The sequence below is a fragment of the Burkholderia sp. Leaf177 genome (assembly GCF_001424345.1).
Lineage (GTDB): Bacteria > Pseudomonadota > Gammaproteobacteria > Burkholderiales > Burkholderiaceae > Caballeronia.
This window is the reverse complement of record NZ_LMPF01000021.1, coordinates 173015-229797: the sequence shown is the minus strand read 5'-3', so window position 1 is coordinate 229797 and position 56783 is coordinate 173015. Positions and strand designations below refer to the sequence as shown.

54 protein-coding genes (1 of these 54 cut by a window edge) are annotated in these 56783 nt (G+C 59.5%); 33 read left to right on the top strand and 21 right to left on the bottom strand.

Annotated features, from left to right (window positions below; all coding sequences use genetic code 11):
- The 13 genes from ASG35_RS16510 to ASG35_RS16450 all read left to right on the top strand — a co-directional run.
- Positions 1-626 carry the 3' portion of a LysR family transcriptional regulator gene (locus tag ASG35_RS16510; protein WP_056359460.1) on the top strand. The gene continues 346 nt to the left of window position 1, outside the view, so the window shows 626 of its 972 coding nt (coding positions 347-972); its start codon lies beyond the left edge, outside the window; the stop codon is at positions 624-626.
- 97 nt (positions 627-723) lie between these two features.
- Positions 724-1053, top strand: coding sequence for a hypothetical protein (locus tag ASG35_RS16505; protein WP_056359457.1), 330 nt, complete (start codon positions 724-726; stop codon positions 1051-1053).
- Positions 1054-1217: 164 nt separating this feature from the next.
- Positions 1218-1895 (top strand): RNA polymerase factor sigma-70, encoded by a 678-nt coding sequence (locus ASG35_RS16500; RefSeq protein WP_082508417.1) that lies wholly within the window; start codon positions 1218-1220, stop codon positions 1893-1895.
- A 101-nt stretch (positions 1896-1996) separates the two neighbouring features.
- Positions 1997-2239: an MbtH family protein gene (locus tag ASG35_RS16495; RefSeq protein ID WP_056360785.1), complete on the top strand. Its 243-nt coding sequence runs from the start codon at positions 1997-1999 to the stop codon at positions 2237-2239.
- A gap of 46 nt (positions 2240-2285) precedes the next feature.
- The gene (locus ASG35_RS16490) at positions 2286-3305 is read left to right on the top strand and encodes a TauD/TfdA family dioxygenase (protein WP_056360782.1); all 1020 of its coding nucleotides are present in this window, start codon (positions 2286-2288) and stop codon (positions 3303-3305) included.
- Entirely contained in the window at positions 3302-4135 is an 834-nt protein-coding gene (locus ASG35_RS16485; RefSeq protein ID WP_056359454.1) for an ABC transporter ATP-binding protein, read from the top strand. The genes ASG35_RS16490 and ASG35_RS16485 overlap by 4 nt, the downstream gene beginning before the upstream one ends.
- The gene (gene fhuB, locus ASG35_RS16480; protein WP_056359452.1) at positions 4132-6213 is read left to right on the top strand and encodes a Fe(3+)-hydroxamate ABC transporter permease FhuB; all 2082 of its coding nucleotides are present in this window, start codon (positions 4132-4134) and stop codon (positions 6211-6213) included. Before ASG35_RS16485 ends, fhuB begins: the two co-directional genes overlap by 4 nt.
- Entirely contained in the window at positions 6210-7013 is an 804-nt protein-coding gene (gene fhuF / locus ASG35_RS16475) for a siderophore-iron reductase FhuF (protein WP_056359449.1), read from the top strand. Before fhuB ends, fhuF begins: the two co-directional genes overlap by 4 nt.
- A gap of 26 nt (positions 7014-7039) precedes the next feature.
- Positions 7040-7990 (top strand): ABC transporter substrate-binding protein, encoded by a 951-nt coding sequence (locus ASG35_RS16470; protein WP_056359447.1) that lies wholly within the window; start codon positions 7040-7042, stop codon positions 7988-7990.
- Between the two features lie 87 nt (positions 7991-8077).
- On the top strand, positions 8078-8968 hold the full coding sequence (gene dapA, locus ASG35_RS16465) for a 4-hydroxy-tetrahydrodipicolinate synthase (RefSeq protein ID WP_235527571.1): 891 nt from the start codon (positions 8078-8080) through the stop codon (positions 8966-8968).
- A 213-nt stretch (positions 8969-9181) separates the two neighbouring features.
- Positions 9182-10300: an FUSC family protein gene (locus ASG35_RS16460; RefSeq protein ID WP_082508416.1), complete on the top strand. Its 1119-nt coding sequence runs from the start codon at positions 9182-9184 to the stop codon at positions 10298-10300.
- A gap of 105 nt (positions 10301-10405) precedes the next feature.
- Complete coding sequence (locus ASG35_RS16455; protein ID WP_082508415.1) at positions 10406-11782, top strand: serine hydrolase domain-containing protein; 1377 nt, start codon at positions 10406-10408, stop codon at positions 11780-11782.
- A gap of 104 nt (positions 11783-11886) precedes the next feature.
- The gene (locus ASG35_RS16450; protein WP_056360770.1) at positions 11887-12804 is read left to right on the top strand and encodes an ion channel; all 918 of its coding nucleotides are present in this window, start codon (positions 11887-11889) and stop codon (positions 12802-12804) included.
- Between the two features lie 6 nt (positions 12805-12810).
- On the opposite strand, the gene ASG35_RS16445 is transcribed toward ASG35_RS16450, so the two are convergent.
- The gene (locus ASG35_RS16445; protein ID WP_056359441.1) at positions 12811-14022 is read right to left on the bottom strand and encodes an MFS transporter; all 1212 of its coding nucleotides are present in this window, start codon (positions 14020-14022) and stop codon (positions 12811-12813) included.
- 311 nt (positions 14023-14333) lie between these two features.
- On the opposite strand from ASG35_RS16445, the gene ASG35_RS16440 reads away from it, so the two are divergent.
- Positions 14334-14648 (top strand): antibiotic biosynthesis monooxygenase family protein, encoded by a 315-nt coding sequence (locus ASG35_RS16440; protein ID WP_056359437.1) that lies wholly within the window; start codon positions 14334-14336, stop codon positions 14646-14648.
- A gap of 170 nt (positions 14649-14818) precedes the next feature.
- On the opposite strand, the gene ASG35_RS32455 is transcribed toward ASG35_RS16440, so the two are convergent.
- Positions 14819-14941 carry a hypothetical protein gene (locus ASG35_RS32455; protein ID WP_268761126.1) on the bottom strand — a complete coding sequence of 41 codons (123 nt, stop codon included), beginning with the start codon at positions 14939-14941 and terminating at the stop codon, positions 14819-14821.
- Between ASG35_RS32455 and ASG35_RS16435 the strand changes: the two genes are divergently transcribed.
- The gene (locus tag ASG35_RS16435; protein ID WP_082508454.1) at positions 14940-15290 is read left to right on the top strand and encodes a BBE domain-containing protein; all 351 of its coding nucleotides are present in this window, start codon (positions 14940-14942) and stop codon (positions 15288-15290) included. The two genes, ASG35_RS32455 and ASG35_RS16435, sit on opposite strands and share 2 nt — an antisense overlap.
- On the opposite strand, the gene ASG35_RS16430 is transcribed toward ASG35_RS16435, so the two are convergent.
- The gene (locus ASG35_RS16430) at positions 15271-16098 is read right to left on the bottom strand and encodes a hypothetical protein (RefSeq protein WP_235527570.1); all 828 of its coding nucleotides are present in this window, start codon (positions 16096-16098) and stop codon (positions 15271-15273) included. The two genes, ASG35_RS16435 and ASG35_RS16430, sit on opposite strands and share 20 nt — an antisense overlap.
- 212 nt (positions 16099-16310) lie before the next feature.
- On the opposite strand from ASG35_RS16430, the gene ASG35_RS16425 reads away from it, so the two are divergent.
- Positions 16311-18095, top strand: a complete 1785-nt coding sequence (locus ASG35_RS16425; protein ID WP_056359432.1) for an ATP-binding response regulator — start codon at positions 16311-16313, stop codon at positions 18093-18095.
- Here ASG35_RS16425 and ASG35_RS16420 read toward each other — a convergent pair whose 3' ends face one another.
- Positions 18096-18797 carry a response regulator gene (locus ASG35_RS16420; RefSeq protein ID WP_056359429.1) on the bottom strand — a complete coding sequence of 234 codons (702 nt, stop codon included), beginning with the start codon at positions 18795-18797 and terminating at the stop codon, positions 18096-18098. It lies immediately after the preceding gene.
- A gap of 174 nt (positions 18798-18971) precedes the next feature.
- Positions 18972-19739, bottom strand: coding sequence for an SDR family oxidoreductase (locus ASG35_RS16415; protein WP_056360768.1), 768 nt, complete (start codon positions 19737-19739; stop codon positions 18972-18974).
- 228 nt (positions 19740-19967) lie between these two features.
- Between ASG35_RS16415 and ASG35_RS16410 the strand changes: the two genes are divergently transcribed.
- Both ASG35_RS16410 and ASG35_RS16405 read left to right on the top strand, forming a co-directional pair.
- The gene (locus ASG35_RS16410) at positions 19968-21464 is read left to right on the top strand and encodes a succinate CoA transferase (RefSeq protein ID WP_056359426.1); all 1497 of its coding nucleotides are present in this window, start codon (positions 19968-19970) and stop codon (positions 21462-21464) included.
- Positions 21465-21530: 66 nt separating this feature from the next.
- Positions 21531-22919 (top strand): FAD-binding oxidoreductase, encoded by a 1389-nt coding sequence (locus ASG35_RS16405; protein WP_056359422.1) that lies wholly within the window; start codon positions 21531-21533, stop codon positions 22917-22919.
- A gap of 6 nt (positions 22920-22925) precedes the next feature.
- Here the strand turns inward: ASG35_RS16405 and ASG35_RS16400 are convergent, their stop codons facing one another.
- Complete coding sequence (locus tag ASG35_RS16400; protein WP_156393199.1) at positions 22926-23918, bottom strand: Abi family protein; 993 nt, start codon at positions 23916-23918, stop codon at positions 22926-22928.
- Positions 23919-24188: 270 nt separating this feature from the next.
- A complete protein-coding gene (locus ASG35_RS16395) occupies positions 24189-25280 on the bottom strand; it encodes a hypothetical protein (RefSeq protein WP_056359417.1) in 1092 nt (363 codons plus the stop codon).
- Positions 25281-25945: 665 nt separating this feature from the next.
- Between ASG35_RS16395 and pdeR the strand changes: the two genes are divergently transcribed.
- Positions 25946-27961 (top strand): cyclic di-GMP phosphodiesterase, encoded by a 2016-nt coding sequence (gene pdeR / locus ASG35_RS16390; protein ID WP_056359413.1) that lies wholly within the window; start codon positions 25946-25948, stop codon positions 27959-27961.
- A 95-nt stretch (positions 27962-28056) separates the two neighbouring features.
- Here the strand turns inward: pdeR and ASG35_RS16385 are convergent, their stop codons facing one another.
- Positions 28057-28935, bottom strand: coding sequence for a crotonase/enoyl-CoA hydratase family protein (locus tag ASG35_RS16385; protein ID WP_056359409.1), 879 nt, complete (start codon positions 28933-28935; stop codon positions 28057-28059).
- A gap of 373 nt (positions 28936-29308) precedes the next feature.
- Here ASG35_RS16385 and ASG35_RS16380 point away from each other — a divergent pair, with 373 nt between their 5' ends.
- The 5 genes from ASG35_RS16380 to ASG35_RS16360 all read left to right on the top strand — a co-directional run bounded on the left by ASG35_RS16380 (position 29309) and on the right by ASG35_RS16360 (position 35467).
- Complete coding sequence (locus ASG35_RS16380) at positions 29309-30133, top strand: methyltransferase domain-containing protein (RefSeq protein ID WP_056359406.1); 825 nt, start codon at positions 29309-29311, stop codon at positions 30131-30133.
- 21 nt (positions 30134-30154) lie between these two features.
- The gene (locus ASG35_RS16375) at positions 30155-31195 is read left to right on the top strand and encodes an alpha/beta hydrolase (RefSeq protein ID WP_056359404.1); all 1041 of its coding nucleotides are present in this window, start codon (positions 30155-30157) and stop codon (positions 31193-31195) included.
- A 247-nt stretch (positions 31196-31442) separates the two neighbouring features.
- Complete coding sequence (locus ASG35_RS16370; protein WP_156393198.1) at positions 31443-33611, top strand: TonB-dependent siderophore receptor; 2169 nt, start codon at positions 31443-31445, stop codon at positions 33609-33611.
- A gap of 51 nt (positions 33612-33662) precedes the next feature.
- A complete protein-coding gene (gene pnuC, locus ASG35_RS16365) occupies positions 33663-34265 on the top strand; it encodes a nicotinamide riboside transporter PnuC (protein ID WP_056359401.1) in 603 nt (200 codons plus the stop codon).
- An 8-nt stretch (positions 34266-34273) separates the two neighbouring features.
- Positions 34274-35467, top strand: a complete 1194-nt coding sequence (locus ASG35_RS16360; RefSeq protein WP_056360762.1) for a phosphotransferase enzyme family protein — start codon at positions 34274-34276, stop codon at positions 35465-35467.
- Positions 35468-35527: 60 nt separating this feature from the next.
- Here ASG35_RS16360 and ASG35_RS16355 read toward each other — a convergent pair whose 3' ends face one another.
- The 6 genes from ASG35_RS16355 to ASG35_RS16330 form a co-directional block, all read right to left on the bottom strand.
- Positions 35528-36862 (bottom strand): MFS transporter, encoded by a 1335-nt coding sequence (locus ASG35_RS16355; RefSeq protein ID WP_056359398.1) that lies wholly within the window; start codon positions 36860-36862, stop codon positions 35528-35530.
- Between the two features lie 45 nt (positions 36863-36907).
- Positions 36908-37948, bottom strand: coding sequence for a LacI family DNA-binding transcriptional regulator (locus ASG35_RS16350; RefSeq protein ID WP_056359394.1), 1041 nt, complete (start codon positions 37946-37948; stop codon positions 36908-36910).
- 161 nt (positions 37949-38109) lie between these two features.
- Positions 38110-38856 carry a DUF899 domain-containing protein gene (locus ASG35_RS16345; protein WP_056359391.1) on the bottom strand — a complete coding sequence of 249 codons (747 nt, stop codon included), beginning with the start codon at positions 38854-38856 and terminating at the stop codon, positions 38110-38112.
- 20 nt (positions 38857-38876) lie between these two features.
- Positions 38877-39305 (bottom strand): SRPBCC family protein, encoded by a 429-nt coding sequence (locus ASG35_RS16340; RefSeq protein ID WP_056359388.1) that lies wholly within the window; start codon positions 39303-39305, stop codon positions 38877-38879.
- The gene (locus ASG35_RS16335; RefSeq protein WP_235527569.1) at positions 39212-39610 is read right to left on the bottom strand and encodes an ArsR/SmtB family transcription factor; all 399 of its coding nucleotides are present in this window, start codon (positions 39608-39610) and stop codon (positions 39212-39214) included. Before ASG35_RS16335 ends, ASG35_RS16340 begins: the two co-directional genes overlap by 94 nt.
- Positions 39611-39895: 285 nt before the next feature.
- Positions 39896-40411 (bottom strand): metal-dependent hydrolase, encoded by a 516-nt coding sequence (locus ASG35_RS16330; RefSeq protein WP_056359382.1) that lies wholly within the window; start codon positions 40409-40411, stop codon positions 39896-39898.
- 236 nt (positions 40412-40647) lie between these two features.
- Here ASG35_RS16330 and ASG35_RS16325 point away from each other — a divergent pair, with 236 nt between their 5' ends.
- Together ASG35_RS16325 and ASG35_RS16320 are read left to right on the top strand one after the other, a co-directional pair.
- Positions 40648-41790 carry a Gfo/Idh/MocA family protein gene (locus ASG35_RS16325; protein WP_056359377.1) on the top strand — a complete coding sequence of 381 codons (1143 nt, stop codon included), beginning with the start codon at positions 40648-40650 and terminating at the stop codon, positions 41788-41790.
- Between the two features lie 237 nt (positions 41791-42027).
- Entirely contained in the window at positions 42028-42696 is a 669-nt protein-coding gene (locus ASG35_RS16320) for an HAD-IA family hydrolase (RefSeq protein WP_056359374.1), read from the top strand.
- Positions 42697-42701: 5 nt separating this feature from the next.
- Here ASG35_RS16320 and ASG35_RS16315 read toward each other — a convergent pair whose 3' ends face one another.
- Together ASG35_RS16315 and ASG35_RS16310 are read right to left on the bottom strand one after the other, a co-directional pair.
- The gene (locus ASG35_RS16315; protein WP_056359370.1) at positions 42702-44006 is read right to left on the bottom strand and encodes a lipopolysaccharide biosynthesis protein; all 1305 of its coding nucleotides are present in this window, start codon (positions 44004-44006) and stop codon (positions 42702-42704) included.
- A 51-nt stretch (positions 44007-44057) separates the two neighbouring features.
- Positions 44058-45077: a glycosyltransferase family 2 protein gene (locus ASG35_RS16310; RefSeq protein ID WP_056359367.1), complete on the bottom strand. Its 1020-nt coding sequence runs from the start codon at positions 45075-45077 to the stop codon at positions 44058-44060.
- A 610-nt stretch (positions 45078-45687) separates the two neighbouring features.
- On the opposite strand from ASG35_RS16310, the gene ASG35_RS16305 reads away from it, so the two are divergent.
- The gene (locus ASG35_RS16305) at positions 45688-46752 is read left to right on the top strand and encodes a sugar-transfer associated ATP-grasp domain-containing protein (protein ID WP_200945742.1); all 1065 of its coding nucleotides are present in this window, start codon (positions 45688-45690) and stop codon (positions 46750-46752) included.
- Between the two features lie 432 nt (positions 46753-47184).
- Positions 47185-48321 carry a hypothetical protein gene (locus ASG35_RS16300; protein WP_442854843.1) on the top strand — a complete coding sequence of 379 codons (1137 nt, stop codon included), beginning with the start codon at positions 47185-47187 and terminating at the stop codon, positions 48319-48321.
- 58 nt (positions 48322-48379) lie between these two features.
- On the opposite strand, the gene ASG35_RS16295 is transcribed toward ASG35_RS16300, so the two are convergent.
- Together ASG35_RS16295 and ASG35_RS16290 are read right to left on the bottom strand one after the other, a co-directional pair.
- Complete coding sequence (locus ASG35_RS16295) at positions 48380-48667, bottom strand: hypothetical protein (RefSeq protein WP_056359364.1); 288 nt, start codon at positions 48665-48667, stop codon at positions 48380-48382.
- A 26-nt stretch (positions 48668-48693) separates the two neighbouring features.
- Positions 48694-49581 carry an NmrA family NAD(P)-binding protein gene (locus tag ASG35_RS16290; protein ID WP_056360749.1) on the bottom strand — a complete coding sequence of 296 codons (888 nt, stop codon included), beginning with the start codon at positions 49579-49581 and terminating at the stop codon, positions 48694-48696.
- Between the two features lie 189 nt (positions 49582-49770).
- Between ASG35_RS16290 and ASG35_RS16285 the strand changes: the two genes are divergently transcribed.
- A complete protein-coding gene (locus ASG35_RS16285) occupies positions 49771-50655 on the top strand; it encodes a LysR family transcriptional regulator (RefSeq protein WP_056360746.1) in 885 nt (294 codons plus the stop codon).
- 13 nt (positions 50656-50668) lie between these two features.
- Here ASG35_RS16285 and ASG35_RS16280 read toward each other — a convergent pair whose 3' ends face one another.
- From ASG35_RS16280 to ASG35_RS16270, 3 genes are read right to left on the bottom strand one after another with little or no spacing between them, the layout of a single operon-like run.
- Entirely contained in the window at positions 50669-51085 is a 417-nt protein-coding gene (locus ASG35_RS16280; RefSeq protein WP_056359361.1) for a DUF1801 domain-containing protein, read from the bottom strand.
- 25 nt (positions 51086-51110) lie between these two features.
- Positions 51111-51638, bottom strand: a complete 528-nt coding sequence (locus tag ASG35_RS16275; RefSeq protein ID WP_056359359.1) for an SRPBCC family protein — start codon at positions 51636-51638, stop codon at positions 51111-51113.
- Positions 51635-51970 (bottom strand): ArsR/SmtB family transcription factor, encoded by a 336-nt coding sequence (locus ASG35_RS16270; RefSeq protein WP_056359356.1) that lies wholly within the window; start codon positions 51968-51970, stop codon positions 51635-51637. Before ASG35_RS16270 ends, ASG35_RS16275 begins: the two co-directional genes overlap by 4 nt.
- Positions 51971-52119: 149 nt before the next feature.
- On the opposite strand from ASG35_RS16270, the gene ASG35_RS16265 reads away from it, so the two are divergent.
- The 4 genes from ASG35_RS16265 to ilvD all read left to right on the top strand — a co-directional run bounded on the left by ASG35_RS16265 (position 52120) and on the right by ilvD (position 56672).
- Entirely contained in the window at positions 52120-53373 is a 1254-nt protein-coding gene (locus ASG35_RS16265) for a multidrug effflux MFS transporter (RefSeq protein WP_056360742.1), read from the top strand.
- Between the two features lie 28 nt (positions 53374-53401).
- Entirely contained in the window at positions 53402-54103 is a 702-nt protein-coding gene (locus ASG35_RS16260; RefSeq protein ID WP_082508414.1) for a TetR/AcrR family transcriptional regulator, read from the top strand.
- 117 nt (positions 54104-54220) lie between these two features.
- Positions 54221-54652 (top strand): VOC family protein, encoded by a 432-nt coding sequence (locus tag ASG35_RS16255; protein WP_235527568.1) that lies wholly within the window; start codon positions 54221-54223, stop codon positions 54650-54652.
- 157 nt (positions 54653-54809) lie between these two features.
- Complete coding sequence (gene ilvD / locus ASG35_RS16250; RefSeq protein WP_056359350.1) at positions 54810-56672, top strand: dihydroxy-acid dehydratase; 1863 nt, start codon at positions 54810-54812, stop codon at positions 56670-56672.
- The last annotated feature ends 111 nt before the right edge of the window (positions 56673-56783 follow it).

Here is a 56783-nt window from a genome sequence, read left to right as displayed (position 1 = left end):
CGACGATGGTGCCGCTTGCCATTGCACGCGTGAAAGCGAGCTATCCGCAATTGCAGATCTGGCTTCAGGTGGAGACATCCGACGTGATGCTGCCGCTAGTGGCTCAAGGACATCTCGACATCATGGTCGGCCGCGTTCTGGAACGACAAGGCCAGTTCAAGGACGCGGTTCGTTACGAACCTATCGCGGAAGAACCGCTTTGCGTGGTCGTGCGCCCCGGTCATCCGCTCGCCAATTCAAGCGGGCTGACCATGGCGGATATCGTAGGCGAGGGTTGGGTGCTGCATCCGCCGGGAAGTGTGCTGCGGCATCGGTTCGACATGGTGTTTTCGCAGATTGGTCTCGCCGCGCCGGACAACGTGGTGAACACCAACAACATGGTTGCCATCTCGGGCATCTTGCTGCAAAGCGACATGCTCGCCGTGATGCCGGAGGAGGTTGCGCGGCAGTACGAAGAGTTTGGGACGCTGAAGCGGCTTGCCGTCGAACTGCCGTGCCGCATGGACGCATTCGGAATCATTACGCGGCAAACGCGCTTGTTGTCGCCGGCGGCAACCGTCGTTTTGCGAGCATTGCACGATGCCGCGCTGGAAGTTTACGGCGCGCGCGTGGATGTTATTGCTTGATTAAACGGCCTTAGGAAACTGTTCATGAACACTTAGCTAAGCGCTTAGGCACGGCGACTGCTTTAGCAATCCTTAAACAGATTCTGGAGAGAAGACCATGTTCAGCTTTAGCGAAAGTATTTATCGTGGATATCGAATTACGGCTTGGGCGCAGAGCGCTCTGGAACTGACCGATACCAGCCAGCCCGCCCGCTTTATCGCCCGTGCAGTCGTGGCCGGGACAGCGGCAGCCGTGATGGATTATCGACTGCCCGTTCCAGATCTCGACGCCGCGTCGTTCCCGCAACCGGCAACCGCACGTCACCGCGCCGAAGCCGCTGCGCGCGCTTATATCGATGAACTGCGACGCGACGAAGAACGCGAATCGGCCGGACGTTACGGACGTTCGCGCACCGGCGGAAATTTGGGCGCCGGCGCGGCCGCATGAGCAAAGAGAGGGTATAACCCGGACCGGCCAAGCGGCCGGTCCGAGCATTTGTCATGTACCGGCATCTAAGACTGAAAGCAAGAAAGACCTTAGATGTAAGGTGTATTTGAGAATGCTTCTCGTTTACGTTATATTGGGTCCCTACTTAAACGAGGGGCAACTCTATGACGGAAGTGCTCGACCGGCCGACACAATCGCCCGCCATACCGCTAACACCTCCATCACTTTTCGCCTCCGAGACTGGCTGGCGGCCCATACAGGACGGGCGGCCGGCCGTTGAACTGACGACGCAGCCCGCACGCACGCTGCTCGACATCGCCATTTCCAACCGGCCGATGCTCGTCAACATGGCGCGCGGTTTTGTCGGCTGCGGCAGCCGCGCGGAAGACGTCGTCCACGATGTCTTCATCAAGCTCATCGACTTTCCGAATCAGGACGCCGTGCGTCAGCCCGCGGCGTATGTTGCGCGGATGGTGCGCAACGCATCTATCGATGCCTGCCGTTCGCAAACGCTCGAAAACACCTATCACGCCGATGAAGACGATGGCCTCGACGTGCCGTCGCCGCAATGCACGCCGGAAGTCATGGCCGAGACCCGCGACACGCTGCGTCAGGTTCTGGCCGCGCTCGAACAATTGCCGGCTCGAAGCCGCGTGGCCTTCGAGATGGTGCGGCTGCGCGAGGAAACGCTGAAAAGCACGGCAAGCGCGCTTAACGTTTCGCAAACGCTGGTTCATTTCATGGTGCGCGACGTTGAGAAGCATTGTGCGGACAGCCTCGATGCCTGCAATCGTGGCGACGCTCATCCGCGTTATTTCGACGGTTGCGCGCGTCGCCGGTAAAAATTCGCATTCGCGAAGCGTCTATTCCATACAGATGGCGCCGTAAGCTGAAGCTTCGCGGCCGCCAACCTCTCCCGTTTTTTCCGACAAGGCCGCCGATCATGACGCAAGCCCAGCACACTCCGACCGCCTTCGCACGCGAGGCGGATGAACTCGAATACACGGTTGTCATCAACGACGAAGAGCAGTATTCGCTCTGGCCGACCTTTCGCGCGATCCCTGCGGGCTGGCGTGCGGTCGGCGTAACAGGTTCCAAGGATATGTGCCTGGCGCATATCGAAACTGTCTGGACCGACATGCGTCCCGCCAGTCTTCGCCGTCACATGGATGGCGCCGCGTCCTGAAAATTTTGCAGTCCGTGCCATGGAATTTGCGGCAGGAGAATTTCGCATGAATTCACTTTCAGAGGCGCTTCCCGCGACACTTCCAACGCTGGACGATCTGAGCATCGAACCTGGATTGCCAACCGTGGTGTCGCCAAAACCCGGCGTCGGCATTTCGCTTGAAGATGCCGCCGTGCCGCTGCGCACGATCATCGACAGTACGCTCGAAAAATGCGGCGCTTTGCGCTTTACCGGCTTCGAGGTTGCATCCATAGAAGCATTCCAGCGTTTCGCGGCGTCGTGCGGCGACCCGCTTATCGGCTATGAATTTGCGTCTACGCCGCGCAGCCAGGTCGAGGGCGCCGTTTATACATCGACGGAATATCCGCCGCATCGCTCCATACCGCTGCACAACGAGCAGTCGTACACGCGCGAATGGCCGCTGCGCATCTGGTTTCATTGCGCGCTCGCGGCGCGATCGGGCGGCGCGACGCCGATCGCGGATAGCCGCGCGATTTATCGTGCGCTCAGTCCCGCGCTGGTCGAGCGTTTTGCCAAACGCGGACTGCTTTACGTGCGCAATTTTGGACAAGGGCTCGATCTTCCGTGGCAAAACGCATTCGGCTCCGACGACCCCGCGGTGGTGGAACAGATTTGCGCGGCGCGCGGTATCGAATACGAATGGCGCGATGGTGACGATCACGAACTGCTCTTGCGCACCCGCGAACGCTGCCAGGCGGTCGCGCGCCATCCGCGCACCGGCGACATGGTGTGGTTCAACCAGGCGAATCTTTTTCACTTGTCAGCGCTCGATGAAGACATGCAGGAAGCGCTCGTCGATGCCGTCGGCCTGGAAAACGTGCCGCGCAACGTCTATTACGGCGATGGCGAATCCATCGAAGCCGAAGCGCTCGCGGAAATCCGCGGCGTGCTGGACGAGCAGCGCATCGTGTTTCCATGGATGACCGGCGACGTGCTGATGCTCGACAACATGCTCACTGCGCACGCGCGTGATCCGTTCGAAGGACCGCGCAAGGTCGTGGTCGCCATGGCGCAAAGCTACAGCGAGCGGGCGGACGCACGATGACATTATGGGCAGGACCCGCACTGACCGCACGCTCGCTGACGGTCGGGTACGGGGAACATGTCGTGCTCGACCGGCTGGACGTGAGTATTGAAGCGGGGCGCGTCACCGCGCTTTGCGGCCCGAACGGTTGCGGGAAAAGCACGCTGCTGCGAACGCTCGCTGGCTTGCAGCCCACGCTCGATGGTCATGTCGAAGTGAACGGTGTACCAGTTGGTACATTGCGCCGGCGCGAGCTTGCCCGGACGCTGACCATGCTCGCGCAGTTCAACCAGATTCCGGCAGGGCTGACTGTGCGCGAACTGGTGGCTTACGGGCGTTATGCCTACGGCGGCTGGCTGCGCGGATTGACGCGCACGGATCACGCGGCAATCGACGAGGCACTCGACGCAAGTGGTCTCGCCGCCGATGCATCGCGCGACGTAGCCGCGCTTTCTGGAGGCGAACGTCAGCGTGTATGGATTGCGATGGCGTTGGCGCAACAGGCGCCTATTGTCTTGCTCGACGAACCGACGACCTATCTCGACATTCATCATCAGCTCGATATCCTGCGTGAATTGCGGCGCTTGAACCGCGAGCGCGGACTGACCATCGTATGGGTGCTTCACGACCTCAACCAAGCCGCCGCGTTCAGCGATGAAATCGTGTTGATGCGTGCCGGCCGGATCATTGCGCAAGGCGCGCCCGACGCCATGCTCGACCCGCACCATCTCAACGATACTTTCGGTGTCCAGATGCTGAAGATCGCGCATCCGCAAACAGGCGCGCCGATGTGCGTGCCGGCTTACGAAGCGGAATTCCTGAGCAACGCGCCCAGGGATCTGGTGGCATGACAACGCTTGCCTCATCTTCAGAACGCTGGCGTGCGCCCGTCAAAAGCTGCGTCGGTTTGCTTGCCACCTTGCTTGCGCTTTTGATCGTCGCGGTCGCGCTCTTGCGTCTCGCGCCCGATGTCCATGCGTGGCTCGCCGCGTCACCCGGCAGCGACGCCGCGCAACTCGCCGGCGTATTCCTTTTCGATCTGAACGCGCCGCGCATTGCGGCCGCGCTTGTCGCGGGCGCTTGTCTGGCGGTTGCAGGCACGCTTTTCCAGGCTTTGACGCGCAATCCGCTGGCGTCGCCCGATCTTCTCGGCATCACGGGCGGCGCGCAACTCGGCTTGCTCGCCGCGATGATCCTGCCATCCGTGTTCGGCGCGGCGTCCGTGCCGTTGCTTTTCGTGTGCGGTCTCGCGGCCGCCGCGTGCGTTGCGGCGGCTGCGGGCGGATGGCGCGCGACGCCGCTCAGGCTCGTGCTGGCAGGCAGCGTCTGCATGCTGCTGTTCTCGGCAATATCGACACTTCTGCTGGCGTTCTTCGAGCAAACCGTGGTGGGTGCATCGCTTTGGGCGAGCGGCAGCTTGTACCAACCGGGCGCAGCGGGGTTGAAGTCCGCGCTTGCATGGCTCGTCGTCCCGCTCGTTGCGCTGCCATTCGTCATGCGTCCGCTCGACCCGCTGTCTCTCGGCGACGATGCCGCCGCTGCCGTCGGCGTCCGTATCGATGCCACGCGGCTCGCGGCGCTAGTCGTCGCGGTCGGTTTTGGGAGCGTTGCCGTGAGCATCGCTGGCCCGCTGTCTTACGTCGGCTTGATCGCGCCGAATGTGCTGCGGCAGATCCGGGGCGCGAAGGCGTCGAAGCTCGGCGCGCTCGTGCCGCTGTCCGCGCTCGTGGGCGCAGCAATCGTGCTCGTCACCGATACCGCCGTGCTATCTCTCGATCTCGATTCGACGCTTTCAACTGGCGTCGCTATTGCGTTTGTAGGCGCGCCGCTGATGCTCGCGATGATCCGCGGCGGCACCGCGTGGGCCAGTATGCTGAATGCAGGCCAGGAACGTTCTGCGCCAGCACGCAGCACGCTTTTCCTCCGCACGATGAACGTTTTGCCGTGGCCCGCCGTCGCGGCGATCCTGCTCGCAATCGGCGCGGTGATCCTGATGATCGGCGCATCTTCTGGTCCTGAATGGCTCGGTCCCGAACGCTGGCTCGGTGTGCTCGAACATCGCGACGACATAGCCCGCATGCTGTTGGATCTGCGCCTGCCGCGGCTTCTCTGTGCGTTGCTCGCGGGCGCGCTGCTGGCATCGAGCGGCGTGTTGATGCAGAGCATCGTGAGGAATCCGCTGGCGGGCCCCGAAGTGCTCGGCGTGACGCAGGGGGCAGGGCTGACGACGCTCGTCGCGCTGATGATCTGGCCGCTCGCCGGCCACGCAATCCTTTCAGGCGCCGCGTTGACTGGCGGCGGCGTGACGCTTCTGCTTACCTTGTTGCTCAACCGACGCCATCATTACGCGCCGCTCGCGGTGGCGTTGACGGGGATTGTCATCGGTACGATGTGGACCACGTTGTCGCAATGGCTGGTCACGCAGCAAAGCGTGCAACCTGCGCGCTTCGTGGTATGGCTCGTTGGCGGGACATACGGGCGCAGTTGGGGCGAAGTCGCGGCGCTGCTGCCGTGGAGCGCGCTTGCGTTGCCGGTACTCGCGCTGCTTGCGCGGCCGCTCGACTTGCTCGCCCTCGGCGAGGATCAGGCGGTCGCGCTAGGCGTGCCGGTCAGCGTGCTCCGGCCGCTCGTGCTGACCGTTGCCACGCTTGCTGCATGCGCAGCGGTGGCGGCGGTCGGGCCCGTGGGGTTTATCGGATTGATGGCGCCGCATCTGGCGAACATGCTCGGCGCGCGGGCGCACCGGACGCGGCTCTGGCTCGCGGCGGCGATTGGCGCACTGGTTCTCGCCGCCGCGGATATCGCCGCACGCACGCTGCTCGCGCCGCGCGAGATTCCGGCAGGCGTGTTGACGGCGCTGATCGGCGCGCCGTATTTGCTTGCACTTCTGGTCATGCAGGCAAGGCGCGAAAAACGGAGCGGACAATGAACCCGGATTCGGCATCGAACATTTCGCAATGTCTCGCTGTATTCGCGCCGGCGTCGATCGCGCAGTATCTGCAGAACGTGTGGCTCGGTGCGCCCGATCAGGTTCTGGAAACGAACGATGTCAGCATCCCGCTTTTGTCTCTGCGCGCGCACCGGAACGCGTTGCTCGATGCCATGGTCCATCACTATGGCGGCGATCCCCGGCTTCACGCGCGTGCGCTGTTATCGCAATGGAGCAAATATTATTTCGGGCTCGCCGCGCCGGCCGGAATATTGGCGGCGCGTTTGCTGAGACGTCCGCTCGACATGTCGCCGGCGCGAACGCGGCTCGTCCTGCGCGAAGGCATGCCTGTCGCTTTGCATTTCACAGCCGATGCACTCAAACCTCGCACCAACAACGCTACTCTTAATTACGCCGGCTTGATCGAACATCTCGATGCGGTCATCGAAATGCTCGCTGGAATGACGCGCATCGCACCGCGCGTCTTGTGGAGCAACGTGGGCAATTTGCTCGACTACCTGATGGAGCAATGCGCGTTGTTGCCGGGCGAAGCAGACGATCATGGCGATGCCGCATGGCTTTTCGGATCTTCGTTAGGCGAGAACGGCGAGCCCAATCCGCTGCGCATGCCCATCCGGCAAATGAAGCCGCGTTCGGCGCTATTGCCCAATCCGTTTCGCGCGCGCCGCGTGTGTTGCGTGCGTTACGAGATTCCCGGAGAAACGCAACTGTGTTCGAGTTGTCCCTTGTTGCTAACCATGCCCGACGATGAACTCGCGCTGCAGGAGGCTATCGCGTGAGAGGGCTTTTGTTTGGGCTTGCTTTTATGGTCGTGACGTCATTGGCGTTGGCCGTAGAGCCATCTGTGTCAGTTTGCACGCCGCTTGCGGACAACCCGACCGTTTCGCAATTCAGCAGGACCATGCCGTCAAAACCGAAGCGCGTTGTCGTCCTCGAATTCATGTTCGCGGAAGATCTGGCCGCGCTCGATATCACGCCCGCCGGTCTCGTCGATAACGCCTATTACGCCGGCTGGATCGGTTACGAAAGCAAGCGTTTCGATGGCGTGCCGGAAGTCGGCACGCGGCAAGAGCCGAGCCTTGAAGCGATTGCGTCGGTGCGTCCTGATCTGATCATTGGCGTGGGGTATCGGCATGCGCCGATTTTTGCGGCGCTGGACCGGATCGCGCCCACGGTATTGTTCCAGTTCAGCCCTGACATGCAGCAACACGATGGCGTGCCGCAGACGCAGCTCGATTGGACCCGCACGATTTTTCGAACGATAGGCTGCCTGACCGGGCGTTCGAAACAAACGCATGCGGTCGAAGCAAAACTCGATGCGGGCCTCGCTCGCAATGCGCAACGCCTGGCTCTTGCAGGCCGCGGCGGCGAGCACGTTGCGCTGTTGCAGGAACTGGGCTTGCCGGATCGCTATTGGGCTTATACCGGCAACAGCACGGCGGCGGGCGTGGCGCGGGCGCTGGGTTTATCGTTGTGGCCGTCCGAGCCTACGCGCGAAGGCACCGTGTATGTGACATCGGCTGACCTGCTCAAAAAGCCTGATCTCGCCGTGCTGTTCGTGACTGCGTCGAGCGCGGACGTTCCCGTCGATACACGACTGACATCCCCCGTCTGGCGCTTCGTTCCTGCAAAGCGGGCAGGGCGTGTGTCGCTGGTCGAACCCAACATCTGGGGCTTCGGCGGCCCAATGTCGGCCTTGCGTTTATCGGATGAAATCACCAACAAACTGCTGGCATTGCCGCTGCCGCCACGCTAGGTTTCCAACCGCGTTCTATACGCGATCCCGCCGTTTTTTGACACAACGTTTACACGTCATCCAGTACGCTTCGTTTGATCCAATCAAATGAACACGGAGCTGAACGTGGTGTCCGGAATATGGTTGCCTATCGTCACGCCCTTCAAGGACGGACAAGTCGATATCGACGCGCTCCAGCGTCTCGCCGAACGTTATCTGAGCCAGGAAATCAGCGGGTTTGTCGCGCTTGGAACGACCGGCGAGGCGGCGTTGCTCGATCACTACGAACGACTCAAGGTGCTGCGTTCGTTGTTCGAGGTCGTCGGCACGCGCCTGACGGTCGTGGTGGGTATCGGCGGCATGAATACCCGTGACATGGTGCAGGAAATCCGCGAGCTTGACCGCTGGGATATAGGTGGATATCTGGTGTCGGCGCCGGCTTATATCTGTCCCGATCAAGACGGCATTCGCTGGCACTTCGATGAAATCTCGCGCGCCACGGAACGGCCGGTCATTCTCTATGACGTGCCGCATCGAACGGGTGTTGCCATCGAGCCGAGCACGGTCGAACGTCTCGTTGAACACGCCAACATTGTCGCGATCAAGGCTTGCGTGCCGGCGACTTTCGAAAGACTCTGCCAGCTTCCGATCAGCGTTCTTTGCGGCAACGACGACGCCTATCTTGACTGCCTGATGGCGGGTGGATCGGGTGGCATTTTGACGAGCGCGCATCTTTTCGCCGATGTCCTGGCCGAGATCCACGAGCGCGTGTTAACTGCGAGATCGGACGATGCCGCCGTATTCTTCGACGCACTCAAGCCCGTCATCAAGCTCCTGTTCAGCGTGCCGAATCCATCGGGCGTGAAGGCGGCGCTGGCACTCGAAGGCTTGATTCAAGGCGAAACACGCTTGCCGCTTGTGGAAGCGTCCGTGGCGCTCAAAGAGCAACTGCGGATCGCGCTCGATGCATGTTTTCGCCAGCTTGCGATCATGGCCTGAAAGCACGGGGCTTTTGAGGTTTCGCTCGCGCGGATCTGCGCGCGCGCCTCTTTGCCAGACGATTCCACTGGCATTGTCCGCCTCCGTCCGTGGCGAAAATTTCTTCAGCGACGAAGCGTAAAACCGTCTACAACGCTTTATTAGGCGGCTCCGCACAAAGTGGATGTGCGAGTCTCCGCTCGTCGTTCCGGAAGAAATTTCACGGCCAACTCCATGCATGACCAACCGCAACGCTCGCCCGGTCTAGGCGCCAGATATCTCCAAGGCGTCCTGCAGCCAATCACGACGATTGGCGGCTGGCTTGCGCGCGTGGACCCGGGCACGCATCGTCGAGTCAAGGGATTGCGGCTGGTGACGGCTTACGGCATTGCCGTTGCGCTCGGGACGTTGCAGGATATCGCGCATGGTGTTCCCGGCAATATCCCGCTGGGTTATCTGGCTGGAAGTTTTGCACTCTGGGCAAGCGTGTCCGAGGGAAAAACGACGCGGCCCGAGTCGAGTCGCGACCTGGTGTTGTTATGCTTTTCTGCCGCGCTTGGCGCCGCCGTGTTTGCGGTTTTCTCCGAGCCGCTGCGAGTCGCTGGCAGGGCCGCGCCGGAGATGATCCTCGTCACCGGCGCGTTTCTGGTCGGATACCTCAAACGGTTCGGCACCTTAGGCGCCGGAGTCGGATCGCAAATCTATATTGGCGAGTTGCTCGCATACGGCGCCCGTTTGACCGCGAACGATCTGCGCGCGATCGGGATCGCGGCACTCATCGCGGTGACGGCATCCGTCGTGCCGAGAATGCTGAGCGGACCCGCCGAAAGGCCCGTCGTGACCGCGGCATTGGCTGCCGGCCCGGATTCCTTTAACGGCAAATACAAGCCCGAATTGGTCATGGGTCTGCAGGCGTCCCTCGGCGCATTGGTGATCGTTATCCTGAACGGTTTGATCGGCCTGGCTGAATCGGCGTGGGCAATTACCGCGTGCACATACGTGGTCGCAGGTTCGGCGACCGGAACGATGCAGCGTGTGCGCCGCCGCATTGCCGGGACGCTGATCGGCGTTCCATTAGGCCTCGCCTGTCTGCCGGTTGCAGAGCATGCGCCTCTGTTGATCTGGGCTGCGGCCGCGCTCGCCATGGTCATCTACGCGATGGCACTGCCGGAGCGTTACGACATCGCCTGCGCCGCGTTTGCGTTCACATTAATTATCACGCTTGCAGCAAGCGGCGTGCACTCCATCCCCTTGCTTGCCGCGCGCGCATGGGAAACGCTTCTGGGCGGATTGCTCGGGCTGGCCGCCGCGATGTTCGTATTCCCAATCCGGTCTCTGGATCGCGATAAATAAACGGCGATAAAATTCGCATAAACTTCAGCCTTTCCCGGAGATGAACGCCATTGGCGCAACGCCGATGACGTTTAACGCAATCGCGCCGGTCAAGGAACATGGCGAATGGCAATGCGAATCCTTCGATATACAGCCGCAGCCCTCGTACTGATCGTTGTCATCCTGATGCTCGTTTTCAGGCCCGATCGTGCCGTGCGCGTGGCGGCCGGGCTGACCGCGCATAACTTGTGTTCCGCGACGTTCGTCGCCAGGCTCGATCCTGACGCGACCTTCAAGGAACAAGTGCAGGTCATTATCGATGGACCCGCAAGCGAGTTGGTTCATTACAACGTTGACCGCACGCAGCGCAGCATCGACGCGTCCTTTGCGTGGATCATTCACGCGCGTGCGTCGTACACGCCGGGCTACGGATGCCGGCTCGACTATCCTGAGAACGTTCCGGCGCCGGTTCCCCTTGCCGATACGTCCGATACACCCCAGGAATCGGCAATCGTCCCGCCATTAAATCCGCAGATTGCGGCTGCGCTGGACCGTGTTTTCTCCGACGATAAAACCCAGCCGGTCAAGAACGTCAAGGCGGTGGTTATCGTCAAGAACGGCCGTGTGATTGCGGAGCGCTACGCGCCGGGTTTCGGTCCCGATACGCCGCTGCTGAGCTACTCGGTCGCCAAGTCCTTCACCAACGCGTTGCTCGGCATTCTCGTGCGCGACGGGCGTCTGCGTATCGATCAACCCGCCGGTGCGCCTGAATGGCAAAACGCAGGCGATCCTCGCGCGAAGATCACCGTTGAAGACCTCATGCGCATGCGCAGCGGCCTCGACGCGCGTGAAGCCGAAACGGCCTTCGCTCCGATTGCGCAAATGGAATACGCCCACGCCGATATGGCCGGTTTCGCCGCGCAGCACGCGTTGAAACAACCGCCTGGAACCCACTGGGAATACACATCGGCCAACACGCTGATCCTCGCTCGCTTGCTCGGAAAAACCGTTGGCGGCGGCGCTGAAGGCATGCGCGCGTTCGCCGGGCGCGAGCTATTCGCGCCGCTTGGAATGGCCGGCGTAACCATGGAGTTCGATGGCGCCGGGGTGTTCGTGGGTTCATCGTATGTGTATGCGCCCGCGCGCGCCTACGCGCGTTTCGGCGAGCTTTATCTCAACGATGGAGTGACCCCGCAAGGCCGCCGCATCCTGCCCGAAGGCTGGGTTGCATGGTCGCGGCGTTCGACCTTGAACATGGCTTATGGCGCGGGCTTCTGGACTAACGACGGACCCAGCCGGATGGCGGCATCGAGGGTAAAACAGGGCTTCCCCAAGGATGGCTTTTTCGCGAGCGGCGATCTTGGACAGCGGATTTATATCGTGCCGTCGGAAAGGCTAGTCGTCGCGCGCTTCGGATATTCGCAGCCGCCGAAGTTCGGTATCGACGATGATATTGCGCTGATCGACGCCACGATTCGTTCAACGCGCGACATCAATCATTAGACGGATTGACGCGCCTCCATATTGTTTCGCAATTAATATGGCGCTTTTCGGCGCCGGCCACACAATGCCGGCGCCTCTATGAAAACGGGAACAAAGAACGACGCATGCTAAACGAAACACAACCGTCAGCGCGCCGCGACGAGCCCGCGGAACATCACGCGGCGCCGCCGCATCGGCGCATCGTTCTCGATGACCGGCATCACGTCACAACGCACGGCCTCAAGACGTATTTCTGGCATGACATTTATCACATCGCGCTGACCGCCCGATGGCCCGTTTTCTTTGGCGTCGTCGCGCTCTTGTTCCTTCTGCTCAACCTTGGATTCGCGCTTTTATTCCAGATGGGCCAGCACGCGATTGCGAACCAGGCGCCCGCCAATTTGCTCGGCGCGTTCTTCTTCAGTGTCGAGACGCTTGCGACGGTGGGCTATGGCGACATGCATCCCGCGACCCTCTACGGTCACGCGATTGCAACGAGCGAAATCTTTGTCGGCATGTCGGGCATTGCGCTGACTACGGGCATGATCTTCGCGCGCTTCTCGCGGCCTCGCGCGCGCATTCTGTTCGCCAACAACGTGGTGGTTCGTCCTATCGATGGCCGTCTGACGCTGATGGTGCGTGCTGCAAACGCGCGGCAGAACGTCATTGTCGAGGCGAAAGCGCGGATGCGCATGATACGTTCGGAGACCAGCCCCGAAGGGTTTTTCTCGCGCAAGGTGCATGACCTGCCGCTCATTCGCGACCAGCATCCGGCGTTTCTGCTGAGCTGGAGCCTGATGCATGTGATCGATGAAAACAGTCCGCTCCACGGGCAGACGCTCGCGTCGCTCGAAGCCTCCAACGCAGAATTGATGCTGATGGTGGAAGGCCTCGACGAAACCACCATGCAGCCCATGCAGGCGCGCCGCAGTTGGCCGCCCGAGGCGATTCTGATGGGGTATCGATACGTCGATCTGCTTTCGGTGGAGAACGGCGAAACGCATATCGACTACTCGAAGTTCAACGAGGTCGTGCCGCTTTGAAGCGACTCAAGCCAGCCGCGTAGCCGCGCGCCCGACAAACAGATAATGCAGTAACGCGAGGAGCGGAAACACGCTGGCCACGCTTGCAATCAAGGTCCAGCCGCCATGTTCGAACAACGTGCTCGCGATCGCGGACCCGCATGCGCCGCCTATGAAGATGCTCGTCATATAAAGCGCGTTCAGGCGATTACGGCTCGCCGCGTGCAGCGCGTAAATCTCGCGCTGGCCGATCACCATGTTCATCTGCACGGCGAAGTCGAGCACAACGCCTGTCACTACCAGCCCGCCGACGCCCCAGGCAGGATGAACGAGCATGGGCATGAACGACAGCGCGCCGAGGATCAATGCAATCAGTGTCCCTAGCCTGGAATGGCCGGCATCTGCAAGCCTCCCCGCGAGCGGCGCCGAAGTCGCTCCCATTGCACCGACCAGCGCAAACAGCGCGACGCCATTCTGCGTCATCCCGTGATGACGAATCAACTCGACGGGCACCGCAGTCCAGAACAAGCTGAACGTGGCGAACATCAGCCCCTGATACAACGCGCGATGCCGAAGCACCGGCATGGTCGCAACGAGCGTCCCGAGCGAGCGGATCAGTTGGACATAGGTGGCTTTGTGATCGGGCTGGCGCGATGGAATGGTGAACGCGAGCACCGCCGTCACGATCGTCATGAGAACGGCGGCAGAACCGAATACCGTGCGCCATCCGAAGTACCCCGCAACAAAGCTCGATATGGGCCGCGACAGCAAGATGCCGAGCAGCAGGCCGCCCATGATCGTGCCGACCACACGTCCGCGGGTTTCATCAGGCGCAAGGTGCGCGGCGAGCGGGATCAGGATTTGCACCGCGACCGAGCTGAACCCCACGAGCAACGAGATGGCGAGGAACGCGTGCGGCTGATGAACGAGCGCGGCGGCCGCGAGGCTGGCGATCGAGACGAGCGCCGTCGCGATCATCAGCTTGCGGTTTTCCAGAAGATCGCCCAGCGGCACGAGAAAGAACAACCCGAGTGCGTAGCCAATCTGCGTGAGCGACACGATCAGACTTGCCGCGCCGCTCGACAAGTTGATATCCGGGCCGATCATTTCGATGATCGGCTGCGCGTAGTACAGATTGGCGACAATGGCGCCGCAGCAAAAGGCGAATAGCGCGATCAGGCCGCTGGTCATCTTGACCTGGGCTGGACCCGTGGCGGCCGACGGGGAATTCGGGGACATGCATGCTCCACAGGTTGAATGACGGATTGCTGCTTTTAATACGGACTGCGGGTTGAATGCGAGGGTGTTGCGAATGCCGGAAACGCTGGACAAGCTTGCGCCGCGGCGTCCGCCAGGTGAAATGTCAGCCGGCTAGCCCGCGGCGGGGACATCCGGATGCGGCACGATACCACCAGCGGCACGAGCTTGCTTGCGGCTCGCCGATTTGTAAAAGACGCTTCGGGGCGCCCCGGTTCAACGCGCACGAGCCTCAACCGATGGCGATAAACTGGTGCGCTGTCGCCGTTTTATCGATCAAAGGAGCTGACCTCATGTATATCGCGATGAATCGTTTTAAAGTGGCTCTCGGATCCGAGACTGCATTCGAGGACCTATGGACAAGCAGGGATACACACCTGAAGGAGGTTCCGGGATTCGTGGAATTTCACTTGCTGAAAGGTCCTCAAAAGGAAGATCACGTACTCTATTCCAGCCATACGATCTGGTCGAATTACGCTGCTTTCGAAGGCTGGACCAAAAGTGACGCATTCCGCGCGGCGCATCGCAATGCCGGCGGTGAAACACGCTCGCTTTATCTCGGGCATCCGGAGTTCGAAGGTTTCGAGGTGATCCAGACGGTCAAGTAGACACGTCGATAAAAAGGTGACGCAACACCATGTGCGCTTTGGACAGGCGGACTTTGCTAAAAGGAGTACCGCGTTCGAACGCCTGGCCAGCGAGTTCATGCGCTTTTATACAAGCAGTCTCTTCAATCCGCATTGGGGCGAGACGGTGAGCTTTCGCGGCAACGATACCCTCAAAATCGATGGTCTTCCAGGGACTCGACCACGATCAGGCCGCGCGTGTCTGGCAACGGTTCTTCGACTGGACTCGCGGGTGCGTCGGACGTTGCGCGGACAGCCACGCGCGATACCGCCATGAACCCGGCCGTACTCGATGCCTTCGCGCTCGCGATCATCGCAGGCGAAGGGCCGCCTGCATTTCCGGGTATCACCGGGCACGAGCCCGACATTCGCTCCGCCCGATCCGCCGCCAAGCGGATCACGGAAGCGTCGGCAACGCTTCGCACCGTGGTGCCGCGGGTGGGATCGTATGTATCGGAGAGCGATTTTTTCGAGCGTGACTGGCAGGACGCATTCTGGGGCGTGCACTATCCGAGACTGCTTGCAATCAAGAAATCATACGATCCCGACGGTTTGTTCTTCGTGCATCACGGCGTGAATTCGGAAGCGTGGAGCGACGACGGATTTACGCGGCTGCGGGCGTAACGGCGTAATCGCCCTCACGTTCAAACGCGTAACCGTTCACGCCGCCGACGGACTCCGCTGCGAGCAGGTCGAGCACGACCAGCATGACCGGCTGATGCTCCACGCTGATCGCAATCCCGACCACATCCGTTAGCCAGCGGCCGATTTTGGTCGCGGCAAAATCTTCCGGCCGCGCGGTTTTCCGCAACGCGACGCCCAGCTTCACCGCACGATAATGATAGGAAGGCACCTTATGGTCCGCTGCGATCCGCGAAAGCCCGCCCTTGCGGCCGCAATCGCGGCCGAGCGTTCCTGCAAGCACCACGCGCTCGTGCCGGTCGAGGGAACGTATGAAGGCACGCGCCATTCGCCGAACGCGGGGCTCATCGAGTCCATATTGCAGAAGCACTGAACTGACGGGATCTTCGATAGCCTGGGCATGTTCATCGACTTGCTGGTCGATGCCGCTCACTTCCATAGACACATTGCGCTGGTGGCTCGCGCTGCGCAGGCAGTCGATCAGATAGCGCCTGAAATAAGCGCAAATGGCGTAGTTGTTCGACGGAGCGCTTTCTGCGCTGGACTTGGCGGTGGTATGACCCGGCTCGAGACGCAGCACCTTGGCGTAGATGAACTGCGCGACGAGTTCTTCCTTGTCTTCGCGAAGGGACTGCAGTTCGAGCGGGTGGTAGGCGCGCAACGCACCGCGGACCAGATGGTACATGGACACCATTTCGTCGTGCGACAGATGCGTGCGGCGGCGCCAGAGATCGGGAAGTATCGCGGTGTCGGGGCTCGCGGCACGCGCGTGCAATGTCATGGTGTCCATGTTGTTCTCCCTCGTGTGTTTTATTGGATGTCGACCGAAGTATGGTTATCAGACGCGGGTTGCGCCATATGGCTAAAGTAATAGCCGTCAGGTAAACTTGCGTAAGGTCTCAAGGCGCCAGACGCCCCACCGTTATAGCCAGTGTCGTTTAGCCAAGTCGTTCCCATGTGCGTCAGCCAGGCGCGCACCCGGCAAACCAAGGGGCTGACAAGATGCAGAACGATCCAATGCGGCGCGAAATAGACAAGGATCTCGCCAAGGTTCTTTATGCTCAGGACCCCATTGCATTCTTTACGCACTGGTTATCCATTGCGGCCTTGAGCGCGGTTTATTTCGGTTCCATTGCGCAGCACGGGCTTTTCACGGCCTGGATTGTCTTCTATAGCATTGCTAATTTTGGCGGAATTGCACTATGGGCCTGGAACCGTCATTGGCCGGAGATGTTCGCGCCACGCCAATGGATCAACCTTCACGCGCTTCGCAGTATCGTGCTGTACAGCGCGCCCGGGCTTTCCATCTGGTTCGCATTCCATAGCCAGCAAGCCGATCTTCCCGTTCTCCATACCGTGCTGCTCGTGACTTTGGCGGCGGGCGTCTTCATGTCGAGCGGGTTCGATCTCCTCAATTTCTCCAGCGCCATTCCGTTGCTCCTGATGCCCGCCATGGTGCTGAACTTCAGCTCGCCCACACGCGACCGGATTGTGGTCGGCGTGGTGCTCGCCGTGTTTTTTATCGCGATGAACGTGTACGCCGCGCGCTACCGGACCATGTTCCGGCGTGTCGTCGAAGCGCGTGTGAACCAGCAGCGCCTTGCCGAATCGCTTGCTATACAGCAGCGCGTGACAGAAGAAGCGAGTCGCGCGAGAACGCGTTTTTTCGCGGCCGCGAGTCATGACTTGCGCCAGCCGCTGCATGCAATCGGCCTGCTGGCGGAATCGTTGAAAGACACGCTGGCGTCCGCTGCTCAGCGCAGCGAAACGGCCGACAGCATCATTGCAAATGTCGAAGCGCTGAACGGGCTGTTCAATCAGGTGCTGGATCTCGCGCGCCTGGAAAGCGGCGTTACACAAGTGATACCGCTGCATTTCCGGCTCTCGGAGATTTTCGGCCGCATCGATACCCAATACCGTCCGCTTGCCGCCGCCAAGGGTCTGGCGTTGCGCATCGCGCCGACTGACGCGGTCGCGTTTTCCGATCCTGTCCTGCTCGAACGCGTGCTTGGGAATTTGATATCTAACGCCATCCGATACACCGAGCGCGGTGCAATATGGATGGGCTACCGGAGCGGCCGGATCGAGGTACGCGACTCAGGAATCGGCATTGCGCCGGAGGAGCACGAACTCGTGTTCGAGGAGTTTTATCAAGCAAGGCTGTCCGATAACAAACCGCGGCAAGGACATGGACTCGGTTTGCCGACCGTCAGGCGACTCGTGAAACTGCTCGGGGCCGACGTGACGCTGCGCTCCGCCGCGGGACGCGGCACGACGATCGGCGTGCCCGTCAAACGTGGCGACCCGGACCTGATCACCATCACCGCAAGACTCAACGATCCCGCATCGGGCGGACCAACGGCGGCGGGGCGGCGAATTCTTTGCATCGACGACGACCCCGCCATCCTCGCCGCCCTCGAACGCTTGCTCGGCCGTTGGGGATGCATCGTGCGAAGCGTGCGTGACGAACGGGCGGCGGTGCAGGCCGTTGAAGAAGATTTCGTGCCCGATGCGCTCCTGTGCGACTACCAGCTCGGCAACCACCGTACCGGCGCGCAAGCGGTGCGCGCGGTTCGCCAGGCGTTGTGGGAACGGGGCGATGGCGACATCGTCACGCTGATGATCACGGGCGACATGGCGTCGTCCGAACTCAGCACGCTCGCCGCGCAAGGCATCCCCGTGCTGCACAAACCCGTGACGCCGGCCCGCTTGCGCCGCACGCTCGATGCGCTGTGGCAGCAAGGCGAACGTAATGCTGCGCTGGAGCGGCACCCGCCGGCATCGTAATCAAAGCGTGCGGCCGGTTTCCAGCCAGCCGCTGATCAGCGCGATCGCCGCCGAGCGGTTGTGGACGCAAAGCGCCCGGAACATGACGGACAAGTGCACCTTGACGGTTCCCTCGGCAACGCCGAGTTCGCGCGCGATCATCTTGTTGGTCCAGCCGCGATACACGAGCCGCATGATTTCCTGCTGCCGGGGCGACAGGTTTTCCATCAGATGCCGATGATGCGGCTGGATGCCGGCGGGCGTTGCCTCCACGACCGCCGCACCCGAACGTTCCGCGACGCGCTCCGGGGCCTGCGCGGGGCCGAGCAGACTAAGTGCTTCAATAGGAACGTAGGCGCCGCCGAGCAGCACGAGCTCGATTGCCTTGAGCATCACGCTCGCGGGTTCGCGCTTGGGCACGAATCCGAGCGCGCCGGCTGCGAGCACCGCGCGCATTTCATCTGCGGATTCTTCCGCCGACAACACCACCAGCGGCAGCGCCGGGTTTGCCTTCAGCAGCGTCTGTAGCGACGCCGCGCCTTCCATGCCGGACATGTGCAGATCGACGATTGCGAGATCGTGGTTCGCATCCGGCCGGGCTGCGGCGGCGAGTGTTTCCCAGCTATCGGCTTCGTCGAACTGGGCGTCCGGGTCGAGTCCGCGCAACAGCGCTTTCACGCCTTGGCGGATCAACTCGTGGTCGTCGGCCACCAGAAACCTCATGGCATCTCCAGGTTGCGGACTGCTTGATCGGCGGTTTTCGTTCGTGTTCTTGAAGCGGTCTCTTCAAGAATACTTAGCTTGTGTTCGTTGTGGCAATGGATTATTTGCCGGTATCCGCGTGCGTTTCTTAAACGAACGTACGCATGACTTTTTTGAATGCATCGCGCTCGAGCGTCAAAGCACGGCAAGCCATCCGCCATCGACGTAAATGATCTGTCCGTTCACATAACTCGATGCCGCCGACGACAAAAACACCGCCGTGCCGACAAGTTCTTCCGGCGAGCCCCATCGCTGAGACGGATTGCTGCTTTTCACCCATGCATCGAAGGTCGGATTTTCGACCAGTGGCTTGTTCATGTCGGTGAGGATATATCCCGGGCCGATAGCGTTGGCCTGGATATTCGATGCCGCCCATTCCGCGCTCATCGCGCGCGTCAGCATCTTGATGCCGCCCTTCGCCGCGGTGTACGCGCCCACGGTCGCACGCGCGCCTTCGCTCGTAAGCGAGCCGATGTTGACGATCTTGCCGCCCTTGCCGCGCGCGATCATGCGCTTTGCTGCTTGCTTCGAAACGATGAACGCGCTAGTGAGATTGGTATCGATCACGCGTTGCCAGTCACTTAGTTCAAGCTCGATCAGCGGCTTGCGAAACTGTATGCCCGCGTTATTGATGACGATGTCGATCTGCACGCCTTGTTCGTCCCAGTGGGCGAAGGCGTCGTGCACGGCTTGTTCGCTCGTGACATCGAAGGCGCGGCCTTGCGCTTTCAAGCCTTTGTTCGCAAGACGCGTTACCGCTTCGTTCACGGTGTCGGCGCGTGTTCCATTGATGATCACGCTGGCGCCCGCGTTCGCGAGTCCTTCGGCGAGTGCAAAGCCAATGCCGCGCGCCGAACCGGTGACAAGCGCGGTGCGGCCGCTCAGATCGAAAAGCTCTGTCATGCGTTGATCCTCGTTATGTCGGGTTGTCGTGCACTGAACGTAGAAAGACGCATTGTAGTTTGGCTGGATCGATGCGGTGCGGCGGCGCATTTTGCAGCACGCTGTTGCACTGATTTTTCGGCAGAACCTGATAGGCGCGGTGAAGGTGGCACGGCATGCTGGCGGCACCGCAACCAGAACGCGGTTCCGCCAATACATGGCGGGCTCGCCGAATACGCAAGGACGACCATGTTTGAAGAACGCATCCGATACAAACCCTTGCTCGGCAAGATCATGTCGAGCGATGAAGCCGCGCAGTTGATCCACGATGGCATGATCGTAGGCGCAAGCGGATTCACGCGCGCCGGTGACGCCAAGGCCGTGCCCGCCGCGCTCGCGGAGCGCGCACAACGCGAAGGCAAGCCGTTGCGTATTACGTTGATTACGGGTGCATCGTTAGGCCACGATACCGACAGGAAGCTCACTCAAGCTGGCGTGCTCGCACGCAGGATGCCGTTCCAGGTGGACAGCACGTTGCGTCGCGCGATCAACTCCGGTGAAGTCATGTACATCGACCAGCATTTGTCGGAGACGGTGGAACATTTGCGGACGAACCGGCTTGGTTCAATGGACATTGCGATCATCGAAGCCGCCGCGATCACCGAAAGCGGCGGCATTGTGCCGACCACGTCGATCGGGAATTCCGCGACCTTCGCTGCGTGCGCGAAAAAGGTGATCATCGAACTGAATCTCGCTCAGCCGGCCGCGCTCGAAGGTCTTCACGATATCTGGTCGCCAGCAGAACGTCCTTCGCGCCAGCCGCTGCCGATTATTCGTTGCGATGACCGCATTGGCGAACGAGCTATTCACGTGCCGATCGAAAAGATCGCTGCCATCGTGATAACGGACATGCCTGACAGTCCTTCGACCGTCGAGAAACCCGATAACGATACAGCGCGTATCGCCGGACATCTAATCGAATTTTTCCAGCATGAAGTGTCGCGCGGACGTCTGCCGAAAGCATTGCCGCCGTTGCAGGCGGGTATCGGGACCATTGCGAACGCGGTGTTGTCGGGCTTTGCTCGCTCGCCGTTCGAAGCGCTGACCATCTATTCAGAAGTGCTTCAGGATTCAACGTTTGAGCTTATGGATCAAGGCAAGGTGAGTTTTGCATCGGGCGCGTCCATTACGTTGTCCGCCGATTGCCAGCGGCGCGTGTTCAAGGATCTGTCGCGCTATCGGGACAAACTTGTGTTGCGTCCGCAAGAGGTGAGCAATCATCCCGAGGTGATTCGCCGGCTTGGATTGATTGCAATCAACACGGCGCTCGAAGCCGATATATACGGCAACGTGAACTCCACGCACGTGGGCGGCACGCACATGATGAACGGCATTGGCGGCTCGGGCGACTTTGCGCGCAACGCGTCTTATGCAATTTTCGCGACGAAGTCCGTGGCGAAGAACGGCGCAATATCCAGCATCGTTCCAATGGTCCCGCATTGCGATCACAACGAACATGACGTCGATGTGATCGTGACCGAAATCGGTCTCGCGAATTTGACGGGGCTCGCGCCGAGGGAGCGCGCGTTGCAGGTTATCGAACATTGCGCTCATCCGCAGTATCGCGAATTGCTGCGCGATTATTTCCACGATGCATCCCGGTTCGGCGGACACACGCCGCACGATCTGCGTGCCGCGTTCGGCATGCATACGCGCTTTGCCGAAACCGGAACCATGCAGCGCTGAGCGTGCCGCATTGGGCTTTCGTATACGATCTGGTAAATATCGAACAAGATCGACGGAGACAGCAAAATGGCGGCACAGGAAGCGGTTCATGCACTGCGCGAGGCTCTAGGTTCGCAAGTGGTTTCGTTGCCGGAGGAATTCGGGGACCGGCGCGTGGTCGACTGGAGCGGATTGCCGGGCGGCGTGCCGCTTGCAGTGATCCGTCCGCGCGATACCGCAGAGCTTGCAAACGCGTTACGAATCTGTTCGGCGCACGGGCAGGCCGTCGTGACGCAAGGCGGACTGACCGGCTTAGTCGGCGGGGCGAACGTGCAGGGTCAGGAGGTCGCGATCAGCCTCGATCGCATGAACAAGATCGTCGAAATCGATCCGGTTTCGAGCACGATGACCGTCGAAGCCGGCGTGCCGCTGCAGGTCGTACAGGAAGCTGCGACGGCGGCCGGATTCTATTTTCCGCTGGATCTGGGCGCGCGGGGAAGTTGTTCCATCGGCGGGAATCTGGCGACGAACGCCGGCGGAAACCGCGTGATCAAATACGGCATGATGCGTGACCAGGTGCTCGGTCTCGAAGCCGTGCTCGCCAGCGGAAAAGTAGTCGGCGGCCTCAACAAGATGATCAAGGACAACAGCGGTTATGACTTGCGGCATCTGTTGATCGGCAGTGAAGGCACGCTCGCCATCATTACGCGCGCTGTGTTGAGATTGCGTCCGAAACCTACTGCAACCGCTACCGCGTGGTGCGGTTTGCCTTCATACGATGCCGTGACCACATTGCTCTCACGCGCGCAGTCGCGGCTGGCTCCGGGGGTATCGGCGTTCGAGGTCATGTGGAAAGGGTATTACGACGCGGTACTCGCCAACCTGGATACGCTTCGTGCGCCGCTTGACGATGCACATCCGTTTTATGTGTTGCTCGAAAGCGTTGGCACCGATCCAGTCCGTCACGCCGATGCGTTCGAAGAGTTCCTGGGCGAGATGCTGGAAGAGGGCGTAGTGAGCGATGCGGCGTTGGCGTCATCGGATTCGCAGGCGCTCGCGTTCTGGGCCATCCGCGACGCACCCGGCGAGTATCAGCGTTTCATCCCGAACCACGCGGCCTACGACGTCAGCTTTTCCATCGCGCAAGTGGGCGAGGCGGCGCAACGCTGCGACGTGCGTTTGCGCGAACGCTGGCCGGACGCGACCGTGATGATCTACGGCCATCTCGGCGACGGCAACATTCATGTGGTAGTCGACGTGCCGGGCATGGGCAAGCACGACCACGATGAAATCGACGACATCATCTACGACGTCACGCGCCATTTCCACGGATCGATATCGGCGGAACACGGCATTGGCACGAAGAAAAAACATTTCCTGCACTTCACGCGTTCGGAGAGCGACATCGAGTCGATGCGCGCGATCAAGGCCGCGCTGGATCCGCAGGGACTTTTGAATCCGGGGAAGGTTTTGTAGGGCTTGCTAGAGCACGGGAATCCACCGGGCGAGTGGCCGTCCGCCGTTGCGGACTTCCGCTGCGCCGTGGTGGCGGCCGATGCCTCTGAGTTCTTTCTTCAGGCGCCGCAACGAGTGATACGCGTTCAGATTCAGAGCCGCGATGCGTCGATGTCCGCCGTGCCGTTTGTATGCGTTGAGAGCGGCAATCCGGTTGAGCGACTCGAAACAATGATGAGCTTCGCTGGCCATATAAACTTCGCCAAGGCTGGGCGAGAGCCACTTCAACAACTCGAGCACACGCTCATAGGCAATCTGGAGCCGCGCCAATGCTTCGGCCGGATTTGCCGGCGCGCTGTGCTCCACTCGAATCTTCCGCTCGACTCGTGCACGGCCTTCGGTCATCAATGGTCCTGCTTTCCAGACCGGTTCCAGATGCGCAATCCGGTTTCTCAGGTCCTTGCAAAAATCGATTCGTGCGAACAGGTTGTCGCGGTTTCTCGGCCGGCTCCAGAAGGCGAGCGAACTGTGCCGATGCCCAGGCACGATTTCCATAAGCATCGCAGGCCAGTCGAGCGGGCAATTATCATTGTCGAAGCTGATGTCGAGCACATGTGGCCAGAAGCCAAAACTCAGTTTCGACACCACGTCGTCCGGTGATGGCGCGGGCGAGCGCGGTATCTGTTCGTACGCGCCACTTACGCGGCGTCGCTCATGCGTGATCTTTTGAATCAGGCTGGTCGATTTTGGATTGAGACACAAATGCGCGTACCAGTCGCGCGACGAGGCGGCGCCCTCGCCGTATCGTGCGCTCAACGCGGCATGGAACTGATTTCGAAGCGCGATCTCGGTAAATGCAAGTGCTCGCGACAATGAAGCGGAGATCGCGTCGTTCCAGCAATACAATCCGTACGCGGCCCGGTCGTCGACAGCGCCGAAGAATGTGCGGTAGTTTTTGAGGCGTGCGCGCGACAACGCTTGCACTGCATCCGCCACATGTATTTGCGTCAAACTGCTCATCACGGTATAGTCCACGGGTACGCGCTGGGAACAAGTCTTGTTGCGCTCTCGGTTCTCCGACAGACCTCAAGATCCCCAGTCGCCAAAGAGACAGAAGGCCGCCATGTGCGGCCTTTTGCCTTTGTTGTTTATGGGTTATCGAGTGTATGGAGATCGAGCTGCATAAACGAGTCAGCCGAATGGCTAATCTGTTGATCCATCGCGTTCTTGCCGGGTAAAAATACAGCAGGCACGGTGCATCACGCTCCGCGCCGTCACGACACCGGCCGCCTAAAGAAGCACGGCCTGTTGCAGCATTTCCAGCGCCTTCGCTTCATCGAGAAGTCCCGCCCGTGCCTTGCCCGCGAGTGTCTTGAGCAACGCTTCCGCGATTGGCTGAATGCCCTGCAAATGATCGATTCGCGTAGTTGACGATACCGGCTGCACTGGAGCGTCCATGCCCAACGGGACCTGCGCCGGTGCTTCGTCCGCAGCCGCAGACATGACAGTCTGCGCACGCACCTTGTTCTCGTCCTGAATTCCGCCGGCGCGGCGCGAAGGCAGCAGCATCGCCGTCACCGAAGCCGGTATATCCGCCGCTGTTCGTGCGCTGTCCAGCCAGCCGATGGGCAGGCCGAGCCGTTCCGTAAAGCGATTCGCTTCGGCGTCGTCAAGGCGTTTCTGGCCGTGCAGCCGATGCGCCATGTTCGATCCGCTCAACTCCATCAGCGCGCTCAGCCGCGCTTTCGATCCATTGCGCGATGTCAGCACGTGCAGGTTCGCGCGGCGGATTTTTTCGACGGAAGCATCTTCTGTCAGCGGCAGCGATTGCTGCAGGCCCGGCTTCGCGGGCGCGTGAAGTTTCTTCGGCAATGGAATCATTGCGGGTTTCTCAGCGAGCTCGCCGGCCTGCGCGTGACCATTGTTCTTCTTCCGCATTTCCGCATCCTTGGGCAAGTGCTCGCCCGGTGTGTTTTCCGCGTTCACCTGCACGAAATCCAGCGGCGACTTCAGGCGCGTGACCATCTCCGGCGTGAGCGACGGATTCGGCTGATCGAAAAATCCGTCAGGCAAACCGAGCGTTGTCTCGATATGAAAAGCGGTCTCCGGCGTGAACCCTACGCCATTGAGCAACTCCGTCACCCGCGTGAGATTCGAGTCGAGACCCAGTGCGATATTTTCGGCGCCAGCGGCATCGACCAGAAGCTTGAATGAGCGCGTCTTGAAGATGGACGCAGTGGTTTGCGCGTTTGCGGTACTGCGGGCGGGCTGAGCTTTCGTAAACGGTTTACTGTCGCGGCGGGGCGCCGTTTTCGAAGGACGGCTTGGTTGACGTGGACCGTTCTCACGAGATCCGGAGTTTCGGCCATGCGCTTGACTCATTAGATAAGGCTCTCCACCGTGAATTTCTGATCAGAGCCGGCATTATAGGCGAGGGCCGATCGCATTCCCCGCAGCGCTGTTTTGTGCCATGAAATCACAGCGCAAACGATAAAACGTGCATCAGTTTGCATATTTTCAGAAACGCAGATGCAGTCGGGGACCGTTGGCATCGCTAGCGGCGAGCAACTCGACGCCGTTTTAACCGGGAATGCAGCATCCTTCGTTAAGGTTTCTGGCTAAGACGCCGTTATGGTGTTTACAACTCGATGCGAAACACGAGCACCGACAGCTACGAAACATTTTTATGTTCCGAACATGAAAGACCGGAGAAAAATACGATAGTGCTATTACATTCATTAGACAAAAGTTTGTCACTTTCAGTGTAATTCTGTCGGAATTATGATGTTGGGGTTATGCAGCATTGCGCGGCTAATTTGTTTTGAATCCGGGCGCCGATTTCGCAGTCCGCGTAAGATATGATCAAATAACAGATATAAGCGACTTACTGTTTGGGCCGGCATACGGAGATTGAAATTTCGTGTTGCCGTAAAGCGGACTCGCAGGTTTGAGATTATCTCCAGCAAGGCGCAAGACGCCGGCACTGGGTGAATCTGACGAGACGCGCTGACGGGGCGGCAGTCAGAGAATTTTTTCTGGAGTTGCTGATGATAGGTGATGAAGACGGCCTAGACCTGTACACGTGGTTTGGCACGACGAGCCCGTGCTGGCGGCTGTCGAGCGACAGTAATGCGCTCGAGCTCGCGACCGTGCGCGGTCCCGCGAACGTAAGCGTTCCACTCGACGCGTCCCAGGCTGCGGAGATTCGCGCACTTACGGGCGTCACGTCGCACCTTGCGCTGGATCTCAAGATTTTCGGATATCCATATCGGCTTCATCTTGTCGGTAAAAAGATCAATATCCGTGAATGGGCGGGTACGGCATCGGATTACTCGGACACCTCATCGGTCGCCCGGGATCTGGTGCATGGTCTTGCGTTCGCCGAACAGGTCGTCTCCGAAGTCAATTCGCTTGTCGTCATTCTCGACGGTCACGGCCTGATTCAACGCTTTAATCGCATGTGCGAAGAAGTGACCGGCATGCGCGAGGAAGATGTCATTGGCAAGAGCGCCTATGTCCTGTTCATGTCGGACGACGAAGGCGCGGCATCGCGGACCAATATCAACGGATTCTTCGCGAGCGGCAAACCGTATCAGGTCGAGCGGTACATCAACACGGTCACGGGACCACGCCTGTTTCTATTCCGCAATAAGTTCGTTCAGAGCGGCAGCGGCGTGGACGAGCGTTTCCTGATTTGTTCCGGTACGGATATCACCGAAGAACGCAAGGCGCAGAAGCTTCTTGTCAAGCAGGCGACAACCGACGAACTGACCGGATTGCTGAATCGCAAGGCCATTCAGGAAGAGATCGAGAACGCCATCGCCGCGGAAAAAGAGGCCGGTGACAGCATTGGCGAAGAGCACCTTGGCATTCTGTTTCTTGATCTCGACAACTTCAAAAAGGTGAATGACCACTACGGCCATGTTGTCGGCGACCGGCTGATTCGCGAGGTATCGGCGAAGATCAAAAGCTGCCTGGCTCCCGGCGATACCCTCGCGCGGCTCGGCGGCGACGAGTTCGTCGTGGTGATCAGGAAGTCGACCATCCCGTTGCTGACCAAGACGGCGGAAACCGTCCTCGGCAGTTTGCACCAGCCCTTCGATTTCGGGCTGATCAAGCTTTATACCGGTTGCTCTATCGGCATTGCGGTGTATCCGGAACATGGCGACCGGCTCGAGAGCCTGATCCGCAGCGCGGACACGGCCATGTATGTCGCGAAGGACGGCGGCAAGCATACGTATCGCGTATTTGCGCCGGAAATGAACCGGAAGGTCGCGGAATATGTGTGGCTCGATACGAACCTGCGACGCGCGCTGGAAGAGAACCAGCTCGAGCTGTTTTATCAGCCGAAGGTCGATCTCAGGAATGGCGATGTAGACAGCGTCGAAGCGCTGGTCCGGTGGAATTCGCCGGAGCGCGGCGTTGTGTCGCCACTCGATTTCATTCCTTATGCGGAAGAATCCGGGCTGATCGGCCCGCTCGGACGATGGGTCATGCAGGCTGCCGCCACGCAGGCGTCGAACTGGCAGAAGCAGGGACTCGACTTGCGCATCTCCATTAACGTGTCCGCGCGTCAGTTGCGCGATACGGACATCGTCAAGCATTTCACGGAAGTGCTTGCAGACACGCGCTCGCGTTCTTGCATGCTCGACGTGGAGTTGACGGAAAGTTGTTTTATCGAAGACGAAGCAGCGGCGCTCGTGCTGATTGCGCAGTTCCGCAAGATGGGCGTGCGTGTGCATCTTGATGACTTCGGGACGGGTTATTCGTCGTTGTCGCAACTGTCGCGCATTCCGCTCGACGCCATCAAGCTCGACCGGAGCTTCATCAAGGGAATCGATGTAAACAGCAAACCGCAGGCACTCGTGCGCGCCATGGTTGCGATTGCGCATGAGCTGCGTTTGTCGGTGGTCGCTGAAGGCGTGGAAAGCGAAGCAGAAGCCGATTTCCTGCGCGGCCTGGGCGTGGATCTCGTGCAAGGATTCTTGTATGCGCGGCCCATGCCAGCGCGCGCCTTCGAAGCGTGGCTTGCCGAGAAAAGAAAGCTCAGGCTTATCGCCTGAGCTTCTCCCAGGTTAAAGAGAACCAGTGGAATTCAAGGCCGCTTGATTAACGCCTTTAGCAAAGCCGCTTAAGCAAAGCCGCTTAAACAAGCAACTTAATGATGGTCGAGGTTCGCCATCTTCAGCTTGGAAACACGGCGGTTCTGCAACATCACCAGCCGCTCCATGAAGGCCAGGTCCTTCTCTTCAATCGTGAAGGCGGCCCGGACCCAGTCCTCGGTAATCTCGATCAGTTCAGCGCGCGGCAACGCCAGTACACGTTGCCGCGCCTTGATCATCGCGCGAATGCCGTTGAGCTTGGGACGAATGCCGTCTATGAACGTTCGCGTTGCAAGGAATGCATCGCCCGGCTGGAAAGTCTGGTCGACGATTCCCTTCTCCGCGTACCAGTCGCCGGTATGTGCTTCTCCGGTACTGATCAACTCTTCGGCGAGTCGCATGCCCGCTTTGCGTTCGACCAGTGAATAACCGCCCATGCCCGGAAACAGGTTGAAGGCGATTTCGGGGAAACCCATTTTTGCGTCGTTCTGCGCAAGAAGAAAATGATGCGCAAGTGCCGACTCGAATCCGCCTCCAAGCGCGGTGCCTTCTACCATTGCAATCGAAATGGCACCGGTACCAAATCCACTATAAATTTCGTGGAGCCCGTCTATGCACGAACGCGCATAGGCCATCAGCAATTCACGCCGGCCTGATCGAATGGCATCGACAAAGAAGTCCAGGTCGCCTCCTACGTTGAAGATGTCCGGCACGAGAGAACCCGTGACCCAGAAGTCAAAACGCAGGCCTGATTCTCTTGCAGCACGCGCGAGATCGATGATGTCATTGACGAGTTCTTGCGTGAAACACGGACGCGGACGCGAACGAAGCATCATCCACATTGTGTGGCGTTCTTCTTCGTAATAAGCGGAGATTTGCGAGAGATCGCCGGCTTCGAGGAAGGGGCGGCAAGCAGGGTTGTTTTTGAGGTTCATGGCGATGATCCAATTTAAAAAAAGGTTGAACTTGGGTAAAGCCATGAGAGGGTAAAGCACAGAATTTCGTCTCGGCGGGGGTATACGAGGGGCATCCCACACTCAAACAAAGCATTTTTGGAGCGCGCAAAACCACTCAAAAAACGCGCTGAATTAACGTTGCAAAGCGAACCATCTGAGATTGATAAAGTGTTCGCTTAGCAACGGCGAATCGTCGCGTTATAGTTCCTGTTGAGCGCGCTCAACCTTGGCCATCCATTACCGTTAACGAGTTGATCAGTTGGAGACATGACGTGAAAATCTATTCCGGGCGCATACAAGAAACAAAGGCAGCGCAGTTCGCTAAACCACATATCGACCATCAGGCGGCACGATGACCCATCCACGATCCCCTTCCCAGCTCGGTGATTTTTCGCGTGTCGATTCCGTTGATGCGGACACTTTTGTCGCACGTCTCGACGTCATGCAGGCGCTCGATTCGTTTCGCGTCTACAAGCAGGAGACGTTCGAGTTAATGGGGCTCAAGCCCGGCATGCATATCGCCGACATAGGCTGCGGACCCGGCGACGATCTCGGCAAGCTGGCCTTGCAGGTTGCGCCCGGCGGCAGCGCAGTGGGGTTCGATCTGAGCGAAGCCATGCTCGAAGAAGCGCGCCGTCGTCATGCGGATGTGCCATCGCTTAGTTTCAGGAGTGCGCCGGCCAACGAGCTCGGCGTCCCGGCACATAGTTTCGATGCCGTGCGCGCAGACCGCGTGCTGATCCACGTTCCAAGGCCCGAAGAAGCGCTCAAGGAGATGATTCGCGTCACGCGGCCGGGCGGGCGCATTGTAGTGAGTGAACCGGACATGCCGGGATGCTGGGTTGCAAGCAGCGACTACGTGCTGACGGGGCGCATCATGCAGTCGATCGCGGAGTCTTGCGTCAATCCTTATCTCGCTCGCGATCTGTACGCCATGTTCCACGACGCGGGCCTGCGCGACGTCACGTTCAGCATGCGCAGCGTGAGCGCATTCGATCCGCAATCGGTCAACAAGATCCTCGATTTCAAGAGCGTGCTTGCGGGCATGCATGCACGCAAGTTATTCACCGACGACGAAGTGACGCGATGGATTGCGGAGTTCGAAGAGCGCGGCCGCACCGGACGTTTTGTCGCGGGTCTGCCCGTGATGATCGTGAGCGGCACCAAGCAGGACTGAGTCTCGCGAACGACAACCAAGATGCGTGATACTCAACTCAGCTGGCGTACTCTTTTCGGCTATGCGCGTGCCGTCAGCGCCTTCAGCAAGTCCGTCCACTCCGACCTGACGCGGGCAAGCTTCGAGCGGCTTGCGTCAGCGGGAGGCGCTGTTACGCCTGACGCAATGCAAGCTGTTCTGCCGCCGCACGAGGCGTTTGCGACCTCCGATAACTACCCGATGGCGTATCGCCATTACGCTTCGCGCAGCACACGCCGCGTGGTGATTCTCGTGCATGGCGCAGGATGTTTCGGCGATCAGATGAACGCGCTGGCGCAGCACCTTTCGCTGCGCGACATTGCCGACGTATATACGCTCGACATGCGTGGCCACGGCCTTTCGCCAGGTGTCCCAGGTCACGCTGTCGATGAACCCCGTCAGATGGTTTCGGATATCGCTGAATTCGTTACGTTCGCCGCGCGCCGTCACCGCGGTTCCGCGATCGTATTGGGCGGTCACTCAGCAGGCGGTGGTCTCATTCTCGCCATCTCGCGCAGTCCGCTGCATCGGCGGGTATCGGCTTATTTGTTTCTGGCGCCGTTTCTTGGGCTCGGCTCGCCTGTCAACCGTCCTTATTTTGGCGGATGGGTGCGTCTGCGCGGAGTGCGCTTGCGGTTGCTTAGCTTGCTCAGCGCGTTAGGCATGACGCAATTCAATGGCAATACGGTGGTCGAGTTTGCTCCCGCGGCCCGCGCGCTCGACGAGCGTTATATTGCAAGCTGGTCGTTCAATACAACGCTCGCGTTCGGTCCGGGACTCTGGGTCACGAATAAGGAACCTATTGGCCCGGATATACCCGTGCTGGTCTTGTCGGGTGACAATGACGAGTGTTTCGATGCATCTCTTTATCCCGCGGCATTCAAGATCGTCGCACCGCATGCCGAGGTTCGCAGCATGGGCTCGCTGGGTCATTGGGATCTGCTTGCCGATCCCGCCATGCTCGATGCCGTCGAGCGTTGGTTGGCCCCGCAAGGCGTGAAACGCACGGGCGTGGCCGAGATCGTCAAGGCATCGACTTACTGATTTGGGCCGAACGGTTTATCTGTACTATGTGGCCTGCAGCGGAACAAGCGGGGTTCTAAAAATCGCCAAAGCCTTTTCGCTTAGGCGCATTTAATTTGTTCTTAGCAAAAAAATCCGCTTTCTTTTGATTATCGGCATGGGCCAGCGACGCCTGTCGGCATTATCCAAAACAATGAAGAATAAAAGACTTATACAGGCGCGGTTTTCGCATCAATCGCACTTTTTTTCGCATCGAAAATCTGTTGTCATGGTTGCCGTCACTACCGTGTTCGGCATGCAGGCAGCGTTTGCGCAGGCGGCTGAACCAACTGCGCCAACTGCGCCAAATAGCGTCGCCGAACTTCCGGCGGTTAGCGTGAGCGCTACGCATTACAGCGACTATCGGGCGCGCACCGCTTCTGTTGCCGGCTTCGATGAAACGCCGCTGCGGGATACGCCTGCGTCGGTATCGGTCGTCACGCGCGCGCAACTCGATGACCAGCAGGCAAAGCTCCTAAGCGATGTGGTTCGCAACGACGCATCGGTCAACAATGACTATGCACCCGTTGGCTACTATCAAGGCTTTACCATTCGCGGTTTCCCGATCGACCTTGCCAGCGCCATCAAGATCAATGGTTTGACCATTTCCGGCGAGCAGAATGTCGCGCTGGAAAACAAGGATCGCGTCGAAATTCTGAAGGGGCTTGCAGGCATAGAAAGCGGCGTGGTGGCGCCCGGCGGAATCATCAACTTCGTGACCAAGCGCCCGCAGAATGCCGCGAGCATCACAACCGATATCGACAGCCGCGGTTCGACTTCCGCAGCTGTCGATCTCGGGCGGCGCTTTGGAGACCAGAATCAGTTCGGGTTGCGAATCAATGCCGCGAAGGAGAATATCCACTCGTACGTCGATGGCGCGAACGGCCGCCGCACGTTCGGCTCGATTGCGGCCGACTGGATCATCAGCCCGCGCGCGAGCCTGCAATTCGATGCCGAGTTCCAGCAGCTGATCCAGCGTTCGGCGTCGGGGTATCAGTTGCTGGGTGGGACAGCGGTGCCGCCCGCAGCGTCGGCATCGAAGCTGCTCGGATTGCAACCGTGGACAAAACCCGTGACCACCGACGCACTGAATCTCAACACCCGGTTCGACTACAGCTTCAACGACAACTGGCAAGGCTACATAGCCGCTAGCCGCAGCCATACGATGATCGACGACAACGTTGCGTTCGCCTATGGTTGCGGCTACGTCGCAAGTTGCGGGGCGGGCGGTACATCGCCGTTTTTCTTTGCATCGAATGGCGATTTCGATGTGTACGACTATCGCAGCCCAGGGGAGTATCGGCGTAACAACGAGGTTCGCGCCGTGCTTACCGGAAAGTTTTCGACCGGGTCGCTCAAGCATGACGTGACGTTCGGCGCCAGCGTGCAGCGCCGTGTGGTCGAGCTTTCGAACGCGGTGTACGACTACGTTGGCAGCGAAAATATTTACGGACCGAACCTCACGTTCGATCCATCGCCGAATTCCCCGAGTGCTTCTTTTCCGCAACTCGATTCACGCCAGTATTCGGTCTTTGGCACGGACCGGATCACGTTCAACGATCATTGGCAGATTCTCGCCGGAGGACGCGGCGTGTTGTTGCGTCAACGAAGCTGGACTGAAATGGATGGCCCGGCTACCGACACCGACCGATCCATCTTCTTGCCGCAAGTGGCCGTCGTGTATAAGCCGGTCGCACCGCTTTCGCTTTATGCGTCCTATAGCAAGGCCCTTTCGCTCGGCGATCAGGCACCGGTGCGGGCAAGCAACGCCTATGTGTTTCTTCCGCCGGTCGTGTCCAATCAGGTTGAAGTCGGCGCCAAGTATGACTGGCTCGATCGGCTGAATCTCACGGCTGCGGTGTTTGCAATCAACAAGCCGTTCGAATACGCGAAACCTGATTCATCCGATGCAGGTTATACGTTCACGCAACAGGGGACCGAGCGTCATCAGGGTATCGAGTTGAGCGCAGCGGGACGGGCGACGGACCGGCTTACGCTAACGGCAAGCATTGCCGCGATCAGGGCGCGTGCGTACGACTCGGGCACGCCTGCCTACGAAGGGCATCAAGTGATCAACGTGCCGCGACTGAGCGCGGCGCTTTATGCGGACTATGCGGTGCCCCATGTTGCGGGACTCGATTTGCTGGGCGGCGTCAATTACAGCGGCAGCAAGGCGGCTAATGAAGAGGGCACGGCGAGCGTGCCGTCCTATTTCGTGTTCAATCTCGGCGCGCGTTATACGACCAAGCTCGGCGGTCATAAGACCGTGGTACGGCTCTCTATTGATAACCTCTTCAACAAATACTACTGGCAGGATAGCGGCGAGCTTCAAGGCGATGCATATTTGTTCCTCGGCGCGCCGCGCACTGCGCGTTTATCGTTGACTTATGATTTCTAGGAATGTCTCTAATGCCGCGCTTTCACGCGTCCCCGAATCGAGGCTAACGTAATGTCCGTTCTGGAAATCATCGGTGTGATCGTAAGCGCGTTCGCTATCTGGCTGACCGCTCGACGCAAGATGCTGTGCTGGCCGGTAGGGTTGGTATCGGTGGCGCTATATGGCTGGATTTTCTTCGATGCAAAGCTGTACTCCGACATGCTGTTGCAGGGCGCTTTTGCCGTATTGCAAATCTACGGATGGTGGGTCTGGCTCGAGCAAAGAAAGCTGAATTCGCCAGCGGAGTCCGCCGAAGTGCGTGTGCAAGCTGTTACGCCAATGGCGCTCGGGTCCGGCGTACTGCTCGCGATCATTGGAAGCGTAGTGCTCGGCTCGTTGATGGCGCGGCTAACGGACGCGGCGTTGCCGTATGTGGATGCGTCGCTGACAGCGTTCAGTCTCGTTGCGCAGTACTGGACCGCGCGGCGCTATATAGCGTCGTGGTGGCTCTGGATCGCGGTGGATGTTGTTTATGTCGGGATGTTTGTGTTCAAGGGTCTTTACCCGACGTCAGGGCTCTATGCGCTCTTTGTCGTGCTGGCGCTGATCGGCTTGCGTGACTGGAGCCGCGCCGCTGCGCGTGCCGAACCCACGCAAACGCCACGCGCGGCCTGAGAATGAACATGTCGACAGCAAAAACGCCTCCGCCTGGTGAATCGTCTACAGAGTTTGCGCCTTTGCAGTTCGGCGTAGATGGCGAGCAGGCTGAGCGCGACTGGCCGTTGATCACGCGTGAAGAAGCCGAGGCGGTGTTCGAGCAGTTTCCTTTTATCGGCGCCGTGACCGGACTCACGTGGCATAGCCCGCGGCCGTTTTCTGCAGCGGTGCTGATCGACACGTCGAGCGGCGACACGCTCTTCATGAAGCGGCATCACGCAAGCATCCGCGACGTGCAAGGGCTCGCGGAAGAGCACGCGTTTATCGCGCACCTCGCGTCGCACGGACTGCCGGTCGCGGATATTCTCGCCACGCCAGACGGCGACACGGCAGTGGTCCGTGGCGAATGGACGTACGAGGTGCATCGGGCGGCGGCGGGCGTGGATGTGTATCGGAAAGCGATGTCGTGGACGCCTTTCGCCGATACTTCCCATGCGTTCGCAGCCGGGCACATGCTCGCGCGCCTGCACGTCGCAGCGCAAGATTTCGCTGCGCCGGCGCGGCCCATCCGTCCGCTGCTTTCGAGTTTTCGGGCGCTCAATGACGCCGGCCTCATCGACGCACTTGACCGATGGATCGGCGCGCAACCGTCGCTGCTCAACGCGTTGCAAGGGCGTGACTGGCGTTCGGACGTGACGCGGGTCATCTTGCCCTGGCACGCGCGGCTGGCGCCTCTGCTGCCCGCACTGCGCCCGCTCTGGACGCACGGCGACTGGCACGCGTCCAACCTTCTCTGGACCAGCGACACACCCGGCGCTCGAGTCAGCACCATCCTCGACTTTGGTTTATCGGACCGGACGTGCGCCGTCTACGATCTCGCGGTCGCGATCGAGCGAAATGCCATCGAGTGGTTATCGGCGCAAGACGCTCGTCAGGTGCACCTGGATCATGTCGATGCGTTGCTGAACGGATATGAATCGCGCACGCCCTTGAGCGATGACGAATATGCGGCGCTCGTGGCAATATTGCCGATCGTTCATACGGAGTTTGCGCTTTCCGAGGTCGCGTATTTCCACGCGACGCTCGGGTCGCAGCAAAACGCGGATGTTGCTTACGATGGCTATTTGCTTGGCCACGCGCAATGGTTTTCTGAGCCGGCAGGAAAGGCGCTTATCGACCATCTGGAGACTCGAGAGCGCATCTTCAGGGCAACGGTTTGAAGACGGGTTTTTCACTCGCGACAGGACGTCGTTGCGAGCGGAAAAACCTCGTCATGCCATTTACGTATGGCGTTCTTCGGCGAACGTCGGGCGTGGCGCGTTTTCCAGAGCCGTATCGTGTTTCAGCAATAGCACGGCTGCCACACCGACCAGTCCCGCGCCCGACAGACACAACAAACCAGCGGCAAAACTGCCGGTACTGTCCTTGATCCAGCCCATCGCATAGGGCCCAAAAAACCCCGCAAGATTGCCGAGCGAATTCACCGCTGCAATGCCGCCGGCAGCCGCCGCGCCCGAGAGGAATGCAGCAGGCAAAGTCCAGATGACCGGCAGGCAACCGAAGATGCCAAAGCCGGCGATCGAAAGCGCGATCATCTTCAGCACCGGATTATCCAGCGCCGTCGATGCCGCGATCCCGCCAGCCGCGACCAGCAACGCGATTGCCACATGCCATTTGCGCTCGAGCTTGCGGTCCGAGTGACGTCCCCAGTACACCATGCTGATTGCGCCTACGATGTAAGGCAAGGACGTCACCAGCCCCGTTTGCACATTCGTCAGGCCGAAGCCTTTCACGATTTGCGGCAGGAAAAAGCTCAGGCCGTAGTTCGTAGCGTTTGCGCCGAAATAGATCAGCGCGACCGCGAGCACACGCGGATTGAACAAGGCTTCCTTCACGCTGAAACTGCGCACGGCTTCGCGTTGCCGGCGTTCCTCCGCTTGACGGTTGACGAGCCAGTTGCGCTGGTCGTCGGTGAGCCACTTCGCGTCGGCGGGTTTATCGGTGAGATAGAAGAACACCACGAACGCAAGGAACAAAGCAGGCAACGCTTCGATCAAGTAGACCCACTGCCATCCGGCAAGGCCGCCGAGTTTATCGAGGTTCAGGAGGGCGCCCGAGATAGGCGCACCGATGACCGTCGACAACGGGATCGCGACCATGAAATAGCCGACCACGCGACCGCGATAAGCGGCGGGAAACCAGAGCGTCAGCAAGAAGATGATGCCGGGAAAAAACCCCGCTTCGGCGATCCCGAGCAGCACACGCAGCGTGTAGAAGACGTGCGCGGAGGTCATGCCCGTGTATTGCGCGATGTGCGGAATGAAAGCCATCGCGGCTGCAAGAATTCCCCACGTGAACATGATCCGCGCGATCCATTTCCGTGCGCCGAATTTTTCGAGCAGCAGATTGGACGGCACCTCGAAGAAGAAATACGCAATGAAGAAAATGCCCGCGCCGAAGCCGAATGCGCTGGGCGAAAAGCCAAGATCCTTGTTCATCTGCAACGCGGCAAAACCCACGTTCACACGATCCAGATAAGCGATGAAATAGCAAAGCATCAGGAAGGGGACTAGCCGCGCAGTCACGCGCGTCAGTGTGCTTTTCTCAAGGTCCATTTGCCATGTCTCCAGTATTGAGGTTGTGATTTCATCTGAAACGTTTCATCCGGGTACGGCTGTTTCGGCAGATGCATACGAGGTGCTTTCACGCACCAGCAATTCGGCTTTGAAACTCAAGTGAACGAATTCGTGCTGCTCACCGTTCAAGAGCTTGAGCATCAACTGCCAGATGGCATGGCCGATGGCCTCCACAGGCTGACGTATCGACGTCAGATAGGGACGCAGCACGGACATCCAGGGGGCGTCATCGAAGGAAAGGAGCGACACGTCCGTTGGAATACGCAAGTCGGCGTCGCGGATGGCGCGCAGCGCGCCCAGCGTTGTCACGTTGCAGCCAGTGAAGAGGGCGGTCGGACGCATTGAACCGCTCAATACCTTGAGGGTTGCTGCATGGCTTTGCGTGGCCGTCATGCCGCACTCGACCACTGCAATGTATTTGGCAAGATGCGCGTTACGCATTGCATCGACATAAGCGTCCGCGCGTTCTCGCGAATTGACGAGATCAAGCGTGTTGACGAGGAACGTGATGCGTTGGTGCCCGAGCGCGATCAGGTGCGCGGTGCCATCGGCGGCAGCGCTACGGCTGTTGGTCGTAACCGTGTTCGCGGGGAAAGTGTCGTCCACGCGATCCGCCATCACGAGTGGCACGTTGCATTCGCGAGCCTCGGTTATTGCGTGCTGGTAACCGCTGCACGGAATGATGATCATGCCCGCCACCTGACGCGACATGACAAAGCGGATGCGTTCGGTTTCGCGCTCAGGATCTTCGTTGGCGTGAGCCAGGATCAACTGATAACCATGCTGCAACGCATGGTTTTCGAGGGCGCGCGCGACGTCGACGAAAAACTGGTTGGTGAGATCAGGAAGGACCAGGCCAATGGAAGTAGGGCGGCCACGGCGTAGGTCGGCCGCGATTCCGTTACGCCGGTATCCAATAAGACGCGCCGCATCCCAGACGCGGCGAGCGCGCTCGGCGCTTACGCCAGAAGCACCGGACAGCACCTTCGACGCCGTGCCAACAGACACCTTCGCCGCATTCGCGACATCGCGCAGCGTGGGAAGGGCTCTGTCAGGCACGCTCATGGATCACCCATTCGGCATCGACTGAAACGTTTCAGAGAATAGGCGATGAATGGAGCGGTTACAAGATCCGGGCGCTCAGGGTTTACGGCGGCACGGGTAAATACGAGGAAGCTTCGACTGGCCGCGCCATCGGAGCGGCCAGTCCTGCGTGGACAGACTCTTCAATGACAACTTCCTTCCGCTTTATGCTGCGTGTTGTCGTAGCGATCGTGATGCCGCATCCAGTCCGTCATGCCGTGTTCCTCGTCGCGTCCCTTCGGCGTGAGGTCGAGCAAATCGTAAGCGCCGATAAGCGGTTCCACGCCACGTCCATACGCCGAGAAAGTGCGGAACACATCGCCCGCCTCGTCTTTGTAGAAGACGCTGACGCCGGGCATCTCGTCGCTGTCAAAGCCAGGCTCTGTGGTTTCGTGCGTCTCGAAGTTGTATTCGATCTTGCCGGTGGCGCGCTGCTCTGGCGTGAACGAAACGTGATGGTCGAAATTGAAGTCGCTGCCAAATGACGATACCCATTTGAAGTGCCAGCCCATGCGCCTCTTGAAGGCTTCTATTTTCGAAAGAGGCGCACGCGATACCGCAACGTAAGCAACGTCGCGTTGCTCGACATGCATCAACGCACCGTCCACATGATCCGACACGAATGAGCAGCCGATGCATCCCGCTTCCCAGTCCGGCCCCAGCATGAAGTGATACACGATCAGCTGGCTGCGTCCGTTGAAGAGTTCGGCAAGCGTCTTGCGGCCATGCGGCGTATCGAACGTATAACGCTTTTCGACCTTTACCCACGGCAACGCGCGTCGCTTTTCGGCAAGCGCATCGCGCGCATGGGTCAACGCCTTTTCATCGGCGAGATGCGCCTTTTGCGCGGCAAACCATTCGTCTTGTGAAACTACCGGGTGCTGTTCCATCTTGCGTCCTCCTCCAGTGATCAGGCGAATTCCCGTACAAGTCCGTCGAGGATTTCGTTCCAGCCGGACTCGTGGTTGTCGCGTGCGGTTTCATCGAAGAACTGCTCGTGCTTGAGTGTGAGCAGAGTGAGTTCGCCGTCGCGCCTGAGCGTGAACGTGACAAGCGATTCGCGTTCGGGCGTGCTGCGCCAAGCCCAGGTGTAGACGAGTTTTTCGTCTTGCACGACTTCCTTGAATACGCCGCTTACGTCGTGCTCTTCGCCAGCCGGCGTGCGCATGACGATGCGAAACCGGCCGCCGACGCGCACGTCCATCTCAGCGCGAATCACGTTGTTATTGGCGGGATGCATCCACTTCACGAGTTGCGACGGTTCCGTCCACGCGGCGAAGATTTTGGCGGGACTGGCGTTGATTCGGCGCTGAAGCGTGAGGCTGGGTTTGTCGGACATGGGTCTTCCTCCACAAAGGCGGCAAGGCGATCGAGGGTATCGGTCCAGAAGCGCTCGTAACGGGCGAGCCATTGCATGGCTTCCTCCATCGGTCCGGCGGCGAGCCGGCAAGCGACGGTGCGTCCCGTCTTGGTCCGCGTGATCAGCCCGGCATCCGACAACACGTCTAGATGCTTCATCACGGCGGGCAACGACATGGCGAACGGCTGTGCGAGTTCGCTCACGGACAAGTCCGCGCCGGCGGACAGACGTGCGAGAAGCGCGCGGCGCGTCGGGTCGGCCAGGGCGGTGAATGTGCGGTTCAAGGCCGCTTCGGAATACTTAACCATGAAGTTAAGTTTAAGCGGTGATTGTGGGAAGTCAAGAAACGGGTGGGACTTTTGATGCTAAGCGTTTACGCGTATGCGGCAGCGCGGATTCTTCTTGCCCGGTTGGCATTAACTCTCGCTCATGGTCGACTATGAGTTGATTGCTTTGTTTCCGCGCGCTCGATTCATGCTGCGATAATCGCAACGCCGCAGCAAAGCAATTCGGGATCGGCCGCACGACCAAGTGGCGGCTTTTGAAGTAGGCTTCCTGAAGGACTGGGCTTAGCGCGTTATCCAGCGTGTCAAGTGCGTAAGACTGTAGATGTCGTGCAGCCCGGCATGGCCGGCGACGAACCACGCCGCAGTCCATGAAGCCCCGACAACCAGCAGGTCGCAATGGCCGCTGTTCCACCAATTGAGCGAATGACGCGTGGTGAACCACGGAACGCCGAGCGGGTTGGGCCAGTCGGCGAGCAGATGCATCAAGCCGCCGCACGCAAAGCCAAACGCCGGCGCGGCAAGCCGATCATGTCCCAGCCACCGGTACGAAATCACCAGCAGCGCAATCCATCCAATGCCCCAATGAGTGACGGTACGGTGCGTGACCCACAGCCGGCGCTTGCGCGACCACCACGCGACTTCGAGCCAGTCCGGCGCGGTGCCGCCCGCGACCGCGGCCATGAAACTCAACAGGACCCACACATGAAACGGCCCTGCCGCGCCGCTATGGGCAACCACACTTGCCGCCATGACGCCGGCCGCAAAGCCCGTGGCGTGATGCGCTTTACTCGATGCCATTGGAACGTTGCTGCCTGGAAGTCGGAAGTCGGGGTCGCCATGTTTGCAGATGCGTGCGCAAATTGACAGAGCCGGTTACTGTCTTTTTCACTTCCGAGTCCGAGCGTTGGCTGCTTGGTTAATTCTCGCGTCGACAGGCATAGTATCTATGTCGGAAATCGAATTAAATAATACGAAAATGTCCGTGCGAGTCGGGCGCCGGTATTGTCCGTTCAAACCAAAAGGAGTTTAAAAAAATGGCTGAGACAAAACTGTCTGGAGCGCTGGGCGTCGCGATCGTCGGCGCCGGCATGATGGGCGCAGTTCATTCAAGGGCGAGCCGTCTGGCGGGCGCTCAGATCAGGGGCATCGCAACCTCGAGCCCGGAACGCGCCATTGAGGCCGCAGCTCAACTCGGGATTGAACGCGCTTATTCAAACGTCGAAGAAGCCATCGGCGACTCGTCGGTCGATGTCATTCATATCTGCACGCCGAATGCAACGCATTACCCGATCGCCATGGCGGCGCTTGCCGCCGGCAAGCACGTGATCTGTGAGAAGCCGCTTGCAACCCGTCTCGCCGATGCAAAGGCGCTAGCGGATGCTGCCCGGTCGGCGCAACGTGTGGCGGCCGTTCCATTTGTTTATCGATATCACCCGATGGTCCGTGAAGCGCGCGCGCTCGTGCAGGACGGCACCGTCGGCGCGCTGCAACTGATGCACGGAAGTTATCTTCAGGACTGGCTGCTCGGTCGCGACGATACGAACTGGCGCGTCGACGCCGCGCTAGGCGGTCCGTCGCGCGCGTTTGCCGACATCGGCTCGCACTGGTGCGACCTGATTGAATGGATCAGCGGCGACCGCTTCGAATCGGTTGTGGCGACGCTTCAAACCACCATGAAGGACCGGCCGGCTGGATCGGTGGCGACCTTCTCGGCGGTGACGGCCGATGCATCGGCGCCGCGCAAAGCCGTGACGACCGAGGACATTGCCGGCGCGTTGTTCCGCACGGCCACGGGCGTGCTGACAACGCTGACCGTGAGCCAGGTATCGGCAGGTCGCAAGAACCGCTTGTGGTTCGAAATCGATGGCGCCAACGCGAGCCTCGTATTCGATCAGGAAGAACCCGAAAAGTTGTGGCTTGGCGAACGCGACTCGACTCGCTTGTTCGTGCGCGATCCATCGCGCGGCAGCGCCGAGCAGCGGCGTCTCGCGACGTTGCCGGCGGGTCACGCGCAAGGCTATGCGCAATGCTTCGAAGCCTTCGTTGCCGATACCTACGCAGTCATTCGCGGCGAGACGCGCGACGGCCTGCCGACTTTCGACGATGGTTATCGGTCGGCGCAAATCATCGATGCGGTGCTGGGTTCATCGAAGGCAGGTGCATGGAAGCAGATCTAGATGGCAGCGTGTTCATCACATAAAAATCTTTTGATGTTCCCCGGTGGCACGCGTGCTTTAAACCGACGCTTCCCGGTATTTTCCGATGCAAGGTATGCTCACGGCTCGCCGCTTGAAGTCGTCAACACGCCGAGACTGCCTGACTTTGAAAATAGAATCGAATGGACCGCTGGTCGTTTTGCATCCGCATGAATCGACCATGCCGCACCTCATTGATATCCCTCACTCATCTTCCTCATGCTGCTTACTCAAGTCGAATTCCGCGCTTCCTGTCTTCTCTTCGATATGGATGGAACGTTGATCAACTCGCACGCGCCTGTGATCCGTGCTTACACGGACTGGGCGGCGCAACACGGGCTCGACGCCGCCATGGTCCTGCGCGAATGCCAGGGGCGGCGCGTGATCGATACAGTCCGCGCACTGGCGCCTGCGGGAACGGACATAGAAGCCGATACAGCGGCGCTGAAGCAACGCGAACTCGACGACGTAGACGGCATTGTCGAAATACCGGGCGCGCGGGCGTTGCTGGAGTCGCTTGCCGACGATCGCTGGGCCGTCGTAACTTCCGCCGAACGGCCTCTCGCAATACGGCGCATGCAGGCAGCAGGACTGCCGATTCCCAGGTTTCTGTTCACGTCCGACGACATTGCGCGGGGCAAGCCCGCACCGGATGGTTTTATCGCGGGCGCGAAAGCGTTGGGCGCCGAACCCGAACAGGCCCTCGTATTCGAGGATTCGGCAGCGGGGATCAAGTCGGGACTTGCAGCGTCGTCACGAGTGATCGCGTTGACTTCCACGCTGGATGTGTCGCAGATCGATGCGCTCCAACCCTCGGGATATCTTCACGATTTTCTCAGCGTAAAAGTTTTCAACGACGAAGGGCAGTTGCTGTTCCGGATTGCGTAAAAGGCTTACGAATCCTTGCGTCCTGCATGCTGAAAGACGCCGCGCGCCATCGCAGTCGCGCGGCCAACGCCCGGAATCAATCCAATCATGTCCGATCGAATCATCAGACCGATCAGCATGATGGTGAGCGCCGCCTCTCCAGTCACGCGCGCAACGGCCATGCCCATTGCGCCATACAGTGGCGCCAGAAACAGCGCTGCAGCGAGATTGGCAAGACCCGATGTGATTCCGGCAATTGCCAGCAGACGATCTTTCTGGCGCGGCACAAATACATAGAACGCGACGAACTCGTTGAACGCGGCGAACGGGAACATCACGGCGAGACACTGCAAGACATGCGCGCTCGGAGTGAACGCCTTGCCGAGAATCAACGGCATGAGGAATGGCGAAAGGCTCAGCGCAGCCAGCAACGCGAGTACTCCGTAACCCATCAACAAGGTCGCGCCACGCCGGCTGCTTGCACGAGCGCCGTCGGTATCGCCTTGCGCGAGTTGCCTTGAAATGGTCGGGATAAAAACTTGCGCGGCCGGGCCCATCAGGCTCAGCCCGATGGTCGCAAAGCGCTCGGCAGCGCCGAAATATCCGACCTGGTCTGGCGTCGACAACAGCGTAAGCAAATAAGTCGACGATGCCGTCAGCACCGCCGATCCCGTTGAGTACGCGAACAGCATGGTGGAGCCGCGCATGAGTTGCATCACGCCGCTCACGCGGAACCGTGGCAAACCCACATGCGCAAACGTCAGCCCATACGAGATCACCGACGAAATCACGCCCGCTATCAAGAGGCTCGCGACCACCCAGACCGAGTCCTGCGGTCCTCTGACTATTGAAAGAATCAGAACCAGGCTGATCGCAAAGCCGATCACTTCAATAATGATCGGCGTGCGAAATCGCTGACGTCCCTGAAACAGCCAGCCAAGGTTTAATGCAGACACGAGGCCGAGCATGGTCGCCAACAGCCCCATGAGTGGCCGCTCGGAGAGCGTGGGCGAGCACAATGTGGCGATGACACCTACTGCCAGACCGACGGCGCCCGTAAAGATCCGCGCGCTGGAATGCAGCGAAAACACATCGTTGTGATGGCTGCGCTCGGGGGACTTCGCAACGTCGCGCATGCCAACGAAAGTGAAGCCGTAGCTTGCGAGCATCCAGATCACGTTCATGAGCGACATGGCTGCAAGCACGCGCCCGTATTCCGTTACGCCAAGCACACGTCCGTAAAATGGGATCACAATGATGAGGTACAGATACCTCATCACATACCCGCCGTACACGAACACTAGAATCTTGGCGTTTTCTTTTTTATCCATGCTTCTTTGATCAAGCTCGCCAAGCGGCGTGTTTATTCGCCTTAAGTCGCCTTAGCTCGCCTGACGCGCTACAGCACGGCGGCGGCCTAGCGGATTGGCGATATAACGGACCGCGAAATCCGACAACGGCGAATAAGGTACAAGGCACATGCTCGACAACACGAGCGTACCCACTTTCTTTTTAAGGCTCCAGAACGGGTTTGCAATGATCGAATGCAAATAGCTTTGCGACTCCCGCGTCATCCAGCGCCAGCGTGTTGCAAGCGGTGCGCGATAAACGCGGGAGCAAAAATGCGCTTTCTCGTGAGAGAAGTCGTGAAACGATACCGGCAAATCGACTTTCAGGCGCGAGCGCGCGATATCCTGCAAGGTCGCCCATCGCATGCTGAGCGCGCTCGATCCCTTGACCATGCTTTCTGCATTGGCAAATGACACGCTCGGCGCACTCGTATGATGCACCCGATACCCACCGAGCGACTTGGGAATCGTTGCAACCGAACCCAGCAGCACGACACCATAGATGGCGTAGAAATCCGCGCCATAGCGGTTGATGCCCGATTCCGGCACGGGAAAAATCTGCTTGAGCGCGCTGACGCGATACGCATTGCCCGATGCCGGTGGCGACGGATATAACCAGCCTTGCCTGAGCAAGGTGCCGCAGTCCGATGGCGGTTCCGAGTGCGGCACGTGAACGCCCATCATGCCGCCCGCGGAATCGATCACGTCGAGCCGGAACTGGACCTTCGCATAATCGCCGCTATTGAACACCTGCATTACGTCCGACACCGCGCTGGCATAGAGAACGTCGTCTGAATCCAGCAGGATCGCGTACTCGGTATCGATCAGATCGACAGCGCGATTGTAGGCCGACACCTGGCCGCCGTTTTCCTTGAAGACAGACGAAATGCGTGACCCATAACTTTCGATGAGTGCGCGCGACCCGTCGGTCGACCCGTCGTCAACGATTACGACACGTGTGGCCGGATAGTCCTGCGCAAGTGCCGACTCGATTGCTTGCGAAAGGAAGCGCTCGTAGTTGTAGTTGCAGATGACGATCGTAACGGGTTCCATAGTGCCTCAGTGCTGACTGGAGATTCCGTGCCGCGATCGAGAGAAACCGTAAGGCGTTGCAGGACGCAGCCCAGGCGATTTTAACTTCCAGAAAATCTCGAAAGTGCAGGGTGATTGAAGGGCGGTGATTGGAAACAGGTCCCGGATAACCGCCGCTAGTGCTTCAAGAGTCGGGGTCGAGCCGGTGCCGTCAAGTCGATAACTGGGAAAGAACATGATCGATGGAAGTCAGGCTTTATTGCCCGGCTTGCATGATAGCGTTTATGCTGCAGTGAAGCATAAACCGCTGAAATGATATGACGCACCGAGCGGCGCAAAGTCCGGAGCTAATGGCCGATTAAGCTGAGGAATTCAGAGGCGTTGCGCCAGCGCTTGCTGGTAGCCGTTTTCGCCATAGTCCTGTAACGAATTTCTGATAGTTCGATATGCTCAGCAATTCTTAATATCTATATCGCGAAAGCTTACGTTCTTATTATCGCTATTGACCAATGCACGGGTCCGTGACTTACTGTGCGCCTGGCCAATAGAAGGCATCCATCTTGCTCGAACTGTCAGCACAAAGGATGGCATTGGCTGCCTAACAAACTCGTAAAGAAACGGAACATGCACGATGCGCGTCGATGTTGAAACACTAGTCAGAAAGTCCATTAAAAAAGCTGCCCGCCACAAGTTCGACAAAGACCATGAGTCGCAAGCAAAGACCATATTCAAGGTGCTTGAGAAGAAGCATGGCAAGACCGACCCCGTCAACTTGAGGCTGGCCGATACATACGCGCAAGAGGTGCTTGGCAACAGTCGCTACGCTCCCTGGCTGCGTGTGTATGCGGCTTTCACCGGTACCTTCAAGGAAGGCTGGATTCCCGATAATTATTACGGGAGTGTAGTTGTACCCAAAATGAAAGGTCCTTACGGAAAGATCTCAAGCCTAAAGCCTTTGTCTCGCATCATTTTCAGCAGCGACACTTTCCCGGACATTGCTTACTTCGTCAACGACCTGTTCTTTACCTCCGACCACATCGCAATTCCTCAAGCTGAAGTAGAGGAATTTGTCTTTGGACGCGCTGAGAACATCGTCTTCAAGCTCGACAATTCCTTGCAAGGCAAGGGCGTGTTCTTTTTCAGTCGCGAGAACTTCAATGTCGATGCAATCAGGTCGCTAGGAAACGGTGTGATCCAGCGGTTCATTGTCCAGCACAAAATGTTCAATGACTTCGCGTCCAATGCCGTTGCCACGCTGCGGCTTACATCGGTTGTAGACGACGCCGGCGTGATTTCCATCCGCGCCTGCTTTTTACGTCTCGGCAGGATGAAGGACACCCACATACAACCGGACAGCGAGATCTGTGTTCCCGTTGATCTCGCGAGCGGAAAACTGTATGCGCAAGGATATCTTGCCAATTGGATGGCACTTGAAGAGCATCCGGATTCCAAGATCAAATTCGATGGCTTGAGCATCCCGGCCTTTTCAAAATGCGTCGCCACCGTGCTCGATCTGCACAAGAAAATTCCGTTCGCACGTTGTGTCGGTTGGGATCTGACCGTGGATGTTGACGGTAACGTTCAGGTCATGGAATGGAACGCCGAGCACAACGACGTCAAGTTCAGCGAGGCGACCCAAGGCCCGTGTTTCTCAGACCTTAAATGGGAACGTTTGAGGCCTTCCCGACAAGGTTGAGATTGCCAGGCGAGCGGTGTAACTAAAAAATATAACGAAAACCGCTTCGCCGAATTCAACGGCGCTGCCATTTGATAAGTATCCCTACGCTATATTTGGCAAAGAAAAAGTCGGGTCAATCGCTTCGCTGCCGACGGCTCGCGCACTCCGACCCTCATTAAGGCGTTGCTACGACGCCCTTCTTCAATTCGTCCAGTCATAAAAATCTTCAGCAGACGCTAAACATTCGGACGCATGTGCCGTTAATGCGGATGAAAGCGCGCTTGGATTGGCGCCGTTTTTCTCAATGACCGCCTGCAAATGTTTTACCCGCAACGGTCCAACATTTCGTCATACAAAACTAACGCCGTCCGCCATCCGGATGTCGGGGAACTCGTCATGCTCAGTCGCCGTTCATTTTTAACTCGTGTTTGCGCTGTCGGCGGCAGCTACATGCTTTCTGCTTGCGGAGGCGGCGGTGGTGGCGGATCAGATGGAGCCGCCGGTTCAAAAGGCGTGAGTGTCGCGGCATCGCCGGCTGGCGCCAGTGTGGTGACCGCCGATCCTCCCGTCGCCGCAGCACCCGCAGCGGCGAGCGGCGCTGCGTCCGAGGTTGCAGTGCCCGAACAAACGAACGTAGCAACGGACTCTTCTGTCAACGTTGCGTCGGGCATGTTCTACGGGATGAACGGGCACTACGATTACCTCTATACGCCGGCACAAACCGTGGCGATCCTTCAGGCACTCGGATGCACCACGTATCGGTTGACGTGCTTCGACACACGGTCGCTGAACGCGCTGGTGAACATGGCCAAGGCTTTTGTCGGAACGGGCATTAGTCTCTTCGTCTGCATCGATGAAAGCCTGACAGACGCGTCCGGCACTGTCTGGGGCAGCGAGGCCATTGCGTATAACCAGGGTTACCAGTCAGGCTCGACCGTAGCCGCTGCACTCATGCCCTACGGCGTGACCATGTACGAATGCGGCAATGAACTGACGCGCCGGTCGCAAACGGTCATTGATTCATCGTCCGCGGGCAATCGGGTCACGGACTTCAACAACACGAACTGGCCCGTCATGCGAGGTGTCATGCGCGGCATGATCGACGGCGTGAAGTCGGTTCAGCCGGCCGCGAAATGCGGCATCAACTTTTGCGTTGCAGACATTGGCGCATCCGACGCACTTTGGGACGGCGTGCAGCCGGATGGCTCGACGGGTCATCCGCAACTGCGCTGGGATTTGACGACGTGGCATAACTACGAGGTCTACGGGGATATCTTCAATATCGGGGTCAACGGCGGCGGCCCCAATTTCGACCTTCCCGCTTACTGCAAGAAACGCTACGGCGTGCCTTTCATGATCACGGAGTGGAACGCCAACCCGGAAGACAGTCAGGCGTTCCGCGCGACGTATATCACCGAGCGGCTCACCCGGTTTTACGCCGCGCGCAAGACGGACAGCATCGAGTCGGTGATGTACTACTGCCTGGATAGCGGCAATACGTCGTGGGGTGTTTTGATAGACGGCAAGATCATCGACCCGGAGTACAGCGCGTTGCGCAACTTCGTGTTGGCGAATCCGGACAATTAGGCGGGTCGATACAACCAGGAAAGCGCGAGGTCCGATTATCGGACCTTGCGCATCACGCTTAGTGTTTGATTAAAGTACCTAACGGCGCGAGCGGAACGATTGGATAAAGCTCGAAGGTCAGCAGATTATCGACGCCTAGCGGCAGCGCCTTTAAAAGCCGATTAGCTTCATCGACGGAATCCACGCTCATCAGGAAGATCACGCCCACTCCGTTTTCCCGCATCCAGAATTGTTCCATCTTGCCGTCGAGGTACAACTGCAAAGTGGCGGGAACTTCGGTCGGCATGTAGTGCGCAAGCTGTTCCGGGGTAAGCGGAACCAGCGATCCAACGGCCATGACTTTCATGATTTTTCCAGTATGAGAATGCGAGGTTAAGAAGCTTGCGGATTCAGGCGATCCGCATGAGCGCGGGCGAATTCCCCGACGCTCATCGGTTTGCGTCCGGTCAGTTTTTCGACGTTATCGTTCATGCCGGACATCACGCCGCGCTGGTAGTCGTCCATTGCAGCGCAAAGGTGGTTGACCACGTAGTCCGGCACGCCGGCCGATTGCATGGAACGGCGGTATTCATCGATCGATACATCTTCGAAAACGATCTTGCGGCCGAGCGCTTCGCTAAGTTCCGCCGCCATCTGTTCATGATCCATCTCGACCGGCCCGAATAGCGGATAAGTCTGGCCGCCATGTCCGTCCGGATTCTTCAGCAATGCAGCGATCACGCGGCCCTGGTCTTCAGCGCTGATAGCGGCATGCCGTCCCTTGCCAACCGGCATGCGCAAGATGCCTTTTTCAAGGAACAGCGGCAGTTGCCACGGATAGAAAAGCCATTCGAGAAAGTAGGTGGGACGCAGATGAATCACGTTCAGACCCGATGCGCTCAGCATTTGCTCGGCGACATAATGATCTTTCGATGAAGGGCTCTTCGACGTGCGGCTTGCCGAACGCTGCGAGAGATTGACGATGGTCGAGACGCCGGCTTCGCGCGCCGCCTGTGCGAAATAGGCAGTCGCGGTGATCAGTCCCGGCGCCACCGGATAGACGAGATAGGCGGCATCCACGCCTTCCATTGCGGCGCGGATTTCATCGATATTTTGCAGGTCGCCCACCACCACTTGTGCGCCGAGCGCTTCGAGCGCAGCGGAGCGTTGGTCGATACGACGCACCAGCGCGCGCACCGTCAGCCCGGCTTTAATGGATTCCTTGACGGCGGCGCGGCCCGTGTCGCCTGTAGCGCCGGTAATCAATACTTTGCGGTTCATGATAATCATCCTTTGCGTAAGAGAGGTTTGCTCGGCGGTTGCGTTGCGCTTCGGTTGTTTGCGCATCGCTGCCGGTGAGTGAAGAATGCGGCCTCGTGCAAAAGGGCGGTAGCCATTGGATATCGCTAAGATTTATGCTGGGTTAGCATGAGTGACGGCCTGACGCATCGCACGGGAGGGACCAGACGCGTGAAAGACTTCTTGAGCCTCAAGCTGTATGCGCGCGTTGCGCATCTGGGGAGCTTTTCTGCGGCGGCGCGCGAGTTCGGGCTGGCTCAGTCGCAAGTGTCGCGAATGGTTGCGGACCTTGAAGCGGGACTTGGCGCCAAGCTGTTGTCGAGAAGTACCCGCGCCGTGGTTTTGACCGAGGCGGGCGCGGAATTTTTGGCTCGTGTCGAGCCCATTCTGGCAGCGCTGGAAGACGCCGAAAACAGCGTGCGTGAGAGTGGGGAATTACGTGGGTTGCTGCGGGTCGGCATGACAACGACAATGGGCCTGCGTGTGGTGATGCCACGTCTCTCGATCTTCGCCGAGCGTCATCCGCAGCTCAACATTGAACTGCTGCTCGATGATAAATGGCAGGACGTAGTGCGCGAAGGGGTCGATGTTGCATTGCGCGTGGGCAATCTTCCCGATGCATCGGGCACATCCAGATTCATCGCGACGATCCCGCGCGTGATCGTTGCCGCGCCTTCTTATCTGGAACGCGCAGGAACGCCGCTTGTGCCCGAAGACTTGACGCGGCACAGGATTGTTGGTGGCCCGGCCGCAACGCGGGCGGCCTCATGGCGATTCGAAGTCGATGGAAAAACAGTCGATGTCGAGCTTCATCCCCACATCTCGACCAATTCAATAGCGGGCGCCATTGCGTGCGCAACGGGAGGCCTGGGAATCACGTCCGCGCCTTTGTGGGGATGCCAGGACGAACTGAACTGCGGGTCGCTCGTACTCGTTCTTGCCGACTGCAAGACGGCGGGCTTACCCGTCCACGCTTATTTCCCGCTCGGGCGCTCCACGCGCAAAGTGGCGCGGGCATTCGTTGACTTCGTTACCGAAGAACTCAGGAAGCAGTAGTTCAAAAAACCGATCAAGGTTTCGCTTTCTTCTTTGCTTTCACACCCGTTGCATTGAGAGCGACCGCTTCGCCAATAAGCGCTTTGAACGCGGCGGAATCGATTTCCTCGCCCTCGTGGATATCGATGGCGCGCCGTGTGTTTCCATCGAGGCTCGAGTTGAATAGCTTAGACGGATCCTTCAACGAAGCGCCTTTCGCAAACGTCAGTTTCACCACCGACTTATACGACTCGCCCGAGCAAATGATTCCGTCGTGCGACCAGACCGGCGTGCCCATCCACTTCCATTGCTCGACGACTTCGGGGTCCGCGTCCTTGATCAGCGCGCGCATCCTGCTTAACGTTTTGCCGCGCCAGTCGCCGAGCCCGGCGATTTTTTCATCGATAAGCCCAGGGGCCAGCGCGTCGTCCACCGGACTCGCCTTATTCATGTTCCTCTCCTGAAACGTCCGGCCTTCATATACCGAACAGCGTCTCGTATTCGGTCTTGAGACGCGGCCAATCAAAGCTCATTGCTTCACCGCCTACAATTCGCCCAAGCGGATCGCCGGCCACGAACTGGTCGAGGACATCGAGGCAGATATGCCATCCGGCTGCGCCCATCGATATGAAATTGCGGTCGATGTTGTGCCATAACGTGAGCCGTGTGCCATCATTGAGCGGTTCGAGTTGCCATCGAAGGTCGTTGTCGCCCCATCGATATTCGAGCAAAGTAGGCGCCTCGGCACGCGTCACCTTCGTCTCGGAGATGACCGGCGTCGGCATGCCGACCGTTGAAAGCTTGACGGGGCCAACAGACGCGAGGCTCCGGTCGGCATCGAAGGGCGCCCATTCACGCAGGCTGGCCGGGTCCGTCAACGCGCTCCACACTTTCTCGGGCGCATGGCGCAACTCTCGCGTGAGAACCAGCGTCCATTTTTCGCCATCCTTCTGGATCTCGGCGCCGGCGGCCGGGCCTGGCCGGTATTCGTCGCGATTGCTCATCGTTTTCTCTCCTTCGTGCGTGGTGCAGGATCAATCTGGTCGAGATGGCGTTCGAGCGCGTCGACATGGCCCGACCAGAAGCGGCGGAACGGCGCGAGCCAGGCGTCGATTTCAGCGAGCGGTTCCGGCCTGATCCGGTAGACACGCCGCTGCGCGTCAACGCGCGCCTCGACAAAACCCGCCTCGCGAAGCACCCGAAGATGCTTCGAAACCGAGGGTTGCGAGAGGCTCAACTTCTCCTCGATATCCCCCACGGTCTGCTCGGACAAAGCCAGCAGACTCAAGATGGCGCGGCGGCTCGGCTCGGCGATAACAGCAAATGTCGATTCCATATCGTTTATATACCTGACGAGGAATATACGTGTCAAGTGCTTGCGACGCGGCGTCGCCAGACCATGCGTTCGCAATGGGCATCGTGTCGATTTTCGAGACGACAGGCACAATACGCAGCGACGCCGCCGCAGCCCTCTTCATTGCCTTCATGACCCAGACGATCCCGAGTCCTTCCGTTCATCCCGCGCCCGTACAGAATTCGCCGCGTTTTTTGCTGTTTCTGATCTGCCTGTTTGCATCGGCGGGACAGCTTGCAATCGACATCTATGTACCCGCGCTGCCCGCAATGGCGCAATTCTTCGCGACGTCGCCCCAGGCGATCCAGTCGAGCGTGTCCGGCTACATGGTGGCCTACGCGTTGGGACAACTGGTGTTCGGACCCGTGGCCGATGCGTACGGCCGCAAGCCCGTCCTGGCGTTCGGTCTGGTGATCTTCACGATCGGCTGCCTGCTTTCGCTCGCGGCGCCGAACCTGGAAACCTTCCTGCTTGCACGATGCCTGCAAGGATTCGGCATCGCCACGACCAACCTGCTCGCGAAAGCGATCATCACCGACTCGTTCTCGGGCCAGGCGCTGTTGCACGCGTTCACTTATATGTCGATAGCGTGGGGACTTGCGCCGATCGTGGCGCCGGTGATCGGTGCGCATTTGCAGACCTGGTTCGGCTGGAAGTCGTGCCTCGTTTTCCTGCTCGTTTATTCGCTCGTGATGTGGGCGTTGTGGTGGCGGTATCGTGAAACGTTGCGGCGGCCCGTGCATCTGGAACCGCGCACGCTGATCAGCAACGCGGGCAAGGTGCTCGCGAGCCCGGTGTTTCAAAGCTGTTTTCTCGCGCAGGGCCTGTGCTACAGCATCTTGCTCGTGTTCAACATTGTCGGGCCGTTCATGGTGCAGAACACGCTGCATAAACCGCCGACGTATTTCGGTTATCTGGCGCTGGGTATCGGCATGATGTATTTCCTCGGCGGGCTTTCGAACCGCATTCACGGCCCGCGTCTGCCAAGCGCCGAACAGCGGTTGCAACTCGGCGCGCGCGTGATGGCGGGAACCTCGGTTGTGATGCTTTTGCTTGCGCTGACGGTCGGCCTGCGCGTGTGGACGCTGGCGACGCCCGTGCTCGTGATGGGATTCTGCGCAGGCGCCATGTATCCCACGTTGATGGCCAAGGGCAATTCGCTGTTTCCGCATATTGCAGGGCTGACGAGCGCGATCCTTGGTTGCGCATTGTTGCTGGTTTCATCGGCGACAATGGGTCTGGTCGGCTTTCTCTCGGTGCAGATCCTCGCGCCGCTTGCGGTGTTCTTCGTGATCCTCGCGTTCGGCGTGGTCGCGATGGTCACCAAGCTGCTGCCGCACCTGGCGCAGGTTCCGCCTGTCGCGGCATCGGCAGTCCGGTCATAACGTTTTCTCTGCAGCCAGTTCACACGCGATGCCTCGACAGCCGGTTCCGTCGCCGCTCAAACCGCGCAGGGCGCCCCGCCAGCCGCGCTCGGCGCGCATGGTCGAGACCTTGCTCGAAGCCGCCGCGCAGGTGCTTGAAACGAAGGGGCTCGAAGGCTTCAATACGAACGCGGTCGCCGAGCGCGCAGGTGTGAGTATCGGGTCGCTTTATCAGTATTTCCCGGGCAAGGACGCGCTGACCGTTGGCTTGATGAAACGCGAGAACGAACGCTTCTACAAGGAGGCGCTCGCCGCTCTCGATCACGCAAGCGGGCCGGCCGCGCTCGATCATCTGATTCGCGTGGCGGTATGGCAGCAGTTCGCGCGGCCCACGCTCGCACGCTTGCTCGACGTGGAAGAAAGCCGGCCGCAATTGCGCGGTGCGATCCCGAATACCGGGTCCATGCGCACCTTGTTGCTGGAAATACTCGCGCGGGAAGATTCGCCGCCACAAGCGGACACGGAGGTCGCCGCACGCGATGTGTTCGCGATGATCCGCGGTCTCGTCGATGCTGCCGGCGAACGCGGCGAGACGGACACGGCCGGGCTGACTCGCCGCGTGACAGCAGCAGTGCAGGGCTATCTGTCGATGATGTCGGAGCGCGCGCCTTCCCGGAAGCCTTCGGAACCCGCCGGTAAAAGCGAGCAAGCCGCTCTTGAAACCGTGCCGCGCGGCCGGAAACGCCCGTAGTTCGGGGCATCGGCGGCGCCAAGACTACCTGCCGCAAAGCGAGTATAAAACGCGAGTTTTTGCTCGTAACATTTCCGTACGGAACGCGGCAAGCGCTCCGCAACCACGGAGATCGACATGAGCACTATCACCACCCAAGCCACACAAACCCTCAATACCACTGCAATGAAGCTCAACCACGCGAGCTTCCCGTCGTCCGATGTCATCGCCACGGCGACCTTTTTCCAACAGCATCTGGGCTGCACTGTCGCCGGTCGCGGCGCGAGTTGGATTCTGAAACGCCCGGGATTCGACATCGTGATCGAGGATGCCGGCGACCACCTCGTGGAATGGCCGCATAACTTTCACATCGGCTTTGAGCTGGCGACGCTTGACGAGGTCCGCGCGCTCCATGAGCGTATGGCCATGGCCGGCGTCGCGATGAAAACCGCTGTTTTCAAGCATGAACGCGGCTCGCGGTTCTTTTGTGAAGTGCCGGGCGGCGTACTGGTCGAAATCAACACCCGTTCGGACGCTGACGAAGAGTATCGAGCGAGTTTTGGTCTCTAAGCCGATTTAATACTTTCCACGACCTAGTTGCGCCGAAAAAAGATATTGGACGTCTTACCGGTGGTCTCGCAAAATTCTGTACTTCCGTGGCTGACCATTCCAGCCCGGGCGTAAAACAGATTCAAAGATTTTCGATAACCACAATACAGAGGTACAGATGCCCCACTATCGATCACGCACATCGACTCATGGCCGCAACATGGCCGGCGCCCGCGCCCTGTGGCGCGCGACCGGCATGAAGGACGGCGATTTCGGCAAGCCCATCATCGCGGTCGTGAACTCGTTCACGCAGTTCGTGCCGGGCCATGTGCATCTGCGCGATCTGGGCGCGCTGGTCGCGAAGGAAATCGAAGCGGCGGGCGGCGTCGCGAAAGAATTCAACACCATCGCGGTGGACGACGGCATTGCCATGGGACATGGCGGCATGCTGTATTCGCTGCCATCGCGCGAACTGATCGCCGACTCGGTGGAATACATGGTCAACGCACATTGCGCCGACGCCATGGTCTGCATTTCCAATTGCGACAAGATCACGCCGGGCATGCTGATGGCCGCCATGCGCCTGAACATCCCGGTCGTGTTCGTCTCCGGCGGCCCCATGGAAGCCGGCAAGGTCAAGTCGCCCACAGACGGTCAGGTGATCGCCAAGATCGACCTGATCGATGCAATGATCAAGGCCGCCGACTCAAGCGTCAGCGACGCCGAAGTGGCGGAAATCGAGCGCAACGCGTGCCCGACGTGCGGTTCGTGCTCCGGCATGTTCACCGCGAACTCCATGAACTGCCTGACCGAAGCAATCGGCCTTGCGTTGCCCGGCAACGGCACGATCGTCGCCACGCACGCTTGGCGCAAGGGGTTGTTCGAGCAGGCAGGGCGTCTCGTGGTGGACCTGTGCCGCCGTTATTATCAGGAAGACGACACGTCGGTCCTGCCGCGCAGCATCGCGACCAAGCAGGCTTTTCAGAATGCGATGGCGCTCGACGTCGCCATGGGCGGTTCGACCAACACCGTGCTGCATTTGCTTGCCGCAGCGCAGGAAGCAGGCGTCGATTTCACCATGTCCGATATCGACCGGATCTCGCGCCAGGTGCCGTGCCTGTGCAAAGCGGCGCCCGCAACCGACAAATATCACATTGAAGACGTGCATCGCGCGGGCGGCATTCTCGGGATTCTCGGCGAGCTGGCGCGTGCGGACCTGCTCGACTTGTCGTGCGGCAACGTGCATAGCGGCACGCTCGGCGATGCAATCGCGAAGTGGGACGTTGCGGGCGGCGCGGGCGAAGACGCGCAGAAGTTCTTCCGCGCGGCGCCGGGCGGCATTCCGACGACCGTTGCGTTCAGCCAGGAAGCGACGTTCGCCTCGCTCGATACCGACCGCAAGACCGGCTGTATCCGCAGCAAGCAGGACGCGTACTCGAAGGACGGCGGCTTGGCCGTGCTGTACGGCAATCTCGCGGAGAAGGGTTGTATCGTCAAGACGGCGGGCGTGGATGAATCGCAATGGCTGTTTTCGGGCCGCGCGCGCGTCTTCGAGAGTCAGGACGACGCGGTCGATGCCATTCTGGGCGACAAGGTAGTCGCAGGCGATGTAGTCGTGATCCGTTACGAAGGGCCGAAAGGCGGTCCGGGCATGCAGGAAATGCTGTATCCCACGTCGTATCTCAAGTCGAAGGGTCTGGGTAAAAGCTGCGCGCTGTTTACCGATGGCCGCTTCTCCGGCGGTTCGTCGGGCCTCGTGATCGGACATGCGTCGCCGGAAGCGGCGGAAGGCGGCACGATCGGGCTGGTGGAAGAGGGCGATGTGATCGAGATCGATATTCCGAATCGCAAGATGCATCTGGCGGTGTCCGACGCGGAGCTTGCGCGCCGTCGCGAAGTCATGGAAGCGCGTGGCGACAAGGCGTGGATGCCGGTGAATCGTGAGCGGGTGGTCTCGCTCGCGTTGCAGGCGTATGCGGCGTTGGCAACTTCAGCCGATCGTGGCGCCGTGCGCGATATCTCGCAACTCAAGCGCAAGTAAGGCGTTATCGGCTCATCGCGATAAAGCAAAAATGCGGGCCTTGCCGAATGCGGCAAGGCCCGTTTGCTTTGTTGCAGGCCCGGAGTCGTCAGCTTTTTCGGAAGACTTTCC

Excerpts from the sequence above, each read along its gene's own strand:
- ASG35_RS16505 (WP_056359457.1), top strand. The coding sequence starts at position 724 with ATGTTCAGCTTTAGCGAAAGTATTTATCGTGGATATCGAATTACGGCT.
- ASG35_RS16500 (WP_082508417.1), top strand. The coding sequence starts at position 1,218 with ATGACGGAAGTGCTCGACCGGCCGACACAATCGCCCGCCATACCGCTA.
- ASG35_RS16495 (WP_056360785.1), top strand. The coding sequence starts at position 1,997 with ATGACGCAAGCCCAGCACACTCCGACCGCCTTCGCACGCGAGGCGGAT.
- ASG35_RS16490 (WP_056360782.1), top strand. The coding sequence starts at position 2,286 with ATGAATTCACTTTCAGAGGCGCTTCCCGCGACACTTCCAACGCTGGAC.
- ASG35_RS16485 (WP_056359454.1), top strand. The coding sequence starts at position 3,302 with ATGACATTATGGGCAGGACCCGCACTGACCGCACGCTCGCTGACGGTC.
- fhuB (WP_056359452.1), top strand. The coding sequence starts at position 4,132 with ATGACAACGCTTGCCTCATCTTCAGAACGCTGGCGTGCGCCCGTCAAA.
- fhuF (WP_056359449.1), top strand. The coding sequence starts at position 6,210 with ATGAACCCGGATTCGGCATCGAACATTTCGCAATGTCTCGCTGTATTC.
- ASG35_RS16470 (WP_056359447.1), top strand. The coding sequence starts at position 7,040 with ATGGTCGTGACGTCATTGGCGTTGGCCGTAGAGCCATCTGTGTCAGTT.
- dapA (WP_235527571.1), top strand. The coding sequence starts at position 8,078 with ATGAACACGGAGCTGAACGTGGTGTCCGGAATATGGTTGCCTATCGTC.
- ASG35_RS16460 (WP_082508416.1), top strand. The coding sequence starts at position 9,182 with ATGCATGACCAACCGCAACGCTCGCCCGGTCTAGGCGCCAGATATCTC.
- ASG35_RS16455 (WP_082508415.1), top strand. The coding sequence starts at position 10,406 with ATGGCAATGCGAATCCTTCGATATACAGCCGCAGCCCTCGTACTGATC.
- ASG35_RS16450 (WP_056360770.1), top strand. The coding sequence starts at position 11,887 with ATGCTAAACGAAACACAACCGTCAGCGCGCCGCGACGAGCCCGCGGAA.
- ASG35_RS16445 (WP_056359441.1), bottom strand. The coding sequence starts at position 14,022 with ATGTCCCCGAATTCCCCGTCGGCCGCCACGGGTCCAGCCCAGGTCAAG.
- ASG35_RS16440 (WP_056359437.1), top strand. The coding sequence starts at position 14,334 with ATGTATATCGCGATGAATCGTTTTAAAGTGGCTCTCGGATCCGAGACT.
- ASG35_RS16435 (WP_082508454.1), top strand. The coding sequence starts at position 14,940 with ATGAACCCGGCCGTACTCGATGCCTTCGCGCTCGCGATCATCGCAGGC.
- ASG35_RS32455 (WP_268761126.1), bottom strand. The coding sequence starts at position 14,941 with ATGGCGGTATCGCGCGTGGCTGTCCGCGCAACGTCCGACGCACCCGCG.
- ASG35_RS16430 (WP_235527570.1), bottom strand. The coding sequence starts at position 16,098 with ATGGACACCATGACATTGCACGCGCGTGCCGCGAGCCCCGACACCGCG.
- ASG35_RS16425 (WP_056359432.1), top strand. The coding sequence starts at position 16,311 with ATGCAGAACGATCCAATGCGGCGCGAAATAGACAAGGATCTCGCCAAG.
- ASG35_RS16420 (WP_056359429.1), bottom strand. The coding sequence starts at position 18,797 with ATGAGGTTTCTGGTGGCCGACGACCACGAGTTGATCCGCCAAGGCGTG.
- ASG35_RS16415 (WP_056360768.1), bottom strand. The coding sequence starts at position 19,739 with ATGACAGAGCTTTTCGATCTGAGCGGCCGCACCGCGCTTGTCACCGGT.
- ASG35_RS16410 (WP_056359426.1), top strand. The coding sequence starts at position 19,968 with ATGTTTGAAGAACGCATCCGATACAAACCCTTGCTCGGCAAGATCATG.
- ASG35_RS16405 (WP_056359422.1), top strand. The coding sequence starts at position 21,531 with ATGGCGGCACAGGAAGCGGTTCATGCACTGCGCGAGGCTCTAGGTTCG.
- ASG35_RS16400 (WP_156393199.1), bottom strand. The coding sequence starts at position 23,918 with ATGAGCAGTTTGACGCAAATACATGTGGCGGATGCAGTGCAAGCGTTG.
- ASG35_RS16395 (WP_056359417.1), bottom strand. The coding sequence starts at position 25,280 with ATGAGTCAAGCGCATGGCCGAAACTCCGGATCTCGTGAGAACGGTCCA.
- pdeR (WP_056359413.1), top strand. The coding sequence starts at position 25,946 with ATGATAGGTGATGAAGACGGCCTAGACCTGTACACGTGGTTTGGCACG.
- ASG35_RS16385 (WP_056359409.1), bottom strand. The coding sequence starts at position 28,935 with ATGAACCTCAAAAACAACCCTGCTTGCCGCCCCTTCCTCGAAGCCGGC.
- ASG35_RS16380 (WP_056359406.1), top strand. The coding sequence starts at position 29,309 with ATGACCCATCCACGATCCCCTTCCCAGCTCGGTGATTTTTCGCGTGTC.
- ASG35_RS16375 (WP_056359404.1), top strand. The coding sequence starts at position 30,155 with ATGCGTGATACTCAACTCAGCTGGCGTACTCTTTTCGGCTATGCGCGT.
- ASG35_RS16370 (WP_156393198.1), top strand. The coding sequence starts at position 31,443 with ATGGTTGCCGTCACTACCGTGTTCGGCATGCAGGCAGCGTTTGCGCAG.
- pnuC (WP_056359401.1), top strand. The coding sequence starts at position 33,663 with ATGTCCGTTCTGGAAATCATCGGTGTGATCGTAAGCGCGTTCGCTATC.
- ASG35_RS16360 (WP_056360762.1), top strand. The coding sequence starts at position 34,274 with ATGTCGACAGCAAAAACGCCTCCGCCTGGTGAATCGTCTACAGAGTTT.
- ASG35_RS16355 (WP_056359398.1), bottom strand. The coding sequence starts at position 36,862 with ATGGACCTTGAGAAAAGCACACTGACGCGCGTGACTGCGCGGCTAGTC.
- ASG35_RS16350 (WP_056359394.1), bottom strand. The coding sequence starts at position 37,948 with ATGAGCGTGCCTGACAGAGCCCTTCCCACGCTGCGCGATGTCGCGAAT.
- ASG35_RS16345 (WP_056359391.1), bottom strand. The coding sequence starts at position 38,856 with ATGGAACAGCACCCGGTAGTTTCACAAGACGAATGGTTTGCCGCGCAA.
- ASG35_RS16340 (WP_056359388.1), bottom strand. The coding sequence starts at position 39,305 with ATGTCCGACAAACCCAGCCTCACGCTTCAGCGCCGAATCAACGCCAGT.
- ASG35_RS16330 (WP_056359382.1), bottom strand. The coding sequence starts at position 40,411 with ATGGCATCGAGTAAAGCGCATCACGCCACGGGCTTTGCGGCCGGCGTC.
- ASG35_RS16325 (WP_056359377.1), top strand. The coding sequence starts at position 40,648 with ATGGCTGAGACAAAACTGTCTGGAGCGCTGGGCGTCGCGATCGTCGGC.
- ASG35_RS16320 (WP_056359374.1), top strand. The coding sequence starts at position 42,028 with ATGCTGCTTACTCAAGTCGAATTCCGCGCTTCCTGTCTTCTCTTCGAT.
- ASG35_RS16315 (WP_056359370.1), bottom strand. The coding sequence starts at position 44,006 with ATGGATAAAAAAGAAAACGCCAAGATTCTAGTGTTCGTGTACGGCGGG.
- ASG35_RS16310 (WP_056359367.1), bottom strand. The coding sequence starts at position 45,077 with ATGGAACCCGTTACGATCGTCATCTGCAACTACAACTACGAGCGCTTC.
- ASG35_RS16305 (WP_200945742.1), top strand. The coding sequence starts at position 45,688 with ATGCGCGTCGATGTTGAAACACTAGTCAGAAAGTCCATTAAAAAAGCT.
- ASG35_RS16300 (WP_442854843.1), top strand. The coding sequence starts at position 47,185 with ATGCTTTCTGCTTGCGGAGGCGGCGGTGGTGGCGGATCAGATGGAGCC.
- ASG35_RS16295 (WP_056359364.1), bottom strand. The coding sequence starts at position 48,667 with ATGAAAGTCATGGCCGTTGGATCGCTGGTTCCGCTTACCCCGGAACAG.
- ASG35_RS16290 (WP_056360749.1), bottom strand. The coding sequence starts at position 49,581 with ATGAACCGCAAAGTATTGATTACCGGCGCTACAGGCGACACGGGCCGC.
- ASG35_RS16280 (WP_056359361.1), bottom strand. The coding sequence starts at position 51,085 with ATGAATAAGGCGAGTCCGGTGGACGACGCGCTGGCCCCTGGGCTTATC.
- ASG35_RS16275 (WP_056359359.1), bottom strand. The coding sequence starts at position 51,638 with ATGAGCAATCGCGACGAATACCGGCCAGGCCCGGCCGCCGGCGCCGAG.
- ASG35_RS16270 (WP_056359356.1), bottom strand. The coding sequence starts at position 51,970 with ATGGAATCGACATTTGCTGTTATCGCCGAGCCGAGCCGCCGCGCCATC.
- ASG35_RS16265 (WP_056360742.1), top strand. The coding sequence starts at position 52,120 with ATGACCCAGACGATCCCGAGTCCTTCCGTTCATCCCGCGCCCGTACAG.
- ASG35_RS16260 (WP_082508414.1), top strand. The coding sequence starts at position 53,402 with ATGCCTCGACAGCCGGTTCCGTCGCCGCTCAAACCGCGCAGGGCGCCC.
- ASG35_RS16255 (WP_235527568.1), top strand. The coding sequence starts at position 54,221 with ATGAGCACTATCACCACCCAAGCCACACAAACCCTCAATACCACTGCA.
- ilvD (WP_056359350.1), top strand. The coding sequence starts at position 54,810 with ATGCCCCACTATCGATCACGCACATCGACTCATGGCCGCAACATGGCC.